General features: G+C 62.3%; 51 protein-coding genes and 1 pseudogene (1 of these 52 cut by a window edge). 27 read left to right on the top strand and 25 right to left on the bottom strand.

The window, feature by feature from the left end; translation table 11 throughout:
* The 10 genes from icmH to AC3RCP_RS00215 all read left to right on the top strand — a co-directional run.
* On the top strand, nt 1-718 hold the 3' portion of the coding sequence (gene icmH, locus AC3RCP_RS00260; RefSeq protein ID WP_007930266.1) for a type IVB secretion system protein IcmH/DotU. It extends 152 nt beyond the left edge of the window; only the last 718 of its 870 coding nucleotides appear in the window; its start codon lies beyond the left edge, outside the window; it ends in the stop codon at nt 716-718.
* 14 nt (nt 719-732) lie between these two features.
* The gene (gene tssM / locus AC3RCP_RS00255) at nt 733-4,260 is read left to right on the top strand and encodes a type VI secretion system membrane subunit TssM (RefSeq protein ID WP_492570562.1); all 3,528 of its coding nucleotides are present in this window, start codon (nt 733-735) and stop codon (nt 4,258-4,260) included.
* The gene (locus tag AC3RCP_RS00250) at nt 4,260-4,988 is read left to right on the top strand and encodes a PP2C family protein-serine/threonine phosphatase (RefSeq protein ID WP_007930264.1); all 729 of its coding nucleotides are present in this window, start codon (nt 4,260-4,262) and stop codon (nt 4,986-4,988) included. Before tssM ends, AC3RCP_RS00250 begins: the two co-directional genes overlap by 1 nt.
* Nucleotides 4,985-6,049, top strand: a complete 1,065-nt coding sequence (locus tag AC3RCP_RS00245; RefSeq protein WP_492570563.1) for a serine/threonine-protein kinase — start codon at nt 4,985-4,987, stop codon at nt 6,047-6,049. Before AC3RCP_RS00250 ends, AC3RCP_RS00245 begins: the two co-directional genes overlap by 4 nt.
* A gap of 21 nt (nt 6,050-6,070) precedes the next feature.
* Complete coding sequence (locus AC3RCP_RS00240) at nt 6,071-8,431, top strand: type VI secretion system Vgr family protein (protein WP_492570564.1); 2,361 nt, start codon at nt 6,071-6,073, stop codon at nt 8,429-8,431.
* A 12-nt stretch (nt 8,432-8,443) separates the two neighbouring features.
* Entirely contained in the window at nt 8,444-10,630 is a 2,187-nt protein-coding gene (locus tag AC3RCP_RS00235; RefSeq protein ID WP_492570565.1) for a phospholipase D-like domain-containing protein, read from the top strand.
* A gap of 43 nt (nt 10,631-10,673) precedes the next feature.
* The gene (locus AC3RCP_RS00230; protein WP_492570566.1) at nt 10,674-11,483 is read left to right on the top strand and encodes a tetratricopeptide repeat protein; all 810 of its coding nucleotides are present in this window, start codon (nt 10,674-10,676) and stop codon (nt 11,481-11,483) included.
* Nucleotides 11,470-12,336, top strand: a complete 867-nt coding sequence (locus tag AC3RCP_RS00225) for a tetratricopeptide repeat protein (protein ID WP_492570686.1) — start codon at nt 11,470-11,472, stop codon at nt 12,334-12,336. Before AC3RCP_RS00230 ends, AC3RCP_RS00225 begins: the two co-directional genes overlap by 14 nt.
* 103 nt (nt 12,337-12,439) lie before the next feature.
* Nucleotides 12,440-12,649, top strand: coding sequence for a hypothetical protein (locus AC3RCP_RS00220; protein ID WP_492570567.1), 210 nt, complete (start codon nt 12,440-12,442; stop codon nt 12,647-12,649).
* 200 nt (nt 12,650-12,849) lie between these two features.
* Nucleotides 12,850-13,233: a hypothetical protein gene (locus tag AC3RCP_RS00215; RefSeq protein ID WP_025807007.1), complete on the top strand. Its 384-nt coding sequence runs from the start codon at nt 12,850-12,852 to the stop codon at nt 13,231-13,233.
* Nucleotides 13,234-13,309: 76 nt separating this feature from the next.
* Here the strand turns inward: AC3RCP_RS00215 and AC3RCP_RS00210 are convergent, their stop codons facing one another.
* From AC3RCP_RS00210 to exbB, 6 genes are all read right to left on the bottom strand, one after another.
* On the bottom strand, nt 13,310-14,710 hold the full coding sequence (locus AC3RCP_RS00210) for an aminoacyl-tRNA deacylase and HDOD domain-containing protein (RefSeq protein ID WP_492570568.1): 1,401 nt from the start codon (nt 14,708-14,710) through the stop codon (nt 13,310-13,312).
* A gap of 78 nt (nt 14,711-14,788) precedes the next feature.
* A complete protein-coding gene (gene recG, locus AC3RCP_RS00205; RefSeq protein WP_492570569.1) occupies nt 14,789-16,864 on the bottom strand; it encodes an ATP-dependent DNA helicase RecG in 2,076 nt (691 codons plus the stop codon).
* A gap of 9 nt (nt 16,865-16,873) precedes the next feature.
* Nucleotides 16,874-17,794 carry a hydrogen peroxide-inducible genes activator gene (locus AC3RCP_RS00200; protein ID WP_009046190.1) on the bottom strand — a complete coding sequence of 307 codons (921 nt, stop codon included), beginning with the start codon at nt 17,792-17,794 and terminating at the stop codon, nt 16,874-16,876.
* Nucleotides 17,795-17,963: 169 nt separating this feature from the next.
* Nucleotides 17,964-18,710, bottom strand: a complete 747-nt coding sequence (locus AC3RCP_RS00195; RefSeq protein WP_492570570.1) for an energy transducer TonB family protein — start codon at nt 18,708-18,710, stop codon at nt 17,964-17,966.
* Nucleotides 18,707-19,135, bottom strand: coding sequence for a TonB system transport protein ExbD (exbD, locus tag AC3RCP_RS00190; RefSeq protein WP_007921142.1), 429 nt, complete (start codon nt 19,133-19,135; stop codon nt 18,707-18,709). The genes AC3RCP_RS00195 and exbD overlap by 4 nt, the downstream gene beginning before the upstream one ends.
* A 6-nt stretch (nt 19,136-19,141) precedes the next feature.
* Entirely contained in the window at nt 19,142-20,128 is a 987-nt protein-coding gene (gene exbB, locus AC3RCP_RS00185) for a tonB-system energizer ExbB (protein WP_492570571.1), read from the bottom strand.
* Between the two features lie 187 nt (nt 20,129-20,315).
* Between exbB and AC3RCP_RS00180 the strand changes: the two genes are divergently transcribed.
* Nucleotides 20,316-21,188: an SDR family oxidoreductase gene (locus AC3RCP_RS00180; RefSeq protein ID WP_492570572.1), complete on the top strand. Its 873-nt coding sequence runs from the start codon at nt 20,316-20,318 to the stop codon at nt 21,186-21,188.
* 34 nt (nt 21,189-21,222) lie between these two features.
* On the opposite strand, the gene AC3RCP_RS00175 is transcribed toward AC3RCP_RS00180, so the two are convergent.
* The 6 genes from AC3RCP_RS00175 to AC3RCP_RS00150 form a co-directional block, all read right to left on the bottom strand.
* Entirely contained in the window at nt 21,223-21,963 is a 741-nt protein-coding gene (locus AC3RCP_RS00175; RefSeq protein WP_007921135.1) for a putative periplasmic lipoprotein, read from the bottom strand.
* A gap of 55 nt (nt 21,964-22,018) precedes the next feature.
* Nucleotides 22,019-22,399, bottom strand: coding sequence for a RidA family protein (locus AC3RCP_RS00170; protein WP_007921133.1), 381 nt, complete (start codon nt 22,397-22,399; stop codon nt 22,019-22,021).
* Nucleotides 22,400-22,435: 36 nt separating this feature from the next.
* Entirely contained in the window at nt 22,436-24,541 is a 2,106-nt protein-coding gene (gene spoT, locus AC3RCP_RS00165; RefSeq protein WP_007921131.1) for a bifunctional GTP diphosphokinase/guanosine-3',5'-bis pyrophosphate 3'-pyrophosphohydrolase, read from the bottom strand.
* 57 nt (nt 24,542-24,598) lie between these two features.
* Nucleotides 24,599-24,862, bottom strand: coding sequence for a DNA-directed RNA polymerase subunit omega (gene rpoZ, locus AC3RCP_RS00160; RefSeq protein ID WP_007921129.1), 264 nt, complete (start codon nt 24,860-24,862; stop codon nt 24,599-24,601).
* A gap of 167 nt (nt 24,863-25,029) precedes the next feature.
* On the bottom strand, nt 25,030-25,650 hold the full coding sequence (gmk, locus tag AC3RCP_RS00155) for a guanylate kinase (protein ID WP_007921126.1): 621 nt from the start codon (nt 25,648-25,650) through the stop codon (nt 25,030-25,032).
* A gap of 12 nt (nt 25,651-25,662) precedes the next feature.
* Entirely contained in the window at nt 25,663-26,526 is an 864-nt protein-coding gene (locus tag AC3RCP_RS00150) for a YicC/YloC family endoribonuclease (RefSeq protein ID WP_492570573.1), read from the bottom strand.
* A 270-nt stretch (nt 26,527-26,796) separates the two neighbouring features.
* Here AC3RCP_RS00150 and rph point away from each other — a divergent pair, with 270 nt between their 5' ends.
* Nucleotides 26,797-27,519: a ribonuclease PH gene (gene rph / locus AC3RCP_RS00145; RefSeq protein ID WP_101336272.1), complete on the top strand. Its 723-nt coding sequence runs from the start codon at nt 26,797-26,799 to the stop codon at nt 27,517-27,519.
* 31 nt (nt 27,520-27,550) lie between these two features.
* Nucleotides 27,551-27,919: a DUF4870 domain-containing protein gene (locus AC3RCP_RS00140; RefSeq protein WP_007921123.1), complete on the top strand. Its 369-nt coding sequence runs from the start codon at nt 27,551-27,553 to the stop codon at nt 27,917-27,919.
* A gap of 61 nt (nt 27,920-27,980) precedes the next feature.
* Here the strand turns inward: AC3RCP_RS00140 and crc are convergent, their stop codons facing one another.
* Nucleotides 27,981-28,760, bottom strand: a complete 780-nt coding sequence (gene crc, locus AC3RCP_RS00135) for a catabolite repression control protein Crc (RefSeq protein WP_003176915.1) — start codon at nt 28,758-28,760, stop codon at nt 27,981-27,983.
* A gap of 81 nt (nt 28,761-28,841) precedes the next feature.
* On the opposite strand from crc, the gene pyrE reads away from it, so the two are divergent.
* Nucleotides 28,842-29,486 carry an orotate phosphoribosyltransferase gene (gene pyrE / locus AC3RCP_RS00130; protein WP_007921122.1) on the top strand — a complete coding sequence of 215 codons (645 nt, stop codon included), beginning with the start codon at nt 28,842-28,844 and terminating at the stop codon, nt 29,484-29,486.
* Nucleotides 29,487-29,624: 138 nt separating this feature from the next.
* Here pyrE and argB read toward each other — a convergent pair whose 3' ends face one another.
* The 4 genes and pseudogenes from argB to coaBC all read right to left on the bottom strand — a co-directional run bounded on the left by argB (nt 29,625) and on the right by coaBC (nt 33,894).
* Nucleotides 29,625-30,530 (bottom strand): acetylglutamate kinase, encoded by a 906-nt coding sequence (argB, locus tag AC3RCP_RS00125; protein WP_007921120.1) that lies wholly within the window; start codon nt 30,528-30,530, stop codon nt 29,625-29,627.
* Nucleotides 30,531-30,569: 39 nt separating this feature from the next.
* Nucleotides 30,570-31,973 (bottom strand): annotated as a pseudogene (locus tag AC3RCP_RS00120) (phosphomannomutase/phosphoglucomutase); the annotation flags it as partial.
* 251 nt (nt 31,974-32,224) lie between these two features.
* Nucleotides 32,225-32,680, bottom strand: coding sequence for a dUTP diphosphatase (gene dut / locus AC3RCP_RS00115; RefSeq protein WP_009046184.1), 456 nt, complete (start codon nt 32,678-32,680; stop codon nt 32,225-32,227).
* Between the two features lie 5 nt (nt 32,681-32,685).
* On the bottom strand, nt 32,686-33,894 hold the full coding sequence (coaBC, locus tag AC3RCP_RS00110; protein ID WP_007921117.1) for a bifunctional phosphopantothenoylcysteine decarboxylase/phosphopantothenate--cysteine ligase CoaBC: 1,209 nt from the start codon (nt 33,892-33,894) through the stop codon (nt 32,686-32,688).
* Nucleotides 33,895-34,025: 131 nt separating this feature from the next.
* Between coaBC and radC the strand changes: the two genes are divergently transcribed.
* Nucleotides 34,026-34,700, top strand: coding sequence for a RadC family protein (gene radC, locus AC3RCP_RS00105; RefSeq protein WP_007921116.1), 675 nt, complete (start codon nt 34,026-34,028; stop codon nt 34,698-34,700).
* 8 nt (nt 34,701-34,708) lie between these two features.
* On the opposite strand, the gene AC3RCP_RS00100 is transcribed toward radC, so the two are convergent.
* On the bottom strand, nt 34,709-36,298 hold the full coding sequence (locus AC3RCP_RS00100; protein ID WP_492570574.1) for an ABC transporter substrate-binding protein: 1,590 nt from the start codon (nt 36,296-36,298) through the stop codon (nt 34,709-34,711).
* 546 nt (nt 36,299-36,844) lie between these two features.
* Here AC3RCP_RS00100 and rpmB point away from each other — a divergent pair.
* Nucleotides 36,845-37,078 carry a 50S ribosomal protein L28 gene (gene rpmB / locus AC3RCP_RS00095; RefSeq protein ID WP_007921114.1) on the top strand — a complete coding sequence of 78 codons (234 nt, stop codon included), beginning with the start codon at nt 36,845-36,847 and terminating at the stop codon, nt 37,076-37,078.
* An 11-nt stretch (nt 37,079-37,089) separates the two neighbouring features.
* Complete coding sequence (rpmG, locus tag AC3RCP_RS00090; protein WP_003177274.1) at nt 37,090-37,245, top strand: 50S ribosomal protein L33; 156 nt, start codon at nt 37,090-37,092, stop codon at nt 37,243-37,245.
* A gap of 58 nt (nt 37,246-37,303) precedes the next feature.
* Here rpmG and AC3RCP_RS00085 read toward each other — a convergent pair whose 3' ends face one another.
* Entirely contained in the window at nt 37,304-37,666 is a 363-nt protein-coding gene (locus AC3RCP_RS00085) for a cupin domain-containing protein (protein WP_007921102.1), read from the bottom strand.
* Nucleotides 37,667-37,901: 235 nt separating this feature from the next.
* Between AC3RCP_RS00085 and AC3RCP_RS00080 the strand changes: the two genes are divergently transcribed.
* Nucleotides 37,902-39,395: an aldehyde dehydrogenase gene (locus AC3RCP_RS00080; RefSeq protein WP_457241726.1), complete on the top strand. Its 1,494-nt coding sequence runs from the start codon at nt 37,902-37,904 to the stop codon at nt 39,393-39,395.
* A 142-nt stretch (nt 39,396-39,537) separates the two neighbouring features.
* Nucleotides 39,538-40,686 carry an MFS transporter gene (locus AC3RCP_RS00075; protein ID WP_492570575.1) on the top strand — a complete coding sequence of 383 codons (1,149 nt, stop codon included), beginning with the start codon at nt 39,538-39,540 and terminating at the stop codon, nt 40,684-40,686.
* A gap of 91 nt (nt 40,687-40,777) precedes the next feature.
* On the opposite strand, the gene AC3RCP_RS00070 is transcribed toward AC3RCP_RS00075, so the two are convergent.
* The gene (locus tag AC3RCP_RS00070) at nt 40,778-42,316 is read right to left on the bottom strand and encodes a phospholipase D family protein (RefSeq protein WP_492570687.1); all 1,539 of its coding nucleotides are present in this window, start codon (nt 42,314-42,316) and stop codon (nt 40,778-40,780) included.
* 90 nt (nt 42,317-42,406) lie between these two features.
* Nucleotides 42,407-43,837, bottom strand: coding sequence for an aminotransferase-like domain-containing protein (locus AC3RCP_RS00065; RefSeq protein WP_007921095.1), 1,431 nt, complete (start codon nt 43,835-43,837; stop codon nt 42,407-42,409).
* A 180-nt stretch (nt 43,838-44,017) separates the two neighbouring features.
* Between AC3RCP_RS00065 and AC3RCP_RS00060 the strand changes: the two genes are divergently transcribed.
* A complete protein-coding gene (locus AC3RCP_RS00060; RefSeq protein ID WP_007921094.1) occupies nt 44,018-44,263 on the top strand; it encodes a DUF1127 domain-containing protein in 246 nt (81 codons plus the stop codon).
* A 126-nt stretch (nt 44,264-44,389) separates the two neighbouring features.
* Here AC3RCP_RS00060 and AC3RCP_RS00055 read toward each other — a convergent pair whose 3' ends face one another.
* Nucleotides 44,390-45,703, bottom strand: a complete 1,314-nt coding sequence (locus AC3RCP_RS00055) for an NAD(P)/FAD-dependent oxidoreductase (protein ID WP_492570576.1) — start codon at nt 45,701-45,703, stop codon at nt 44,390-44,392.
* Nucleotides 45,704-45,851: 148 nt separating this feature from the next.
* On the opposite strand from AC3RCP_RS00055, the gene AC3RCP_RS00050 reads away from it, so the two are divergent.
* Nucleotides 45,852-46,205: a YkgJ family cysteine cluster protein gene (locus AC3RCP_RS00050; RefSeq protein ID WP_007932445.1), complete on the top strand. Its 354-nt coding sequence runs from the start codon at nt 45,852-45,854 to the stop codon at nt 46,203-46,205.
* A 124-nt stretch (nt 46,206-46,329) separates the two neighbouring features.
* Here AC3RCP_RS00050 and AC3RCP_RS00045 read toward each other — a convergent pair whose 3' ends face one another.
* The gene (locus AC3RCP_RS00045; RefSeq protein ID WP_007932443.1) at nt 46,330-46,818 is read right to left on the bottom strand and encodes an Lrp/AsnC ligand binding domain-containing protein; all 489 of its coding nucleotides are present in this window, start codon (nt 46,816-46,818) and stop codon (nt 46,330-46,332) included.
* 156 nt (nt 46,819-46,974) lie between these two features.
* Between AC3RCP_RS00045 and dadA the strand changes: the two genes are divergently transcribed.
* The 6 genes from dadA (at nt 46,975) to AC3RCP_RS00015 (ending at nt 53,109) form a co-directional block, all read left to right on the top strand.
* Nucleotides 46,975-48,276 (top strand): D-amino acid dehydrogenase, encoded by a 1,302-nt coding sequence (gene dadA / locus AC3RCP_RS00040; protein ID WP_053263273.1) that lies wholly within the window; start codon nt 46,975-46,977, stop codon nt 48,274-48,276.
* Entirely contained in the window at nt 48,248-48,601 is a 354-nt protein-coding gene (locus AC3RCP_RS00035; RefSeq protein WP_009046176.1) for a RidA family protein, read from the top strand. The genes dadA and AC3RCP_RS00035 overlap by 29 nt, the downstream gene beginning before the upstream one ends.
* A 95-nt stretch (nt 48,602-48,696) precedes the next feature.
* Nucleotides 48,697-49,773 carry an alanine racemase gene (gene alr, locus AC3RCP_RS00030; protein WP_492570577.1) on the top strand — a complete coding sequence of 359 codons (1,077 nt, stop codon included), beginning with the start codon at nt 48,697-48,699 and terminating at the stop codon, nt 49,771-49,773.
* Nucleotides 49,774-49,901: 128 nt separating this feature from the next.
* Nucleotides 49,902-50,450, top strand: coding sequence for a cupin domain-containing protein (locus tag AC3RCP_RS00025; RefSeq protein ID WP_007932420.1), 549 nt, complete (start codon nt 49,902-49,904; stop codon nt 50,448-50,450).
* Nucleotides 50,451-50,633: 183 nt separating this feature from the next.
* Complete coding sequence (locus AC3RCP_RS00020) at nt 50,634-51,047, top strand: c-type cytochrome (protein ID WP_009046174.1); 414 nt, start codon at nt 50,634-50,636, stop codon at nt 51,045-51,047.
* A 136-nt stretch (nt 51,048-51,183) separates the two neighbouring features.
* Nucleotides 51,184-53,109 (top strand): acetyl-CoA hydrolase/transferase C-terminal domain-containing protein, encoded by a 1,926-nt coding sequence (locus tag AC3RCP_RS00015; RefSeq protein ID WP_492570578.1) that lies wholly within the window; start codon nt 51,184-51,186, stop codon nt 53,107-53,109.
* Between the two features lie 112 nt (nt 53,110-53,221).
* Here AC3RCP_RS00015 and AC3RCP_RS00010 read toward each other — a convergent pair whose 3' ends face one another.
* Both AC3RCP_RS00010 and rep read right to left on the bottom strand, forming a co-directional pair.
* Nucleotides 53,222-53,791, bottom strand: a complete 570-nt coding sequence (locus AC3RCP_RS00010; RefSeq protein WP_007932417.1) for a xanthine phosphoribosyltransferase — start codon at nt 53,789-53,791, stop codon at nt 53,222-53,224.
* A gap of 87 nt (nt 53,792-53,878) precedes the next feature.
* The gene (gene rep / locus AC3RCP_RS00005; RefSeq protein WP_007932416.1) at nt 53,879-55,888 is read right to left on the bottom strand and encodes a DNA helicase Rep; all 2,010 of its coding nucleotides are present in this window, start codon (nt 55,886-55,888) and stop codon (nt 53,879-53,881) included.

Here is a 55,888-nt window from a genome sequence, read left to right as displayed (position 1 = left end):
CCCGGCCGAGGCCTTCAACATCAGCCTGAACGCGCTGGTGGCGGCGGCCTCGGACCTGTTGTCGGAAGTGGTGCGCCTCAAGCACAGCGACACCCGCGAAGACCTGTACGCGCTCAACGAGCGCCTGACCTCGGCCCTGAAGCTGTTCGAGGTGCGCGCCCTGCACAACGGCGCCGAAAGCAGCCAGGTCATGGCCGCCCGCTACGTACTGTGCACCGTGGTCGACGAGGCGGTGGTCACCACCCCGTGGGGCAATGAAAGCGAGTGGTCGCAGATGAGCCTGCTCAGCAGCTTCCACAACGAGACCTTCGGTGGCGAGAAGTTCTTCCAGCTGCTGGACCGGCTGTCGAAGAACCCGGTCAAGCACCTGCCGATGCTGGAGCTGATGTACCTGTGCCTGTCGCTGGGCTTCGAGGGCAAGTACCGGGTCATGGCCCGCGGCATGCTCGAACTCGAAGGCATTCGCGATGCGCTGTACCGGCAGATCCGCCAGCTGCGTGGCGACGTGCCGCGCGAGCTGTCGCCACACTGGGAAGGCTTGCACGACAAGCGCCGCAGCCTGGTGCGCATCGTGCCGTGGTGGATGGTCGCGCTGTTCACGGTGGTCTGCCTGGTGGTGATGTATTCGGGGTTCGCCTGGGTTCTGGGCGAGCAGCGCGAGACCGTTCTGCAACCTTATCAGCAGCTTGACCCGGCCGTGGTCCAGCCCCAGCCGTAATACAGGGACGTGTGATGAAAAACTTCTTCAAGAAAGTCGGCGCCTTCCTGCGCAAGACGTGGGTCTGGACGCTGTTGCTGGTGCTGTTCGTGGCACTGCTGGTGTGGTTCGTCGGGCCGCTGCTGGCGGTCAACGACTACAAGTTCTGGGAAAGCGCGACCTCGCGCCTGCTGACCATCAGCGTGCTGTTCCTGATCTGGGGCCTGACCATGGTCTTCGTCAGCTGGCGCGCCGGGGTCCGCAAGAAAGAAATGGAAGACAGCGAAGACGGCCAGGAACGCCTGCGCCGCGAAGAGCTGATCGACGAGGAACAGAAAGAGCTGCGCAGCCGCTTCAAGGAAGCCATGCGCACCCTCAAGACCTCCAGCCTGTACCGCGGGCGCAGCGAGCGCTGGCGCAACGACCTGCCCTGGTACCTGCTGATCGGTCCGCAGAGCAGCGGCAAGACCAGCCTGCTGGACTTCTCGGGCCTTGAGTTCCCGATCAACAAGATCGACCGCAAGCTGACCCGCGACACCGTCGGCACCCGGCATTGCGACTGGTACTTCGCCGACCACGGCGTGCTGATCGACACCGCCGGCCGCTACCTGACCCAGCCCGACGCGGAAGTCGACGCCAGCGCCTGGAGCACCTTGCTCAACCTGCTGCGCAAGCGCCGTCGCGGGCGTCCGCTCAATGGCGTGCTGGTGACCATTCCGGTGGAGCTGCTGCTGAGTGGCAACGAGCAGGATCTCGAGACCCTGGCGCGCCAGGTCCGCGCGCGCCTGCAGGACGTGCATCAGAAACTGCATGTCGATGTGCCGGTGTACCTGGTGCTGAGCAAGGCCGACCAGTTGCTGGGCTTCGACGAGTTCTTCGACCAGCTGAGCCGCGAGGAAAGCGACCAGGTGCTCGGCACCAGCTTCCGCAAGGAACAGAACGGCACCGACGTCGCCGTGCTGCGCCAGGAGTTCGAAGAGCTGCTGCGGCGCCTGAACAGCCAGGTGATCATGCGCATGCACCAGGAGCGCGACACCCAGCGCCGTGGCCGCATCCTCGACTTCCCGCACCAGTTGGGCCAGATCGGCGAGCGCCTGTGCCTGTTCGTCGACATGGCGTTCACCGGCAACCGCTACCAGCGGGCCAGCCAGCTGCGCGGTTTCTACCTGACCAGCGCGCCGCACCTGACCGAAAAGCTCGACCCCGACACCGCCAGCATCGGCGCCAGCCTGGGCATGGCGGCCGGCGTGCTGCCGACCCTGCGCAGCGGCCGTTCGCGCTTCATTCACCACCTGCTGAGCCGGGTGATTTTCCCCGAGGCCGACCTGGCTGGCCTGGACAAGCGCGAGCGTAATCGCATCCATTGGGGCCAGCGTGCGCTGTACGTTGGCGCGCTGGTGGCCCTGGCCTTGTTCGGCCTGCTCTGGGCCGGCGGTTTCTCCGCCAACTACGAGCGCCTGGAAAACCTGCGCTCCCTGGCGCAGAACTGGAACCAGCAGCGCACCGCGCTGACCGCCCGCGACGACGCGATGGCGGCGCTCAAGACCCTGGACACCAGCTTCGAAGCCACCAAGGTGTTCCCGGCCAAGGGCGACGTCTCGCTGCACGAGCGGGTCGGCCTGTACCAGGGCGAGGAAAGCAACCCGGTGGTGCTCAGCGCCTACGAGCGTGAGCTGCAAGCGCAGCTGTTGCCACGGGTGGCGCAGATGCTCGAAGGGCAGATCCGCAGCAACATGCGCGACCGCGACCGCCTGCTCAACAGCCTGCGGGCGTACCTGATGCTGAACATGCAGGATCGCCGCGATCCGTCCTGGCTCAAGGATTGGGTGGCGACTGACTGGTCGACGCGCTACGCCGGCAACACCGCGGTGCAGAACGGCCTGGGCGCGCACTTCGAACGCCTGCTCAAGCTGCCGTTCAGCTACCCGCTCAACGACACGCTGGTGGCCCAGGCGCGCCAGGTGCTGCGCAGCGAGTCGCTGGCCAACGTGGTCTATCGCGTGCTGCGCGAACAGGCGCGGAGCCTGCCGGAGTACCGCCTGAGCCAGCACCTGGGGCCGCAGGGCAGCCTGTTTGTCGGCACCGACTACGCGATCCCGGGCTTCTACACCCAGCAGGGTTACCAGCAGTATTTCTCGGTCCAGGGCACGGCGCTGGTCACCGATATCCTGCGTGACAACTGGGTGCTGGGCGAAGGCAGCGGCATCAGCGGCATGGACCTGCGCCGCCTGATGGTGGAGCTGGAGCAGCTGTACTTCCGCGACTACGCCAACTTCTGGAGCGAAGCAGTGGGCCAGGTCGGCCTGCAGCCGTTCAACGATGCCGGCGAAGGCGCCGATCAGGTCGCTGGCCTGACCTCGGCCAACTCGCCGGTGCTGCAACTGTTGGTGGAAGTGCGTGAGAACACCCGCTTCCAGGCCATCGCCGAAAGCGCCGAAGACGTGACCGCCGCGGCGGATAAAGCCGCCGAGAAGGGCGGGGCGCTGGGCAAGGTCGCGGCGGCTGCCGCGGGCAAGGCCCAGGAAGCTTTGGCCAAGAACCTGCCGGACACCGCGAAGAAGTCGCTGCAACGTCGCTTCGAACCGCTGCACCGCCTGCTGGATGACAACAACGGCCCGGCGGCGGACCTGACGCCAGCGCTGCAAGCGTTGAACGACCTGCAACTGCAACTGGCCGGCCTGGCCCGTGCCAGCGCGCCCGAGCAGGCGGCGTTCGAAATGGCCAAGACCCGCATGAGCGGCCAGCGCGATGCCCTGAGCAACCTGCGCAACGCCTCGGTGCGCCTGCCGCGTCCGGTGAGCGTGTGGTTCAACGTGCTGGCGGAAGACACCTGGCGCCTGGTGCTCAACGACTCCTACCAGTACCTCAACCAGCGCTATCAGAGCGAGCTGTACAGCTTCTACGGCAAGGCCATCAGCAAGCGTTATCCGTTCAGCGCCCACAGCACCAGCGATGTCGCCATCAGCGACTTCCGCGAGTTCTTCAAGGCCCAGGGCATCGCCGATCGCTTCTTCGAAAACTACATGCGGCCTTTCGTCAGCGGCGATCCGGGCAACTACCGCCTGCGCAGCATCGACGGCCACAGCCTGCCGATGTCCAAGGTCTACCTCGACCAGATGGCCGCCGCCCAGGTGATCCGCCAGAGCTTCTTCTCGGAGAACCCGGCGGAGCCGCAGGTGCAGTTCAAGCTGGAGCCCTACACCCTGGACCCGGCGGTGAGCCGTTCCGAGTTCCGCTTCGGCGACAAGACCATGGAATACCGCCATGGCCCGATCGTGCCGGTGTCCTTCAAGTGGCCGACCGATGCCGAAGACGGTCGCACCAGCCTGGTGCTGGACAAGATGGCCGGGCGCCCGGTGGGTATCGAAAAGAACACCGGCCCCTGGTCGCTGTTCCGTCTGTTCGACCTGATGCAGACCGAGTACCTGACCGGCCGTGACGTGCTGGTGCTCAAGGCCGACCTGGGCGGCCTGCGCGCCAACTACCTGCTGATGAGCCAGCGCACGCCGAACCCGTTCGACATGGGCGTGCTGCGTACCTTCCGCATGCCGGTGCAGCTCTGATGCTGGTTGCCAGTACCTGGCGCAGCGCTGCGCGTACCGACCCGGGCAAGGTTCGGGCGCGCAACGAAGATGCCTTCCTCGACTGTCCGGAGCAGGGGCTCTGGGTGGTCGCGGACGGCATGGGCGGGCATCAGGGTGGCGACATCGCCAGCCAGTTGATCGTCGCCAGCCTGGCCGAGTTGCCGGCGCAAGACAGCTTCGACGAGCGGCTCAAGGGCCTGCGCCAGTGCCTGCACTGGCTCAACCGGCGCCTGGGCCAGGAGTTGACCGTCACCGCCGAGCGCCACGACAGCATCATGGGCAGCACCGTGGTCGCGCTGTTGCTGGAAGGTGACCGCGCGGCGTGCATCTGGGCCGGCGACAGCCGCTGTTACCTGTGGCGCGGGCAGCGTCTGTACCAGCTGTCCAAGGACCATTCGCTGCAGCAGCAACTGATCGACGAGCAGCAGATGAGCGTCGAGCAGGCGCGGGCCCATCCGGCGGCCAATGCCCTGACCCGGGCGGTGGGCGCCAGCGAGCAGCTGACCCTGGATGTGCTGGAGCTGCAGGTCTACCCCGGCGATGCCTTCCTGCTGTGCAGCGACGGCCTGTACCAGGGCCTGACCAGCGACGCGCTGGGCAATGCCTTGAGCCTGGCTTCGCCGCAAGTGGCGCTGGAGCGTCTGTTCGACGGCGCCCTGCGTGGTTCGGCGCGGGACAACCTGACAGCCGTGGTGATCCGCCAATGAGTGATCTCAAATCCGGTCTGGATAACATCCTGATGAGCGAGGAAGAGGCCAGCAACCTGACCTATTTCGCCTTCGCCAAGGCTAATGAGGCGCCGCGTCCCGTGGCGCCCAAGGCCAAGGGCAAAGGCCGCAACCGCTCCAGGAACCGCCCCCGTTCCAAGGCCCAGGCCGTGGTGCCGGTGGGCGGGTTGCCGGACGTATTGGCCGGACGTTACCGCCTCGAGCGCCTGCTCGGGGCCGGTGGCATGGGCGCGGTCTACCGCGCGCGGGATCTGCTGCATGAGCAGTTCGGCGATCCCGACCCTTACATAGCGCTCAAAGTCATGAGCGAAGAATTTTCCGAGACGCCGGATGCCAGCGCCTTGCTCTACAGCGAGTTCGCCCTGACCCGACGCCTGCGCCACCCGAACGTCGTGCGCCTGCACAGCTTCGAGGTGGACACCCAGTGCCAGCGCGCCTTCATCACCATGGAGCTGATGCGCGGCCTGACCCTGGACAAACTGCTCTGCGAGCGGCCGTTGGGGCTGCCGTGGAAAGAGCTGCGCGATGTGGTGCGGCCACTGCTCGATGCCCTGGCGTACAGCCACGCTCGCGGTGTGCTGCACGGCGACCTGAAGCCGAGCAACGTGATGCTCTGCGAAGACGGCGTGCGGCTGTTCGACTTCGGCCTGAGCCAGGCCGAGGAGGGCATCCTTCCCGGCCTGCCGCAACTGAGCCGCAGCCGCTTCAACGCCTGGACGCCCGGCTATGCCGCCCCCGAATTGCTGGAGGGCGGGGCCTTGTCGGCCAGCGCCGATCTGTACGCGGTGGCCTGTGTGATCTATGAGCTGGCCTGCGGCAAGCACCCGTATCGCCGGTTGCCGTCGACCCAGGCCCGCGACGAACGCCTGGACCGCTCGCTGCAGGCGCCCAGGCATCTACCCAGACACTGTTGGCCAGCCCTGCGCGCGGCGCTGGCCCTCGACGCGGCGGAGCGCACCATTTCCGCCCAAGCATTGCGCGACGCCATGCGCGCGGATTCGTCCTGGCTGCAACGCTGGTTCCATCGGCGTAACGGATGACCATCGAACAGGGAGCAAGCTATGTTCAATCCTTCCAATGAAACCCACTTCAGCCTGACAGTCGACGACTTCCAGGGTGACTTGCAGGTGCTGTCTTTCGAGGGGATCGAAGGCATCAGCCAGCCGTTCCGTTTCGATCTGGAGCTGGTCAGCGAGAACCCCGACTTGGACCTGGAAACCCTGCTGCACAAGCAGGCGTTCCTGGCCTTCGATCCCCAGGGTTCGGGCATCCACGGCCAGATCTACCGTGTGGCTCAGGGTGATGCCGGCAAGCGCCTGACCCGCTACCAGGTGTCGCTGGTGCCGCAGCTGGCCTACCTCGAGCACCGCACCAATCAGCGCATCTATCAGCAGCTGTCGGCACCGAAGATCATCGCCCTGATCCTCGAAGAGCACGGCATCCAGGGCAACGCCTACCGGTTCCAGCTCGGTACGCCGTGCCCGGAGCGCGACTACTGCGTGCAGTACGACGAGACCGACCTGCACTTCATCCAGCGCCTGTGCGAAGAGGAAGGCCTGCATTACCACTTCCAGCACAGCCCGCAGGGCCACCTGCTGGTGTTCGGCGACGACCAGACCGTGTTCCCCAAGCTCGGCCAGCCCACCGCCTATATCCAGGGCAGTGGCATGGTCGCCGACGAGCCGGTGATCAAGGGTTTCAACCTGCGCCTGGAAACCCGCACCCGCCGTACTACTCGACGCGATTACGACTTCGAGAAGCCGCGCCTGCAACTGGAAGCGGCCTATAAACCCGAGACCGACAGTGAAGAACCGGACCTGGAAGACTACGACTACCCGGGCCGTTTCACCGACCGCGCGCGTGGCAAGTTCCTCAGCCAGCGCGCCCTCGAACGCCACCGTGCCGACTACCAGCAGGCCGAAGGCTGGGGCGACCAGACGCGACTGGTCAGCGGCCACTTCCTGGAACTGTCCGAGCACCCGCGCAGCGAGTGGAACGACCTGTGGCTGCTGACCCATATCGTTCATGAAGGCAAGCAGCCGCAGGTGCTGGAAGAGTCGGTGACCAGCGACACCACCGACAACAAGGACGACTTCCACCAAGGCTACCGCAACCGCTTCCTCGCCACGCCGTGGCAGGTGTTCTACCGTCCGGCCCTGAACCACCCGAAACCGCGGGTGCTGGGCAGTCAGACCGCGGTGGTCACCGGGCCCAAGGGCGAAGAAATCCACTGCGACCAGTACGGCCGGGTCAAGGTGCAATTCCATTGGGACCGCGAGGGCAAGGCCGACGACAAGACCAGCTGCTGGCTGCGCGTGTCCTCCAGCTGGGCCGGCGACCGCTACGGCGCCCTCGTTATTCCGCGGATCGGCATGGAAGTGCTGGTGACCTTCCTCGAAGGCGACCCCGACCAGCCGCTGATCACCGGCTGCCTGTACCACAAGGAACACCCGGTGCCCTACAAGTTGCCGGCGAACAAGACCCGCACCGTGTTCAAGTCCATGAGCTCACCGGGCGGCGCCGGCTACAACGAACTGCGCATCGAAGACAAAAAAGGCGCCGAACAGATCTTCATCCACGCCCAGCGCGACTGGGATGAAAACATCGAGCACGACCAGAAAATCCGCATCGGCCATGAACGCCACGACACGGTGGAAAAGAACACCTACACCGAACTCAAGGCCGAAGAGCACCGGATCACCCACGCCGACCGCAAGACCGAAACCAAGGTGGATGACCACCTGACCGTGGGCGAAAACCAGCACATCAAACTCGGCACCGCGCAACTGACCAAAGCCGGCCAGGAAATCCACCTCAAGGCCGGCGCCAAGATGGTGATCGAAGCCGGCAGTGAACTGACGATCAAGGCCGGGGGGAGCTTTATCAAGCTCGATGCCGGCGGCGTCACGGTGGTGGGGGCGGTGGTGAAGATCAATGCGGGGGGAGCTCCGGGGAGTGGGGCGGGGATTGGGATCAAGATACCGGGTCTGCCAGGGGCGGCCGATGCGGACAAGGCTGGCAGCCTGATGGAGGAAGCATTGGCCAACCCGGCGAAAGAAACCGTGCCGGGTCAGCTGTGCATTCGTATTTCCCCGTTGCCCAACATGCCGGGGTATCCGGATGAGCCCTATCAGCTCTACGCCGATGGCGCACTTATCGACAAAGGCTTCAGCGACGAGAAGGGCAATGTGCTTTTCCAGCATATTCCCGGTACCCGCAACTATTCGGTGGAAACGGTGAACGGACACCGTTTCAACCTGGACATGAGCGAAACCTCGACCGAACAGACGCGCCAACGCAGTGAGCGCCTGGGGCGTGAGGGATATCGCGACTTCCCGGGTGCGGCTGCCTCTCTGGAGGCGTTGAGCAGCAGTGAGGCGTTCCGCCAATTGTGGGCGGATCAAAGCGAGCAGGAAGAGTAAAGGAAGCACTCCATGACATACCTCGATCAGAAACTGTCGATCTCGCTTGAAGAAAGCGCCGCAACCCTGACTTCGGATTGGTTCGCCCACAAGAACAATCCGCTAAGCCCGCCACGTCCGGCAGGCAACGTGGTGACGCCGCTGGTGTGTGGCGAGGAAGCCTTCAAGAAGGTCTATGAATGCATCCAGGCAGCTACGAAAAGCATTGACCTTATCAGTTGGGGCTTCGACCCGGGATTGCGTCTCGACCGGGCCTCGACCGACAGCCCCAGTCTGGGAAAACTGCTCAGGCAGAAGGCCGAAAGTGGTGTCGAGGTACGGGTACTGATCTGGAACAACCGGCTGGCCCAGCTCGGTGAAAACTCGGTGATCGGCGAGGGCTGGAGCGGCGCCGGCGGAACATCGATGGGTTCCGGAATGACCGCGGGCAAGCCGGCTGACACCAGCGCCCTGGGTGAAAAACGGAAAAAGCTCCTGGAAAAACAGCAGCAGGAGCAGGCACGCCTGGAAAAACTTCCGGCAAACGACGAGGCCGGCCGACGAGCCACGCGCGACCGTCTGATCGACATCCAGCAAAGCCTGGATGCCCTGGACAGCGGCTACACCAAGGGCCGTGATTCGGGAGGGACGGTTCAAGCCCCGAACGAACAGGTCGAGACCCGAGATTGGTATCGCTGGGTACACAGCCGCGAAGCCCGCAATATCGAGTTTCGTACGCGGGACTTCAAACTCGTAGGAGAGTTGACCTACGACGATCAAAATGGCCTGCGCATGCATTGGGGACGTCTTGCCATCCTGTGGCGACTGCTCAAGGACGAGTCTCACGATGTGCCCTTCATGCAGATGCTGGCCCTGAGCCTATTTCCCAGCCATCACCAGAAAACCCTGGTGGTCGACTACATGGACCCGCAAAAAGCGAAAGGTCTTGTGATGGGCCACAATCTGCAGCGCAACTACTGGGACACCACCGCCCACGCCTACGACGATGCAGCCGGCAAGCGCGATCTGGGCTTCGGCCCCTGGCAGGACCTTTCCCTATTTGTACGCGGTCCGGTGCTGTTCGATCTCAATCACAATTTCTGCAATGCCTGGGACAAGAGCAGCAGTTGGATACGCCGTGTCTTCAAGGGGACCCTGAATCACGAGCGGTCGTCGGTCAAACCACTGAGCCTGATCCTCGATGGTGGAGAGCCCGCGCAGATTTGCCGGACTCAACCGGAAGAAGGCCCGGAAAAAACCATTCTCGAGGTATATGAAAAGGCCCTGGGCAATGTGCATCAGTACGCCTATATCGAGAACCAATACTTCCGCTACAAACCGCTGGCCGAACGCCTGAAGAAAGTTGCCGCCGACTACGTCGCTGCCGGCAAACAACAGGACTTGCACCTGTTCGTGGTCACCAACAACCCGGAGAGCGGGCATTTCTCCAGTTCCACCTACGAGATGCTCGACACCCTTGGCCAGGGCGAACTGATGCCCCTGGCCCACCGCGACCTGCTCTACGATCAACGCCAGCTTGCCTATCGCCAGCGCGAACTGAAGGCCCGCGACGAATCGCCGGCACGCGATCAGGAGCTGGCCAAGGTACAGACGCAAATGCATGAGCAGGGTATCGATCCGAGTCGCGCCGATGAACTCCTGGCCATGGACCCCAACAAACACTACAACCAGGCCGCGGCTCGCGAACTGGAGCCGGAGATGCTGCCGCCCAAGGGGTTGAAAATCATTGTCGCGACTCTGGTCAGTTGCAAGGACGGCGGCGAAACCGCTACTGCCAAGACGCGCGAGCAGCGCCAGACCGAACGCGATATCACCGAACATCTCGGCCCGGAACAAGGAATGGCGCAGTACAAGTCCATCTATGTACACAGCAAGCTGCTGCTGGTGGACGACCTCTTCTTCACCCTGGGTTCCGCCAACATCAACGAACGCAGCCTGAACTCCGACTCCGAACTGAATATCGCAATGCCAAGCCCGCAAACCACCCGGACCTGGCGGGAGCGGTTGTGGGGGATGCATTCGGGGAAAACAGTTAAAAGCAATAAGCCTACCTTGAGTGAGAATGTTGCAGATGATTATGAAATATGGGATCGAGTAATAACGGACAATTGGGAGAAACAGAAGAAAAAACTTCCGTTGGTTGGAACAATAGTTCGATTCTGGGATGTGGTGACACCTTATGCAAAAGCTGTTGATTAATACAATATTCGCCATATTTTTTTGTTTGACTGGAGTAGAGGCCATGGCTGACGAATTTAAGTGTGTCCATGAAACAGATGTTGCACCCCCTTTAGATAAACAGGCAGATCAATTTTTTGAACAGGCTCGTACTATTAGCAAAGAACGGCTGCCGGACTGGGCGAAGGTTGCTGATTTGTATCAAAAGGCTGTAGAAAAAAACCACTGGAAAGCCATGCATAATTTGGCGGAATTATATTTGCGTGGAGATGGTGTGCCGAAAAATACAAATAAAGCTATCGATCTTTATATGCGAATGGTCGAGCTTGAGGTTCCGTTGGGCTATTACGATATGAGTGTGATGGTACAACGAGGCGTAGGAGTTGTTCAGTCCGATAAGAGTGCAATGCAGTATTTAATTAAGGCCGCAAATTTAGGTAATCCTCAGGCTTTAACCCATATTGGGTACATATATATATATGAAAAAAATAATGATCAGTTGGGGTTGAAGCTTCTTAAATGTGCTGATAGGCAACATTATGCAGATGCTAGCTATAAAATTGCATCTTATAACAGTAATGTTGATAAGAACTATCCAGTTGCAATGTATTATTATCAGCGGGCTACTGCGTTGGGCATGCGGAAGGCAGCATTGGTCATTGAAAGCACTTTTTCGGATGGCGACTTTGGTTATAAAAAAGATGCAAAAATAGCACTTGCGTACAGTAATATTTCCAGTCAGCTGTACAAAAAGCCCGACCTTCGCTTTCCTGATTTAGCCAAAGAACATCCACTTCCACCCCACCCTATTCAGGGCTATCACGCCGACAAAGACATTAATTGGAAACCTACCGGACGTGATGATGACTATTAAAGCACTGCTGGCTGTTGTGCTATTGGGCAGCAGTGGTTTTTCCATGGCATATGATTTCAAGTGCGTTCATGAAAAAGACACTGCTCCGCCCTTGGACCAGCAAGCAGATCAATGGTTTAAACAAGCTCGGGTGCTTAGTAAAGAACGTCCGGCCGACTGGAGCAAAGTGGTCAGCCTGTATCAGCAGGCTGTAGAAAAGAACCATTGGAAAGCGATGCACAATCTTGCAGAGCTGTATTTGCGTGGTGACGGGGTAAACAAAGACACCAACAAGGCCATCGACCTATATATGCAGATGGTTAAACTGGAAGTGCCGCTGGGATACTACGATATGAGTATGATGGCGCAGCGGGGTATAGGCGTAGTTCAATCCGACAAAGATGCCATGATGTTCCTGCTTAGGTCAGGAGATCTAGGTAGCCCTCTTGCTCAGACCAAGCTAGGAAATATATATATATATGAGATAAAGAAAACCAAGCCTGGAGTAGATTATTTGCGCTGTGCCGCTCACCAAGATGATGCAAAAGCAAACTACGAACTAGCCGCCTATTACAAAATAGTAGACAAGAACTTTCCTGTCGCCATGCACTACTACCAGCGATCGGCAGCCCTTGGCGATATCAAAGGAGCATTGTTTTTCGAGAACACTTTCACAAAAGGTGATCTTGGCTACCCTAAAAACATGAAGATCGCAGCTGACTATAGCCATATATATGATCAGCTTTCTGAAAGTCCAGAACTCCGCTTTCCAAAAATAGCTAAAGACTACCCGCTTCCACCCCACCCTATTCAGGGCTATCACGCCGACAAAGACATCAACTGGAAGCCGACCGGACGTGATGACGACTATTAAGAGAAAGCCAATAGCGAGAAACATCCCGAAAAAATAGCTTCAACGAGCCTATGCGAAGTATCAACGCGCGACTTATGGGCCATCCCGATGAAGGAGCCGCACAATGCATAAGATATTCACGGTACTGGCGATCTTGCTGCTAGCGATCTCGATACTCAGCGCGTTACTTGGGTTGGCTAGCATTGCTGGCGGGGCAAGCGGCAGTGGGAGGATCTCCGACTCCGTTGACGTTGCGTTCCTGATTGCCAAAGTGCTGCTCGCCTTGAGCCTGTTGTCTGGAGTGCTGGCTATTGTCTGGCCGAGGAGTGGATGAGGATCAGGTCTCAGGATTCACAGGGCTATAAGCGGACCGCTTCTCGCCCGATTTGTAAGGTTGCTGGTAAATGAGTGTGACTTGGTAGTCATAATCCACAATAACGCACTCATCTTCCCTTAACGTTGCATAACGGTGGCGTTCCCCTCCGAAGCCGCTACACTGCGCCAGCCGTTCATTTTTCCTTTGGGGCTTTGCGCATGAAATTTCGTTTTCTTCTGTGGATGCTGGGGCTGTTGATGGGCAAGGCCAGTCGGACCAATCCGGCGTTCCAGCAGCAGTTGGGTGACAAGGAACTGGTGTTCCAGCTGCAGACGCTGGATGGCAAGGTGGCGCGGCATTTTCGGGTGAAGGATCAGCGGATTACCAGTAAGTCGGGTGTGTATCCCGAGCCGGCGTTCGCCATTGCCTTTAAAGACGCGGCTTATGGTTTTGCCACGATGCAGGCGAAGAACAAGCAACTGGCCTTTATGACCGGGATTCAGGACAAGTCGATCCAGATCAAGGGCAACCCGGCGCTGGTGATCTGGTTCCAGGGGCTGACCAAGTACCTGAAGCCGAAGAAGGCCAAGCCGAAGGCTTGAGGGCGGGCTGTATACCAGCCGGAAGATGATCGCGGGCAAGCCTCGCTCCTACGGGAGCGGGGCTTTTTTCTGGGGGTCAGTGCTGGCTGAACTGCGAGGCCAGTTCGCGCAGCAGCACTTCGGCTTCGAGGACTTTGCTGACCACGTCTTCGGCTTTGTCGCGGGACAGGCCGAGGCGTTCGAGCAGGGCGTCAGGGATGTCTTCGACAGGGCCGGAGCCGATGCCGCGGCTGCGCAGCAGGCGCACGGCCAGGCACACCAGGTTCGGGTATTCGGCGTAGGCGCCGTCGTAGCTCGGGTCGTGCTGGAAGCGCAGGGCGGTGGACAACTCGTCCGGCATGTCCCAGTAGCGCATCAGCCAGGCGCCGATCTGTTCGCGGCTGATGCCCAGCAGGTGCTGTTCGACGTAGCTGTGGCACAGGTGCGGGTTGACCTCCAGGTGGCGGCAGATCAGCGAGAAGTGCGGCGGGAAGACGTGGGCCAGCAGCAGGTAGCCGAAGTTGTGCAGCAGGCCGGCGAGGTAGGTCAGGCCGGCTTCCGGGCGCTGGGCGCGCGGCATGGCGCGAGTCAGGCCTTCGATGACGGCGGCGGTGTAGATTGATTGTTGCCAGTACGGCGTGCTGTGTTGCGGGTGGTCCTTGGGCAGGCTCAGGGTCTTGCCCAGGGCCAGGCCCAGCGCCAGGTTGATCACCAGGTCGAAGCCCAGCACGCGGACGATGGCGTCTTCCACCGAGCGGATCTTGCCCGGCGAGGCGTAGTAGGGCGAAGCCGCCCAGCTGACGACTTGCGCGGCCAGGGCCGGGTCGGTTTCCACCACGCCGGTGATGTCGTCGATGGTGGCGTTGGGGTCGACCCGCAGCTTGATGATCTTCTGCGCGGTTTCGGCCAGCGGCGGAATTTCGATGGTCGCTTCCAGTCGTTGCTGGATGCGCCGGGCGGTGAAGGCCTGCATCGCCTGGGTGATTTCCTCGCGGTCGTCGTCCGGGCGGTCGAGGTTCGGGCGGATGCTGCTCAGGGCCTCGCCGAAATTGCCGGCGCTGGCCTTGCTCAGCATGCCCTTGAAGGCGTCGCTGGTGATTTCCAGCAGCAGGCCCGGCTCGCCGGAGTTGATCAGCAGGGCCGGCTCGCGCAGCAGGCTTTCTTCATACAGGCAGGGCGAGCTGGTGAGCGCCGGCAGGCCGGGCAGCAGGCTCAGGTTGTGTTTGCCGAGCATGCGCTCCAGGCGTTCGGTGGAGACGGCAGTCAGGCGGCGGCCGGTCAGTTCGGCGAGGCGGTTGAGGTCCAGCAACTGGCTCTGTGGGAACAGCACCATCAGCGCGCCGACGGCGTCGTCCAGCAGGACGGCTTGTACCTTGCGCGCGGCCGGCAGGCCAGGATGGTCGAGGACTTCCGTGAAGCCGATGTCCAGCTTGCCGAGCAGCAGCCGGATTACAGACGGAGCGTGCGGGGCTGCGGTGGCGAGGGCAACTTCTGTCATGGTCTGTATCCGTTTTCAAACAATTTCAGGAGTATAACCAGCTTGATCGGGGCATTCGCCCCTTAACTGAGACGCTGCTCACACTTGGCCGTATTGCTGCCCGTGGCGCAGCCAGCGCTCCAGCAGCGGGCTGACGTGGTGCGGCCAGCGCTCGAGCAAGGCCTGGGCGGCATCGCGCACGGCCGGCAGCAGGTCGGCATCGCGCATCAGGTCGGCGACCTTGAATTGCAGCAGGCCGGTCTGGCGGGTGCCGAGCATCTCGCCGGGGCCGCGCAGTTCCAGGTCCTTTTCGGCGATGACAAAACCGTCGTTGGTTTCGCGCATGATGCCCAGGCGCTGGCGGCCGATCTGCGACAAGGGAGGATGGTAGAGCATGACGCAATGGCTGGCGGCGCTGCCGCGACCAACGCGACCACGCAACTGGTGCAGTTGGGCCAGGCCCAGGCGCTCGGGGTTCTCGATGATCATCAGGCTGGCGTTGGGCACATCGACGCCGACTTCGATCACGGTGGTGGCCACCAGCAGCTGCAATTCACCGGCTTTGAACCGGCCCATGACCTCGGCCTTTTCCGTCGGCTTCATGCGCCCGTGGATCAGGCCGACCCGCAGTTCGCCCAGGGCGCTGCTCAGGTCTTCGTAAGTGGTTTGCGCGGCCTGGCAGGTCAGCTCTTCGGATTCCTCGATCAGCGTGCACACCCAATAGGCCTGGCGCCCTTCGGCGCAGGCGGCGCGCACCCGCTCGATGACTTCGACCCGCCGCGAGTCGGTGACCAGCACGGTGTTTACCGGCGTACGGCCAGGGGGCAGCTCGTCGAGGATCGAGGTGTCCAGGTCGGCGTAGGCACTCATCGCCAGGGTCCGTGGGATCGGCGTGGCGGTCATGATCAGTTGGTGCGGGCACAAGCGTCCGCCCACGCCTTTCTGGCGCAGGGCCAGGCGCTGCTGCACGCCGAAGCGGTGTTGTTCGTCGATGATCACCAGCGCCAGGTTCTTGAACTGCACTTCGTCCTGGAACAGCGCGTGGGTGCCGACCACCATCGGTGCCCCGGCGGCGATCTGTTCCAGGGCCGCTGTGCGGTTCTTGCCCTTGAGCTTGCCGGCCAGCCAGGCGACTTCCAGCCCCAGCGGTTCGAGCCAGCGCTTGAAGGTGATGAAGTGCTGCTCGGCGAGGATCTCGGTCGGTGCCATCAGCGCCACCTGATAGCCAGCCTCCAGCGCCTGCAGGGCGGCGAGGGCGGCGACCACGGTCTTGCCGGCCCCCACGTCGCCTTGGATCAGCCGCAGCATCGGCTCGGGCTGGCTGAGGTCATAGGCGATCTCGTTGCCGACCCGTTGCTGCGCGCCGGTGGGTGGAAAGCCGAGGTTCTTCAGGTACAGCGCCGGCAGTCGGGTGGCCTTGGGCAGCGCCGGGGCGAGTTGCGAGCGCAGGCTTTCGCGCAGGCGCTGCTGGGACAGCTGATGGGTCAGCAGTTCTTCGAACGCCAGGCGATGCTGGGCCCAATGGTGACCCAGGGCCAGTTCGTCGACATCGGCATCGGCCGGCGGGTGGTGCAGGTAACGAATCGCATCGTCCAGCGGCGCCAGCTGGTAATCCCGCGCCAGCTCTTGCGGCAGCCAGTCCGGCAGGCTGCGCGGGCCGAGCAGGGCCAGGCTCTGCTGGCACAGCATGCGCAGGCGCTGCTGGGTCAGGCCTTCGGTGAGCGGGTAGATGGGGGTCAGGGTCTGGTCCACGGGCGGCGGTTCATCGCCACCGATGGCACGGTATTCCGGGTGGTAGATTTCCAGCCCCGAGGCGCCGGGACGGGCTTCGCCATAACAGCGCACGCGGGTGCCGCGCTTGAGGCCTTCCTTCTGCGCGTTGCTGAAATGGTAGAAGCGCAGGCTGAGCCCGCCGGTGCCGTCCTGCAGGCGCACCAGCAGGCTGCGGCGCTTGCCCATTACCACGTCGGCGCCGCTGACGGTGCCTTCGATCACCGCGTCCTGCCCGGGACGCAGCGCGCCGATCGGCACCACGCGGGTGCGGTCCTGATAACGCAGGGGCAGGTGGAACAGCACGTCCTGCAGGTTCTCCAGGCCGACCTTGGCCAGCTTCTCGGCCATGGCTTCGCCGACGCCCTTGAGTGCCGTGACCGGCACGTTCGACAGCTCAGTCATCGCGACGGCTTAGCTCGCGGCAGGCGGCTTGGCCACCGAGCACAGGCGGATCGAGTCGGCGAGGATCTCGATGGCTTTCGGCCGCGGGAAGCTGGCGCGCCAGGCGATCGCCACGGTGCGGAACGGCACGGGCGCGGTCAGCGGCCGCACTTCGATCACGCCCGGAGCGTAGTGATGGCTGTCCACCGCCGAGAGCGGCAGGATCGAGACGCCAAGGCCGGAAGCGACCATATGACGGATGGTTTCCAGGGAGCTGGATTCCACCGTGGTGTGCTTGGCGCCGTCGTTGCCCTTGGTCAGGGTCGGGCAGGCTTCCAGGACCTGGTCGCGGAAGCAGTGGCCTTCGCCCAGCAGCAACAGGCTCTTGTCGTTGAGCAGGTTGGCGTCGATGCTTTCTTTCTGGGTCCAGGGGTGGGTACTTGGCATCAGCACGTAGAAGGGTTCGTCGTACAGCGGCAGGGTCAGCACGTCGGCTTCGTTGAACGGCAGGGCGATGATGATCGCGTCCAGTTCGCCGTTGCGCAGCTTGTCGCGCAGCACGTGGGTGAAGTTCTCTTCGATGTACAACGGCATCTGCGGGGCGACCCGGTGCAGTTGCGGGATCAGGTGCGGGAACAGGTACGGGCCGACGGTGTAGATCGCGCCGACCTTCAGCGGGGCGGTCAGCTGGTTCTTGCCGGCCTGGGCCAGTTCGCGAATGCCCTGGGCCTGTTCGAGGACCTTTTGCGCCTGGGCGACAATGCCTTCGCCGACCGGCGTCAGACGTACCGCACTCTTGCTGCGCTCGAAAATCAGCACACCGAGTTCGTCTTCAAGCTTCTTCACGCCCACCGACAGGGTCGGCTGGCTGACATGGCAACGCTCGGCCGCGTGGCCGAAGTGCTGCTCTTGGGCGAGGGTAACGATGTAGCGTAATTCAGTAAGAGTCATAGCGGACGTCCATGAGGTTGCGGGCCAAGCATACCGGCTGCAATCGATAGACGCACGTTATCAGACTCAATGCTCGCTGTGACACCGGGCAATGCATGCCGGTCATGCCTGGAAAAGCAAAAAGGCACCTTTGGGTGCCTTTTTGCTGGGGATTGCCTGGGCGTCATGCTCAGCGGCGACGTTTCTCCAGAGAGTAAACGAAGGGCGCGACGATCTCGATCGAGCCGTTGTTGAGCATGTCCGCCGGCGGCTTGGGCAGCGGCTGGGCGCGGCGGATCATTTCCAGGGTGGCCCGGTCCAGATCGGCGTTGCCCGAGCGTCCTACCAGTTCATAGGACAGCACGTTGCCTTGCGCGTCGACCACGAAGCGCAGCCGGTTCAGGCCTTCCTTGCCGCGCGCCTGGGCACCCGGCGGGTACTTCTTGTACTTGGCCAGGTGCGCCAGCAGCGTGCCTTGCCAGCTTTCCTTGGCGGCGATCTGGGCCGGCGACGGGCCCGGAGCAGGTGCCGAGGACGGTGCCGCGGTGGGCGTCGGTGGAGCGTCGCTAGGCTTCTCTTCGCTCGGCTTTTCCTTCGGCGGTTCCGGCTTTTTCTCCACCGGCTTGGGCGGTTGCGGCTTGGGCTTGGGTTTGACCGGCTTGGGCACGGAAATCGTCGGTTTCGGCGCTTCCGCGAGTTTGGGCAGCGGCAGCTCTTCGACCGGAGCCGGCGGCTGCGGTGGCGTCACGACCTTGGGCGGCGCGGGAGGAGGCGGTGCCGGAAGCGGCGCCAGCTCGACCATCATCGCCTGCGGTGGCAGCTCGACCGGCATGGGGGAGCTCCAGTTGAGCGCGAGCAGGATCGCGACCGAATGGACCCCCAGGACGATGGCCAGGCTACCACTGTAACGCGTCAGTTTTTGGCGCGTCGTGATCATTTCTTGGTAGCCGTCTCAAGTCCGACCAGGCCGACCTTCAGGTATCCGGCGGCCCGCAGGGCATCCATCACGCTCATCAGGTCGCCGTAATCCACGCCTTTGTCGGCCTGGAAGAAGATCGTCGTGTCTTTCTTGCCCTGGGTCTTGGCGTCGAGGGTGGCGCCGAGGGCTTCGGCCTTCACTTCGTCGTCGCCGAGGTACAGGCGTTGGTCGGCCTTGACGCTGAGAAACACCGGTTTCTCGGGGCGTGGTGCCGGTTTGGCCGTCGAGGCCGGGAGATCGACCTTGATGTCCACGGTCGCCAGCGGCGCGGCGACCATGAAGATGATCAGCAGCACCAGCATCACGTCGATGAACGGCGTGACGTTGATTTCGTGGTTTTCGGCGAGATCGTCTTCTGCGCCTTCTTTCAAATGCAGGCCCATGGCGGATTACCCTACTTTGGCCACATGAGGTTGCGCGGAGCGCTCGGCGGTCGGCAGGTGATCGAGATCACGGCTGACCAGCAGCAGGACTTCCGCGGAAGCGTCGGAAACCTGGGCCTTGTAGCCGGCGATGGAGCGGGCGAAGACGTTGTAGATGACCACCGCCGGAATGGCCGCGACCAGACCCAGGGCGGTTGCCAGCAGGGCTTCGGCGATGCCGGGGGCGACGACGGCGAGGTTGGTGGTCTGGGTTTTGGCGATGCCGATGAAGCTGTTCATGATGCCCCACACGGTACCGAACAGGCCGACGAAGGGCGCGGTGGAACCGATGGTGGCGAGCACGCCGGTGCCGCTGCTCATGTTGCGGCCGCAGGCGGCTACCAGGCGCTCGAGGCGGAAGCTGACGCGTTCCTTGATGCCTTCTTTCTCGCGGCTGTTGGCCGACAGGCGCATTTCTTCCAGCGCGTCGTGGACCAGCAGGTTGGCCAGGGTGCCTTCTTTGGCGGCGGTGACGCTGGCTTCCTTGAGGGTGGTGGCCTTTTTCAGGTTGAGGATTTCACCGCGCAGACGACGCTTGGCGCCCATCAGCTCGAAGCCTTTGGCGATCCAGATGGTCCAGGTGATGATCGAGGCGATGGCCAGGCCGATCATCACGAGCTTCACGATGATGTCGGCGTTCTGGTACATGCCCCAGGGAGACAGGTCGTGGGCCATGCCCAGGGAGTTGTCCGCTTCGAGGACTTCAGGTGCATCAACGGCTGTTTCGCCTTCGGCAGGTGCCGGCGCTGCGGCGACCGGAGTGGCTACCGGCGCCGTGGCTTCGGCCGGCGCGTGGGCTGCCGCAGGTGTCGCGGTGCCTGCCGGGGCCTGCTCATCGGCGAAGGCCGCGGTCGGTGCCAGCAGCAGGCTGAACAGCAACGCTGCGGCCGCGCTCATGGCGCGCAGCGGGCTTGGGCGTTGGGTTGGCGAAGCGGAGAATTGATTGCGTGTCATGCTGGCCGGACCTGAGAGGGAAAAGGGTAAGTGTCCTTCTAGGCCTCGCAGGGCCGAGAACAAATGGGTCGTCATTATTGCAACTAATTCTTGTTAACAGAAGTAATAGAGTATCTTTTTTTCTTTGATTGCTAGCCGCTCGTCCATTGCCGACGCTAGTCTGTGCCTTTCTGATAGGAGTTTTCTGATGTCCGCCCCTTCTGTTCTGATCGCTGGCTGCGGTGATGTCGGCAGCCGTCTGGCGAAGCAACTGCTGGCTGAAAACTGGCAGGTCTACGGCCTGCGGCGCACGGTTTCGCAATTGCCGGAAGGGGTGATCGGCGTGGCGGGCGATCTTTTCAGTGAGCAGTGTCCGCCAGCCTGGCCCACCACACCGCTGGATTACCTGGTGTACAGCGCGGCCGCCACCGAGCATGACGAGGCGGGCTATCGTGCGGCCTATGTCGAGGGGCTGACCCATGTCCTGGGCTGGCTCAAGCAGAACGGGCAGTCGCCGAAACGCTTGCTGTTCGTTTCCAGCAGCAGCGTATACGGGCAGAAAAATGGCGAGTGGATCGACGAGACCTCGCCGGCCCAGGCCGACGGCTATTCCGGGCGGCTGATGCTCGAGGCCGAGCAAGTGGCCTTGCAGAGTGGCATTCCAGCCAGCCTGGTGCGGTTGACCGGGATTTACGGCCCGGGGCGGGAATGGCTGTTGAATCAGGTGCGTCAGGGTTATCGCGTCGCCATCGATCCACCGCTGTATGGCAACCGCATTCATGCCGACGATGCCGCGGGGTTGCTGGCCTTCCTGTTGCAGGCCGATCGGCGCGGCGTGGTGCTTGAGGATTGCTATATCGGGGTCGACGATGCACCGGTGCCTTTGGCCGAGGTGGTGGGCTGGCTGCGGGAGTACCTGGGCGTGACCGAGTGGGCGGACAGCTCGAGCGTGCGGCGTTCCGGCAGCAAGCGCTGCAGCAATGCCCGCGCCAGGGCCCTGGGCTGGGCGCCGCGTTATCCGAGTTTTCGCGAGGGGTATGCGCAGATTATCGAGGGCAGGGCTGAGCCGCATCATGAATAAAGAAAAAGGAGCCTTTCGGCTCCTTTTTGCTGGATCACTGTTTTTCCAGTAGCCACTGGCGCGTACCCGGGGTGAGGGAAGGTACCTCGTTCGCCTGGGAGGCGTTGATGGGCTGGAAGATCTCCAGTTGCTTGCCGTTGCGCGCAAAGATCCACGGGTTGCCCTGGCCGTTGAGCTGCAGCCACAGGTTGTCGTAGCCGCCGCTCATCGAGGCGCAGTCGCCGGCGAGGCACAGTGCGTAGCGATCGGCGCCCGGCAGGCCCATGACCTGGCCGTTGGACTGGAACAGCACGGTGCCGCCTTCGCCCGGGCCGTTGACGATTTTCCATTCGCCGCCCAGGTAAGCCGAGTACAGGGCGCGCTCGAAGTTGGCGCCCAGTGGCGCGCCTTCCGGGGCCGGGTCCTTGGGACGATCGAAGACCTGCTCCGGCTCGTTGTCGTTGGCTTCTTGCAGCAGCTGTTTGCCGTCGCGTTTCAATTCGCTGGCGGAGCTGCCGTAGAAATCGATTTTCCAGGCGCCGGACTCTTCAGCCAGCACCTTGCCTTCGACGTTTTCGAAGCCATTGGTGTAGCGCGCCTGGCTGGCCTTGGTGTTGACGTCCCATTCCAGGTTCGGGCCGTAGCCTTGCAGGGCTTCGCGCAGCGGTCCGCCTTTGGCGGCGGCGTCGATGGCGACCTGGTTGATCCAGGTACCACTGATGTCACGGTCGGCGGGATCGCTGGCGCAGCCACCGAGGAACAGGGCGCACAACGAGAGGGCTAGCGCTTTGCGCATGAGAAAATCCTTTCAGAACGGAGACGGCACGGCCTGGGTAGCCGCGCCGGACGTGTTACTCGATGACCAGGATGGCATCCATTTCAACCTGCGCGCCTTTTGGCAGGGCGGCAACGCCGATGGCGGCACGGGCAGGGTAAGGCTGCTGGAAGTACTTGCCCATGATCTCGTTGACCTTGGCGAAGTGGCTCAGGTCGGTGAGGAAGATGTTCAGTTTGACGATGTCCTTGAACGAACCACCGGCGGCCTCGGCCACGGACTTGAGGTTCTCGAATACCTGGACGGTCTGGGCTTCGAAGCCTTCCACCAGTTCCATGGTCTTTGGATCGAGCGGGATCTGGCCGGACATGTAGACGGTGTTGCCTGCCTTGATCGCCTGGGAATAGGTGCCGATCGCGGCGGGTGCCTTGTCGCTGGTGATAACGGTCTTGGTCATGAATGACTCCTTGTAATGGGCGGGCTATATAGCGAGCTATGCACGCATGCGAGTGATGCGAATGACGCCGGTCAGGGCGCGCAGTTTCTTGATCACGCGGGCCAGGTGTACGCGGTCGTGCACGCTGACCACCAGTTGGACCACGCTGATGCGACCATCCCGTTCGTCCATGCTGATTTTCTCGATATTGCCGTCGGCCGCGTTGACGCTGCTGGCCAGCAGGGCGATCAGGCCGCGCTGGTGCTCCAGCTCGACGCGCAGCTCGACGTTGAATTCGCCGGTGACATCCTTGGCCCACGAAAGCTGGATGCATTTTTCCGGGTTGTGGCGGATTTCGCTGATGTTGCGACAGTTGTCCAGGTGCACCACCATCCCTTTGCCCGCGGACAGGTGGCCGACAATAGGGTCGCCCGGGATCGGCGTGCAGCACTTGGCGTAGCTCAGGACCAGGCCTTCGGTGCCGCGAATGGCCAGCGGACCTTCCGGGCTTGGCAGCTGTTCGCCTTCGCCGAGCAGGCGGCGGGCGACCACATAAGCCATGCGATTGCCCAGGCCGATGTCTTCCAGCAGGTCTTCGATCAACTCCAGGCGGTACTCGGTGAGCATCGCTTGCACGCGTTCGGCGGGGATCTTTTCCAGGGCGCTGTCAAAACCGTTGAGCACCTTGTTCAGCAGGCGTTCGCCCAGGCTGATGGACTCGGAGCGGCGTTGCAGTTTCAGTGCGTGGCGGATGTGGGTACGAGCCTTGCCGGTGACCACGAAGTTGAGCCAGGCCGGGTTGGGGCGTGCGCCCGGGGCGCTGACGATTTCCACGGTGGAGCCGCTTTGCAGCGGTTCGGACAGCGGCGCGAGGCGGCGATTGATTCGGCAGGCGATGCAGCTGTTGCCGACGTCGGTATGTACCGCATAGGCGAAGTCCACCGCCGTGGAGCCTTTGGGCAGCTCCATGATCCGGCCTTTCGGCGTGAACACGTAGACCTCGTCCGGGAACAGGTCGATCTTCACGCTTTCGATGAATTCCAGGGAGTTGCCGGCGCGTTGCTGCATCTCCAGCACGCCCTTGACCCACTGCCGAGCCCGGGCATGAGTGCCCTTTGGCTGCTCGTCGCCGCTGGATTTGTACAGCCAGTGGGCGGCGATGCCGTTGTTGGCCATCTCTTCCATTTCGCGGGTGCGGATCTGGATCTCGATCGGCACGCCGTGCATGCCGAACAGCGTGGTATGCAGCGACTGGTAGCCGTTGGCCTTGGGGATCGCGATGTAATCCTTGAAGCGACCCGGCAGCGGCTTGTACAGGTTGTGTACGGCGCCGAGCACGCGGTAGCAGGTGTCGACCTTGTCGACGATGATCCGGAACGCGTAGACGTCCATGATCTCGTTGAAGGCCCGGCGTTTGCCGCGCATCTTTTTATAGATGCCATACAAGTGCTTCTGGCGGCCGCTGACCTCGCCCTGGATACCGTCGATGGCCAGGCAGTGGCTCAGGGATTCTTCGATCTTGTTGACGATTTCCTTGCGGTTGCCCCGGGCGCGCTTGACCGCCTGGTAGATCCGCGCGGAACGCATCGGATGCATGGCCTTGAAACCGAGGTCTTCGAATTCGATGCGGATGCTGTGCATGCCCAGGCGGTTGGCGATGGGTGCATAGATCTCCAGGGTTTCCTTGGCGATCCGCCGGCGTTTTTCGCCGGACAGCACTTCCAGGGTGCGCATGTTGTGCAGGCGGTCGGCCAGCTTGACCAGGATCACGCGAATGTCACGCGCCATGGCCATGGCCATCTTCTGGAAGTTTTCCGCTTGGGCTTCGGCCTTGGTCTCGAAATTCATCTGGGTCAGTTTGCTGACCCCGTCGACCAGTTCGGCCACGGTTTCACCGAACTGCGCTTGCAGCGCTTCTTTGGCGATACCGGTGTCTTCGATCACGTCATGCAGCATGGCCGCCATCAGGCTCTGATGGTCCATATGCATGTCGGCGAGAATGTTTGCGACCGCTAACGGGTGCGTGACGTACGCCTCGCCGCTGCGACGGCGCTGACCGTCATGGGCTTGTTCGGCGTAGAAGTACGCTCGGCGGACCAGATTGACCTGGTCCGTGCCGAGATAGGTCGATAAGCGATCGGCGAGGGCGTCTATGCTCGGCATGATGACTCCTGCCGTAAGCTGTGATCCCGCGCCGTGCTACGTCGACCAGGCATAGGCTTAGACGGCCTCGTTGGACTCGTCCTCGAATGCAGCAAAAAGCGGTTCATCTTCAACGATTTCGGCTTCGGCGATAGCTGCGTAGTCGATCAGGCCTTCAGCGATTTCGCGCAGGGCGACGACGGTAGGCTTGTCGTTTTCCCATGCTACTTTCGGCTCTTTGCCGCCGGTTGCCAGTTGACGGGCACGCTTGGTAGAGAGCATGACCAGCTCAAAGCGGTTATCCACGTGTTCTAGACAGTCTTCAACGGTTACGCGGGCCATGGTCTTCCTCGTAGCAAATGCAATATGCGCGCTGCCCGGATGGGCGAGCGGACTCAACAGTTTAAAAAATCACCAGCGATTAGGGAAGCGCTGATTTTTTAACCAAGCTTTCCGACCCGCTACAAGTGCCAATGTAAAGCCCTTGCAGCGGGTTTGGGAAGTGCTATTCAGCCCAGCAATTCGGCGAGCAATTTGCCGAAACGCTGTTGCTGGCGCTTCTGATGCAGCTGGTTGGTGCGGAAAATCGCCTTCAGATCGTCCAGCGCATGGGCGAAATCGTCGTTGATGATCAGGTAGTCGTAGTCGACGTAGTGGCTCATCTCGCTGACCGCTTCGCGCATCCGGCCTTCGATGATCTCGTCGCTGTCCTGGCCGCGGTTGGTCAGGCGCTGGCGCAAGGCCTGCTGGGACGGCGGCAGGATGAAGATCGAACGAGCCTGGGGCATCAACTTGCGCACCTGCTCGGCGCCTTGCCAGTCGATTTCCAGGATCAGGTCGTGACCTTCGTCCAGGGTCTGCTGCAAGTGGCTTTGGGAGGTGCCATAGAGATTGCCGAAGACTTCGGCGCGCTCGAGGAAGTCGCCGTGCTCGCCCATCTTCACGAACGCTTCGCGCGAGACGAAGTGGTAGTTCACGCCGTCCACTTCGCCCGGGCGCATGGCGCGGGTGGTGTGGGACACGGAAACGCGGATCGACGGATCGGCGTCGATCAGGGCCTTGACCAGGCTGGTCTTGCCCGCGCCCGAAGGGGCGGAAATGATGTAGAGGGTGCCGGTGCTGTGGTTCATGTCGGGGTAGCCTTACTCAATATTCTGTACTTGTTCGCGCATCTGCTCGATCAACACCTTGAGGTTGACCGCAGCCTGGGTGCTGCGCGGGTCGAAGGCCTTGGAGCCCAGTGTGTTGGCTTCGCGGTTGAGTTCCTGCATCAGGAAGTCCAGGCGCCGGCCGGCGGCGCCGCCGGAGTTGAGCACGCGGCGCACTTCGATGATGTGGGTGCTCAGGCGGTCCAGTTCTTCGGCGACGTCGCTCTTCTGGGCGAGCAGCACCATTTCCTGTTCCAGGCGTGTTGGGTCCAGCTCGGCCTGCATGTCGGCGAAGCGGTCGAGAACCTTCTGGCGCTGGGTGGCGAGCATCTGCGGGACCAGTTCGCGCAGGGTCACGACGTCTTCCTCGATGGAGGTCAGGCGTTCGTTGATCAGGCGGGCCAGCTCCGCGCCTTCGCGCTCGCGGCCGCTCTTCAACTCTTTCAGCCCCTGGTTGAACAGGCTCAGGGCTTCGTTGTTCAGCGCCTGCGGGTCGCTGGCATCGGCCACCAGGACGCCGGGCCAGGCCAGCACTTCCAGTGGGTTCAGCGCCGCTGGCTGCTTGATCAGGCTGGCAACGGACTCGGCTGCCGCCACCAGTTGCGCGGCGCGCTCCCGGTCGACCTGCAATGGTTTGCCGGTGGTTTCTTCGGTGAAGCGCAAGGTGCATTCGAGCTTGCCGCGCGACAGTCCCTGGCGCAGCGCCTCACGGACCGCGCCTTCCAGGTCGCGAAAGGATTCCGGCAAGCGCAGGTGCGGTTCCAGGTAACGGCTGTTGACCGAGCGCAGTTCCCAGCTCAGGGTGCCCTGAGTGCCGGCCCGTTCTACCCGGGCGAAGGCGGTCATGCTGTGCACCATGGAGGTACCTCCGATACAGGTCCGCCGCCAACCGCGGAGGGTTGCACGGGCCCGATATGAATGAATTGAAGCCGACAGGCTGCGAAGGCGCAGGATTGTAGCGCAGTGCGGTGGATGCTCCCAAACTGCGGGTGTGACAAAGCGCTGCGGGGCGACCGGAGGGCCGTTCCAGAGGCGTCGCCGACGGGCCGGGGTTTTTAGAACTGCCCAGGCAGGGCCGCGGGCTCTATAATGATCGGCAGTTTTCCGTCCCCGTACAGGTATTTCCCTATGAAACGTCCAAGTGGTCGCGCTGCCGATCAGCTCCGCTCGATCCGCATCACCCGCAACTACACCAAACACGCCGAGGGATCTGTACTGGTCGAGTTCGGTGATACCAAAGTGATCTGCACGGTCAGCGTCGAGAACGGCGTGCCCCGCTTCCTCAAGGGCCAGGGCCAGGGTTGGTTGACCGCCGAATACGGCATGCTGCCGCGCGCCACCGGCGAGCGTAACCAGCGTGAAGCCAGTCGCGGCAAGCAAGGCGGCCGCACCCTGGAGATCCAGCGTCTGATCGGCCGTTCCCTGCGCGCTGCGCTGGACATGAGCAAGCTGGGCGACGTCACCCTGTATGTCGACTGCGATGTGATCCAGGCCGATGGCGGTACCCGTACCGCGTCGATCACCGGTGCCATGGTGGCCCTGGTGGATGCGCTGAAAGTGATCAAGAAGCGGGGCGGCCTGAAGGGCGGCGACCCGATCAAGCAAATGATCGCAGCGGTGTCCGTGGGCATGTACCAGGGCGAGCCGGTGCTGGATCTGGATTATCTGGAAGACTCGGCGGCCGAGACTGACCTCAACGTGGTCATGACCAGTACTGGCGGTTTCATCGAAGTCCAGGGCACTGCCGAAGGCGCGCCGTTCCAGCCGGAAGAACTGAACGCCATGCTGGCGCTGGCCAAGAAAGGCATGAGCGAGATCTTTGAATTGCAACAGGCAGCCCTGGCTGACTGATTGCCCGGTAGCTTTCAGCAAGGAGAGCCGCATGAACGACGACCAGCTTCCGCAACCTGTCCCGAGCCATGAGGTGCGTCAGTGGGCGATGTTCTGTCACCTGTCGGCGTTGCTGGGCATCTGGATTCCGTTCGGCACCCTGATCGGTCCGTTAGTACTCTGGCAGATGAAGCGCGAGACCGATCCGTTCATCGATGCCCAGGGCAAGGAAGCGCTGAACTTTCAGATCACCGTGGCCCTGGCCTCGCTGGTCTGCTTCCTGCTGATGGTGGTGCTGGTGGGTTTCCTGCTTTTCGGTCTGCTGGCGATCGGCGCCCTGGTGCTGACCATCATCGCCGGGGTCAAGGCCAATGAAGGGGTGGCGTACCGTTACCCGTTCACCTGGCGATTGATCAAATAGGCCGAGCGCCCACAAAAAAGCCGACACTGATGTCGGCTTTTTTGTGGCTGCGAAAAGGCGCTTAGATGGTCAGCGTCCAGTCGTAGTCCACGATCAGCGGCGCGTGCTGCGAGAAGCGCGGCTGGCGTGGCAGGCGTGCACTGCGCACGAAGCGACGCAGGCCTGGGGTCAGCAGCTGATAGTCGAAGCGCCAGCCCAGGTTGAGCATCTCGGCCTGTTCGTTGTCCGGCCACCAGCTGTATTGATCGCCTTCGCGGCTGACTTCGCGCAGGGCGTCGACATAACCCATGTTGCCGACAATCTCGTCCATCCAGGCACGCTCAGGCGCCAGGAAACCCGGAGATTGTTGGCTGTCACGCCAGTTCTTGATATCCAGCTTCTGTTGCGCCACGTACAGCGAGCCACAATAAATGTACTCGCGACGTTTGCGCCGCTGTTTATCCAGGTAGCGGGCGAAGTCGTCCATAAGCTTGAACTTCTGGTTCAAGTCTTCATCGCCGTTCTGCCCGGAAGGAAGCAGCAAGGTCGCGATGCTGACCTTGTCGAAATCGGCTTGCAGGTAGCGCCCGTAGCGGTCGGCCGTCTCGAAGCCGAGACCGCTGATGACAGCCTTCGGTTGCAACCGCGAATACAAAGCCACACCGCCTTGGGCGGGAACTTCGGCATCGCAGGCATAAAGGAAGTAGCCATCCAGTTGGAAGGCTGGATCGTCCAGTTCAAAGGCGGAGGCGCGGGTGTCCTGCAGGCAGATGACGTCGGCATTCTGTGCTTGCAGCCAACTGAGCAAACCTCGCTCCACTGCAGCCTGAATACCATTGACGTTCACACTGATGATCCGCATAAATGGCCCCAAAAATCACGTGCGTGTATGATACCCGAGGTCTACCTAATTAGCTAAATCCGTGGTATTTGGGGCTTTTTCATGCAGGCGTATCAGCGCGATTTCATTCGTTTTGCCATCGATCGCGGGGTTTTGCGCTTCGGTGAGTTCACCCTGAAGTCCGGGCGTACCAGTCCTTACTTCTTCAATGCCGGCCTGTTCAACAGCGGCTCGGCCCTGGCGCAGCTGGGGCGTTTTTATGCCGCGGCGATCGTCGACAGCGGCATTTCTTTCGATGTGCTTTTCGGTCCTGCGTACAAAGGCATTCCTTTGGCGGCGGCGACGGCCGTGGCCCTGGCCGAGCATCATCAGCGCGATCTGCCATGGTGTTTCAACCGCAAGGAAGCCAAGGCTCACGGCGAAGGCGGCAGCCTGGTCGGCGCGCCATTGACTGGCGACGTGCTGATCATCGACGACGTGATCACCGCGGGCACCGCGATCCGCGAAGTGATGCAGATCATCGAATCCCAGGAGGGCGCCAAGGCCGCGGGTGTGCTGATCGCCCTGAACCGCCAGGAGCGTGGCAATGGTGAGCTGTCGGCGATCCAGGAAGTCGAGCGCGACTTCGGCATTCCGGTGGTGAGCATCGTTTCCCTGACCCAGGTCCTGCAGTTCCTGGCGGACGATCCGGCGCTCAAGCAGCATCTGCCGGCGGTGGAAGCCTACCGCGCGCAATTCGGCGTCTGAGTATTGTAGGAGCGAGGCTTGCCCGCGATAGCGGTCTGACCTGATACACCGCTATCGCGGGCAAGCTCCGCTCCTACGGAAGGCGCAATAAAAAGCCCCCGCCTGGCTTGCCAGACGGGGGCTTTTTATTTGCAGCGCTTAAGGACGCTTGCGATTGCTGATCAGGGTACCGACACCGGTATCGGTGAAGATCTCCAGCAGAATCGCATTGGGTACCCGACCGTCGATGATCAGCGAGCTGCCCACGCCTCCCTGTACCGCTTCCAGCGCGCAGCGAATCTTCGGCAGCATGCCGCCGTAGATGGTGCCGTCTTCGATCAGGGCATCGACCTGTTGGGTGGTCAGGCCGGTCAGCACCTTGCCCGACTTGTCCATCAGGCCGGCGATGTTGGTCAGCAGCATCAGCTTCTCGGCTTTCAGCGCCTCGGCCACCTTGCCGGCCACCAGGTCGGCGTTGATGTTGTACGACTCGCCGTTGGCGCCGACACCGATCGGCGCGATCACCGGGATGAAATCACCTTTGACCAGCAGGTTCAGTAGGTCGGTGTTGATGCCGACCACTTCGCCTACGTGGCCGATGTCGATGATTTCCGGGGTGGTCATTTCCGGCGTCTTGCGGGTGACGGTGAGCTTCTTCGCGCGAATCAGCTCCGCGTCCTTGCCGGTCAGGCCGATGGCGCTGCCGCCATGGCGGTTGATCAGGTTGACGATGTCCTTGTTCACCTGGCCGCCGAGGACCATCTCCACCACGTCCATGGTCGCCGCGTCGGTGACGCGCATGCCATCGATGAAGTGGCTTTCGATGGACAGGCGCTTGAGCAGGTCACCGATTTGCGGGCCGCCGCCATGCACGACCACCGGGTTGATCCCGACAGCCTTCATCAGCACGATGTCGCGGGCGAAGCCGGTCTTCAGCTCCTCGCTTTCCATCGCGTTGCCGCCGTATTTGATCACCAGGGTCTTGCCGACATAGCGGCGAATATAAGGCAGCGCTTCGGACAGGACCTTGGCGGTATTGGCGGCGGCATCGCGTTCGAGGGTCATTCAGGGCTCCGGCACTTCAATAAAGGCGCTTGAAGAAAATCAAAACGGTAGTTGGAGGTCAGGTGCAACACGTTTCAGCTGGGTGTGGAACACATCCTTGATGCGCTGCAGTTCGGCTTCGTCATCGGCTTCGAAGCGCAGTACCAACACCGGCGTGGTGTTGGAGGCGCGAACCAGGCCCCAGCCTTTGGGGTAGTCGACTCGTACGCCGTCGATGGTGGTCAGGTCGGCGCCTTCGCCCCATTGCGCGTCGTGCAGCGCATCAATGATGCTGAATTTGCTCTCTTCGGTCACATGGATATTGATTTCCGGCGTAGAAATATCGTTCGGGAAGGTGGCGAACAGCTCTTCCGCGTTGGATTTTTCCTTGCTGAGGATCTCCAGTAGCCGCGCGGCGCTGTAGATACCGTCGTCGAAACCGAACCAGCGTTCCTTGAAGAACACATGCCCGCTCATTTCACCGGCCAGCAACGCACCGGTCTGCTTCATTTTCTTTTTGATCAGCGAGTGACCGGTCTTCCACATGAGTGGGCGACCGCCGTATTCCTTGATCAGCGGGATCAGGCGGCGGGTGCATTTGACGTCGAAGATGATCTCCGCGCCCGGGTTGCGCGCTACGACATCTTTGGCGAACAGCATCAACAGGCGATCGGGGAAGACGATGCTGCCGGTGTTGGTCACGACGCCAACGCGGTCGCCGTCACCGTCGAAGGCCAGGCCGATATCGGCGTTGGTCTCGGCGACCTTGGCGATCAGGTCTTCCAGGTTCTCGGGCTTGCCCGGGTCCGGGTGGTGGTTGGGGAAGTTGCCGTCCACTTCGCAGAACAGCGGGATGACTTCGCAATTCAGCGCTTCGATCAACTGAGGCGCGATGACGCCGGCCGCGCCGTTGCCGCAATCGACCACCACTTTCAGGCGACGGGCGAGTTTGACGTCGGCAGTGATTTCCTTGCCGTAGCGATCGAGGATGTCGACCTTGGTGATGCTGCCCTGGCCGCTGCTCAGGTTGTTGGTCTTGAGGCGATCGTGCAGGGCCTGGATCTGTTCGTTGGCCAGGGTGTCGCCGGCAATGACGATCTTGAAGCCGTTGTAGTTCGACGGGTTGTGGCTACCGGTCAGCATCACCCCGGATTTGCCAGCCAGCACATTGGCCGCGTAATACAGCGCCGGTGTCGGTACCAGGCCGACATCGCTGACGTGGCAACCACTGTCGTGCAGGCCCTGGATCAGTTGCGCCACCAGCTCGGGGCCGGACAGGCGACCGTCACGGCCTACGCAAACATTGGGTTCGCCCTGGGCCAGGCTCTCGGAGCCAATGGCGCGACCGATCCAGTAGGCGGTTTCAGCGTTCAGGGTTTCCGGAACGGTTCCGCGAATGTCGTAAGCGCGAAAGATGCTTTCAGGGAACTTGGGTACGACTTGGGCTGCATTGCTCATCACTGGGGGTGCTCCGTCTAAAAGGGGGCAGGACAGGCCGGAATACTGACCGGAAGGCTCAAACTGAAGGGTATGACGGCGTTTTTGCCCTTGGGTTCATGGTGCAAAAATGCCATCTGATGAGCGTCAGCTCTTTTTCGATCACCTTGTGCCGTGATTCCGGGTGGTCAAGTCCGCGAATAAACTTGCTGAGTGTTCGTGCTGAAACGCAGCCTACCAATCTTAGGCGAGCCGCTGGCGCGGCCCGGATTTTTTGTTCAATGGCTGCCGGAGTGACCGAAACCGCCCGCGCCGCGCTGGCTTTCGTCGAAGGCTTCGACCACTTCGAAGTGCGCCTGGACCACGGGTACCAGAACCAACTGGGCAATGCGTTCGCCCACCGCGATGTTGAAGGCGGTCTGGCCACGGTTCCAGCAGGAGACCATGAGTTCGCCCTGGTAATCGGAGTCGATCAGGCCGACCAGGTTGCCCAGGACGATGCCGTGCTTGTGACCCAGGCCGGAGCGCGGCAGGATCAGCGCGGCGAGGCCTGGGTCGCCGATGTAGACGGACAGGCCGGTAGGAATCAGCAGGGTCTGGCCCGGTTCCAGGAGGGTGTCCTGCTTGAGCATGGCCCGCAGGTCGAGGCCGGCGGAGCCTGGCGTGGCGTACTGCGGCAGGGGGAATTCGTTGCCGATGCGTGGGTCGAGGATCTTGGCTTGTAAAGCGTGCATGCGAGTTAAACCTGGTTCAGCCGTTCGGCGATGAAAGAGATCAGTTGGCGGGCAATCTTGCCCTTGCTGGTCTGGGCGAAGAGAGTTGCGTGCAACTCCCGGTCAATCACGCTGCAGGCGTTTTCCTCGCTGTTGAAGCCAATGCTCGGGTTGGCCACGTCGTTGGCGACGATCAGGTCGAGGTTCTTGTCTTTGAGTTTGCGTGCAGCGTAGTCGAGCAAGTGTTCGGTTTCAGCGGCGAAGCCGACGCTGAACGGACGGTCGGGGCGGGTGGCGATGGTGGCCAGGATGTCCGGGTTGCGCACCATCTGCAGCAGCAGGCCGTCGCCGTTCGTAGGGTCTTTCTTCAATTTCTGTGGGGCGACGACTTCCGGGCGGTAGTCCGCGACCGCCGCCGAGGCGATGAACAGGTCGCATGGGATGGCGGCCTCGCAGGCGGCGAGCATGTCGCGGGCACTGACCACGTCGATCCGGGTCACGCGATCCGGGGTCGGCAGGTGCACGGGACCGGTGATCAGGGTGACCCGGGCACCGGCTTCGACCGCGGCTTCGGCCAGGGCAAAGCCCATTTTTCCGGAGCTGTGGTTGGTGATGTAGCGCACCGGGTCAATGTTTTCCTGGGTCGGGCCGGCGGTAATCAGCACGTGTTTGCCGGTCAGCGCCAGATGCTGGAAGCAGTCGGCGGCGCACAGCGCCAGATCGTTGGCCTCGAGCATGCGGCCCAGGCCGACGTCGCCACAGGCCTGGCTGCCGGAAGCCGGGCCGAAGACCTTCAGGCCACGGCTTTGCAGCAGTTGGGTGTTGGCCTGGGTGGCAGGGTCGCGCCACATGGCCTGGTTCATGGCCGGGGCGATGGCGACGGTGGCGTCGGTGGCCAGGACCAGGGTGGTCAGCAGGTCGTCGGCGATGCCTTGGGCCAGGCGGGCGATCAGGTCGGCGGTGGCCGGGGCGATCAGCACCAGGTCGGCCCATTTGGCCAGTTCGATATGGCCCATGGCGGCTTCGGCCGCGGGGTCGAGCAGGTCCAGGTGGACCGGGTGCCCGGACAGGGCCTGCATGGTCAGCGGGGTGATGAATTCACTGCCGCCACGGGTCATGACCACACGTACTTCCGCGCCGTGGTCGAGGAGTCGGCGAACCAGCTCGGCGCTCTTATAGGCAGCGATGCCGCCGCCGACGCCGAGAACGATGCGTTTCCGATACAGCCGCTGCATAGGCCTGCCTTTCAGTTCAATGATTGCTGCGTGTAACACCCCCTCCCCAGGGGAAATTCCACGCAAAAAGATGGGCTAAGATAGCACAGCGACCGCTATGGAACAGCGGCGCCCACACACATGGAGGTGCTATGAGCATTCGCGACTGGCCTGCGGCGGAGCGCCCGCGGGAGAAGCTTCTCGAGCAGGGCGCGCTGGCCCTTTCCGACGCCGAATTGCTGGCGATTTTCCTGCGCACCGGGGTCGCCGGAAAAAGCGCGGTCGACCTGGCGCGACACCTGTTGCATCAGTTCGGCAGCCTGCGTGGCCTGCTCGAGGCGGACCAATTGACCTTCAGTCGGCAGCTTGGCCTGGGCCCGGCCAAGTTCGCGCAATTGCAGGCGGTGCTGGAAATGGCGCGCCGGCATCTGGCGGAAAAACTCAGTCGCAATTCGGTGCTGGAAAGCCCGGTGGCGGTCCGCGACTACCTCAAGGCGATGTTGCGCCATGAACCGCATGAGGTCTTCGGTTGCCTGTTTCTCGACTCCAAGCACCGGGTGCTGGCGTTCGAGGCGTTGTTCCAGGGCTCCATCAACACCACCAGCGTCTATCCGCGGCAAGTGGTCAAGCGTGCCCTGGCGCACAACGCGGCCGCGCTGATCCTGTGTCACAACCATCCTTCGGGCGTTTCCGAGCCGAGCCAGGCGGATCGGGTGCTGACCCGCAGGCTCACGGAGGCGCTGGACCTGGTGGATGTGCGCGTACTCGACCATTTCATCGTCGGCGAGGGCGAGCCGCTGTCGATGGCCGAGTACGGCTGGATGTAGCTCGCGGCTCAGGGCTTGATGCTGACCTTCGAGTAGTCCTGGCGACCGAACGGGCTGACCTGATACCCATGGACATCCTTGCGCGTCAGGGCGAAGGCGGTCGGGTGGGCAAGCGGTAGCCACAGGGCCTGCTGCTGGATCTGGGTTTGCGCCTGCTGGTAAAGCTTGCTGCGCACGCCCTGCTCGGTGGTGGTCTTGCCGGCGGTGATCAGCTTGTCCAGGCCGGGGTCGCAGTAGCGGGCGAAGTTGGTCCCGGACTTCACCGCCGCGCAGGTGAACTGCGGGGTGAGGAAGTTATCCGGATCGCCGTTGTCGCCGGCCCAGCCCATGAACAGCAGGTCGTGCTCGCCGGCCTTGGCCCGACGGATCAGTTCGCCCCATTCGATCACGCGGATCTCCGCCTGGATCCCGACTTGTGCCAAGTCTGCTTGCAGCTGTTGCGCGCCCAGGCTCGGGTTGGGGTTCAACAAACTACCGGAAGGGCGGGTCCAGATCGTGGTCTGGAAGCCGTCTTTCAGGCCGGCCTTGGCCAGCAATTGGCGGGCCTTCGCCGGATCATGGGCGTAACCCGGCAGCTCCTTGGCGTAGCTCCAGGTGTTGGGCGGGAAGGGGCCGTTGGCGGGTTCGGCGGTATTTTCGAAGACCGCTTTCAGGTAGTTGGCCTTGTCGAAGGCGAGGTTGATGGCCTGGCGTACTTCAGGTTTGTCCAGCGGTGGGTGCTGGCTGTTGATGGCGACGAACGCGGTCATGAAGGCCGCGGTTTTCTCGACCTTGAGCGCAGGCTCCTCAAGCGCGGCGGTCACGTCCAGCGGCTTGGGCGACAGGGCGATCTGGCATTCGTTGCGGCGCAGCTTCTGCAGGCGCACGTTGGCGTCCGGGGTGATGGCGAAGATCAGCGAATCCACCGCCGGCTTGCCGGCAAAATAGTCGGGGTTGGCCTTGTAGCGGATCGATGCGTCCTTCTGGAAGCGGCCGAACACGAAGGGGCCGGTGCCGATCGGCTGGCTGTTGAGCTTGTCCTGGGTGCCGGCTTTGAGCAACTGGTCGGCGTATTCGGCGGAGTAGATCGACGCAAACCCCATGCTCAGGGTGGCGAGGAAGGTCGAATCGGCGTGGTCGAGGGTGAAGCGCAGGGTCAGCGGATCCAGGGCGTCGATCTTCTTGATCAGCGCCGGCAGCTGCAGCGACTGGGCATGGGGATAGCCGCTCTGCGCCACTTTATGCCAGGGGTTGGCCGGGTCGAGCATGCGGTCGAAGCTGAACTTCACGTCTTCGGCGGTCAGCTCGCGGCTCGGATTGAAATACGCGGTGCGATGAAACTTCACTTTCGGGTGCAGCTTGAACACATAGGTCAGGCCGTCGGCCGAGACTTCCCAGCTGTCGGCCAGGCTCGGTACCACCTTGCCGCTGCTGGCGTCGAACTCCACCAGGCGATTCATCAGCACGTCGGCCGAGGCGTTGGTGGTGGTCAGCGAGTTGTACTGCACTACGTCGAAACCTTCCGGGCTGGCCTCGGTGCACACGCTTAATGCGGCGGCGTGGGCCAGCGGGCTCAGAAGAAGAGGGGCGAACAGGAGCGGGAGGGCAGCGAGGCGCATGTTTGGCTTCCTTTGCAGATCGAAGGCCCATCTGCGAGTGCAGTCTGGAAAAAGGCTTACCCTAGTGGCCCCGTTGAAAAATGACTATCCCCTTTTTTCGCTCGTGGGCCGGATACGTTGGCATTTATTGCAGCGTCGAGCCTGTTGGCGGCCGGCAGTCATGGCCACATTAGGCATAAATTGACAGAGGTTTTTTCCATATATTGACGTGGAAGGAGCGGTGCGGTGGCTGTGCATGGTGATTCTGCCGCTTGTTTCACCCACGCAGAATTTATTCTGCGACGAGCGGTCAGCCATGGCGCCAGCCTTTGGTGCAGGCATCCGGAGCAAGAAAACAGGGACTTTTCGAAATCCAAAGCACACCGGCTGTTGTTGCTACGGGGTCTTTCTGGTATAAAGCAGCGCTCTTTTCTAGGGGCCCGGTTCCTTCGCTTGTAGGTGTAGCCGGTAAGACCCTAAAGAAACGCGGCGCCTGGCGCCAAATGACTGAGAGATTAAGCGGCCAACCCATGCCGGGTTGGGCATGTGGTTTTAGAGGGCTGAGGCATGTCGAGAGTCTGTCAAGTTACCGGTAAGGGTCCGGTGACTGGGAATAACATTTCCCACGCAAACAACAAAACCCGTCGTCGTTTCCTGCCGAACCTGCAGCATCACCGCTTCTGGGTTGAGTCCGAGAAACGTTTTGTGCGTCTGCGCGTATCTGCCAAAGGCATGCGTATCATCGACAAGCGTGGCATTGATGTCGTGCTGGCCGAACTTCGTCGCGATGGCAAGGTTTAAGGGAGCTAATCATGCGTGAATTGATTCGTTTGATTTCGAGCGCCGGTACTGGTCACTTCTACACTACCGACAAGAACAAGCGCACTACTCCGGACAAAATCGAGATCAAGAAATATGATCCGGTTGTTCGTAAGCACGTGATCTACAAGGAAGGCAAAATCAAGTAATTGATTTTTCTTCTGACAAAAAAACCCGCCTTCAAGCGGGTTTTTTTGTGCCTGCGATTCAGGCTTTCGGTTCGAAGATCACATAGATCTTGCGGCACGGTTCCAGCACCTCCCAGGTGCCGCGAAAGCCTGCGGGAATGACGAAGCGATCGCCGGCGCGCAAGGTCTTGGCATTGCCTTCGCCGTCACGCAGGACCGAAACCCCCTGCACGATCTCGCAGTACTCGTGCTCGGTGTAGTTCACCGTCCACTGGCCGATCGCGCCTTCCCACACCCCGGCGTTCATCTGGCCGCACGGACTGTTGTAGTGGTTGAAGACGGTTTGCTCAGGGTCGCCCTTGAGGACTTTTTCCTGGGCGGGGCGATACCGCTCGGCCGCAGTGTTGGCCTGATTGAAGTCGACGATGTCCTGGATGCTCATGCTGGTATTCCCCCCTGATTGCGCTGCGAATGGCTGGAAAGCCCAAAGTCTATGTTTATTAAAATGAACATAGCAATGGCGTTTTCCTGGCCGCTGTCAAATATATTGAAACTTCGGGTGCCGCTGGTTTAGGGTGGCGAATGCCATGGGCCGAAGCAGGCTGGCCGGGCAGAATTCCTGAAGGTGCCGGCATCGATCGCGTGGCGCCTGTATCCAACAAGAGGAGGACACTCGCATGACCACCCTGACTCGAGCCGATTGGGAGCAACGCGCCCGCGAGCTGAAAATCGAAGGCCGCGCCTACATCAATGGCGAATACACCGCCGCCGTTTCCAACGAAACCTTCGAATGCATCAGCCCGGTCGATGGCCGTCTGCTGGCCAGTATTGCCAGCTGTGACGCCGCCGACGCACAACGTGCCGTGGAAAACGCCCGCGCCACTTTCAATTCCGGTGTCTGGTCGCGCCTGGCGCCGGCCAAGCGCAAGGCCACCATGATTCGTTTTGCCGGCCTGCTGAAGAAGCATGCCGAAGAACTGGCCCTGCTCGAAACCCTGGACATGGGCAAGCCGATCAGCGACTCGCTGAGTATCGACGTTCCCGGCGCGGCGCAAGCGCTGAGCTGGAGCGGCGAAGCCATCGACAAGATCTACGACGAAGTCGCCGCCACGCCCCACGACCAACTGGGCCTGGTGACTCGCGAGCCGGTGGGCGTGGTCGGCGCCATCGTGCCGTGGAACTTTCCGTTGATGATGGCCTGCTGGAAGCTCGGGCCGGCGCTGTCCACCGGTAACTCGGTGATCCTCAAGCCGTCGGAAAAATCGCCGCTGACCGCTATCCGCATCGCCGCGCTGGCTGTCGAGGCCGGGATCCCGGCGGGCGTGCTCAACGTGCTGCCAGGTTATGGCCACACCGTGGGTAAGGCCCTGGCCCTGCACATGGATGTCGATACCCTGGTGTTCACCGGTTCGACCAAGATCGCCAAGCAACTGATGGTCTACTCCGGCGAGTCGAACATGAAGCGTGTCTGGCTGGAGGCGGGCGGCAAGAGCCCGAACATCGTGTTCGCCGATGCCCCGGACCTGCAGGCAGCGGCCGAATCCGCGGCCAGCGCGATAGCCTTCAACCAGGGCGAAGTCTGCACCGCCGGTTCGCGTCTGCTGGTGGAGCGTTCGATCAAGGATAAATTCCTGCCGCTGGTGATCGAGGCCCTCAAGGCCTGGAAACCGGGCAACCCGCTGGACCCGGCCACCAACGTCGGCGCGCTGGTGGATACCCAGCAGATGAACACCGTGCTGTCGTACATCGAGTCCGGTCATGCCGACGGCGCCAAGCTGGTGGTGGGCGGCAAGCGCACCCTGCAGGAAACCGGCGGGACCTACGTTGAGCCGACCATCTTCGACGGTGTCAGCAACGCAATGAAGATCGCCCAGGAAGAGATCTTCGGCCCGGTGCTCTCGGTCATCGCCTTCGACACCGTGGAAGAAGCCATCCAGATTGCCAACGACACGCCTTATGGCCTGGCCGCGGCGGTATGGACGGCCAATATCTCCAAGGCTCACCTGACCGCCAAGGCTCTGCGGGCCGGCAGTGTCTGGGTCAACCAGTATGACGGCGGCGACATGACCGCGCCCTTCGGCGGCTTCAAGCAGTCGGGCAACGGTCGTGACAAGTCGTTGCACGCGTTCGACAAGTACACCGAACTGAAGGCGACCTGGATCAAGCTGTAATTCAAGGGGCGCGGATATCGGGCGTCTGAACAGACGCCACCCCGCGCACCGTTACCCGATCCATATCGCAGCCGGACTTTCCGCAGGGGAGGTCCGGCTGCGTTGTCTCTGTATTAAAAAAACCATCCACAGGAGCGTGGAAATGCGCTGGGCAACTTATTTCGCCGTTTTGGCGGCTGTCCTGAGTGTGGGGCTGGCCTTGGGCGTGAGCATGCCGCTGGTGTCGTTCCGCCTGGAGAGCTGGGGATATGGGCCCTTTGCAATCGGCGTGATGGCCTCGATGCCGGCGATTGGCGTCTTGCTCGGGGCGAAGGTGTCCAGCCGCCTGGCGGCACGCTTCGGCACGGCGGGGCTGATGCGCCTGTGCCTGTGGGGCGGGGCGATCTCCATTGGCCTGCTGGCGCTGTTGCCGAGTTATCCCTTATGGCTGGTGCTGCGGCTGATGATCGGCGTGGTGCTGACCATCGTCTTCATCCTCGGCGAAAGCTGGATCAACCAGTTGGTGGTGGAGCAGTGGCGCGGTCGCCTGGTGGCGCTGTATGGCAGTAGCTATGCCTTGAGCCAATTGGCTGGCCCGCTGCTGCTGGGCGCCTTGGGCACCGAGCATGACTACGGTTTCTGGGTGGGCGTTGTGCTGCTGGTGGTGTCGCCTCTGTTGCTGATGGGCCGCAGCGGCGCGCCGAGCAGCGAGTCTTGCAGCGTGACCTTCGGTGATCTGTGGCGCTTCTGTCGTGGCCTGCCGGCCATTGGCTGGGCGGTGGCGCTGTTCGCCGCGTTCGAGGCGATGATCCTGACCCTGTTGCCGGTCTATTGCCTGCGCCAGGGGTTTACCGAGGACATTGCCCTGGCGATGGTCAGCACCGTTGTGGTGGGCGATGCCTTGTTGCAACTGCCCATCGGCGCCCTGGCCGATCGCGTATCGCGGCGCGCCTTGTTCGCCGGCTGCGCGGTAATCCTGCTGCTGTCGAGCCTGACCATTCCGTTGCTGCTCGACACCCTGCTGATCTGGCCGCTGTGGGTGCTGTTCGGCGCCAGCGCCGGTGGCCTGTTCACCTTGTCGCTGATCCTGATCGGCGAGCGCTACCGCGACGATGCGCTGGTGCGTGCCAATGCCCACGTCGCCCAGCTGTGGGGCATTGGCTGCCTGATCGGGCCGCTGGTGGCGGGGGCGGGCAGCCAGTGGGTCAGCGGGCATGCCTTGCTGTTGCTGATGGCGGCCGGGGCCCTGGGGCTGATTGTGCTGTTGTTGCGCGAAGGCGCGTTTGGCGCGGCCCAGCCACAAACCCTGTAGGAGCGAGGCTTGCCCGCGATAAGGGGCTGACAGTCAACAGCCTGGCTGAGTGTGATTCCGCCATTGCGAGCCAGCTTGTTCCTACAGGCGCTCAGAGCATCCGTTCGAGGCCGATGGTATTGCTCATCCAGGCATTGAAGCGCCGCCACCAGCTGCCAGGCTCGCGGGTCAGGGTGTGCAGTTGCTGGTTGTCTTCGGTGACCCAGACCAGCTTGCCGTCCTGCAGCTTCGCCTCGTAGCTCAGGGCCGGCGCCATGCCTTGCAGCGCCAGGCCGCGAACGCGTTCGGCCAGCTCGGGGCTGTCCACCAGCACCCCGACTTCGGTGTTCCACAGCACCGAGCGCGGGTCGAAATTGAAGGAGCCGATAAAGGATTTCTGGCGGTCGAAAATCATCGCCTTGCTGTGCAGGCTGGAGTCCGAGCCAGGATACGACGCGCTATGGAACAGATGAGGACCGCTGCCGCCGCCGTTACCGGGTTGGCGTCGCAGTTCATAGAGTTTCACGCCGTGTTGCAGCAGCGCCTTGCGATACGGCGCGTAGCCGCCGTGGACCGCCGGCACGTCGGTGGCTTCCAGGGAGTTGGTCAGCAGGCTCACCGCAACCCCGGCGTCGGCACGTCCGGTGAGGTAGACCAGGCCTGGCTGGCCGGGGACGAAATAGGCCGAAACCATCATCAACTCTTTACTGACGCTCTGTAGCTCCGGCGCCAGCTGGGTGGTCAACAGCAGGTGCGGGTCGGGCTCGCCGTTGGACAGGACCTTGCTGGGGGCATCCCACAGCGCCTGGTTCCAGGCCCAGATCAGCTCTTTGCGCCAGACGTCCATGCGTGGCTGGGTCCGATAGGCCTTGAGTTCCTGGAACAGGGCATGGTCCTGCTGCTGGGCGTCGTCCAGCGATTGCTGCAGGCGCAGCCGGGTGTTGGCCAGCTCCCTGGCCGATGGCAGGCGCGACATAAACTCGCCGATGGGTTTGCTCAGGGCGCTGTTCCAGTACTGGTCGAAGCTGTTCCCGAGCTGTTCGGCCACCGGGCCGAAACCGAGGATGTCGATGTCGGTGAAGTTCAGGTTGGGTTCGGCGTCGAAGTACTCGTCCCCCAGGTTGCGCCCGCCAACGATGGCCGCGCTGTTGTCCGCCAGCCACAGTTTGTTGTGCATGCGTCGATGTTGCAGCGACAGGTTGAACAGACGACCCATGGTACGGGTCACGCCAGTGCTGCGCCCCAGGTGCAGGGGGTTGAACAGGCGGATCTGTATCCGCGGATGGGCGGCGAGGGTGGCCATGATCTGGTCCAGGCCGTCGCTGGTGGTGTCGTCCAGCAGAATGCGGATGCGCACGCCGCGGTCGGCGGCCTTGAGCAGTTCGTCCACCAGCATCCGGGTGCTGATGCCGTCATGGACGATGTAGTACTGCAGGTCGAGGCTGCTTTGGGCGTTGCGGATCAGCTCGGCGCGGGCCATGAAGGCTTCGCTGCTGTCGGACAGCAGGCGAAAGCCCGAGCGTCCCTGATAGGGGGCGGCCTGGGCCTGGATCGAGCGACCGAAGGCCGAGTCGGCGGCCGGCAGTGCCTGGCTGGGCTCGTGAGGCACATCGAGGCTGACGCAGCCGCTCAGGCACAGCGCGATCAGCATAAGGAAGGCCAGGGCCTGTCTGGATCTCAAGTCAGCTCATCTCGAATCGCTGCGATGGTCTAGCTGTGACGCCGGTTTCACAGGAAAAGGTCAGTCCGTTGCGCAATCTTCAGCCAGCAGCTTGATGGCGGCTGCGCCGACTTTGCGCACGGCTTCCTCGATCTGTGCCGTTGGCTTGGCAGCGTAGTTCATCCGCAGGCAGTTGCGGTACTTGCCCGAGGCCGAAAAGATGCTGCCCACGGCAATCTGCACGCCCTGGCCGAGCAGCGCGCGGTTCAGGCGCAGGGTATCGAAACCTTCCGGCAGTTCGACCCACAGCATGAACCCGCCTTGCGGCCGGCTGGCGCGGGTACCCGTGGGGAAATAGCGGCTGACCCAGTCGATCATCAGGTCGCGATTGCGCTGGTACTGGGTGCGCATGCGCCGCAGGTGCGGCTCGAAATTGCCGCTCTTGAGGAACTCGGCGATGGCGATCTGCGGCTGCGGCGCGGTGGAGCCGGTGCTGATGTATTTCATGTGCAGCACTCGTTCCAGATAGCGCCCGGGGGCGACCCAGCCGATGCGCAGGCCCGGCGCCAGGGTCTTGGAGAAGGAGCTGCACAGCAGCACCCGGCCATCGTCGTCGAACGACTTGATGGTCCGCGGGCGCGGGTAGGTGTAGGACAGCTCGCCATACACATCGTCTTCGATGATCGCCACATCGAAGCGCTGGGCCAGGGTCAGCAGGGCCCGCTTGCGCGACTCCGGCATGATATAGCCCAGCGGGTTGTTGCAGTTGGGGGTCAACTGTATGGCCTTGATCGGCCATTGCTCCAGGGCCAGTTCCAGGGCGTCGAGGCTGATGCCGGTGAGTGGGTCGGTGGGGATTTCCAGGGCCTTCATGCCCAGGCCCTTGAGGGTCTGCATGGCGCCGTGGAAGCTCGGCGAGTCGACGGCGACGATATCCCCGGGCTCGCAGGTGGCACGGATGCTGGTGGACAAGGCTTCATGGCAGCCGGTGGTGATCACCAGGTCGTTGGCGCCGAGCTGGCAGCCGGAATCGAGCATCAGCCGCGCCAGCTGTTCACGCAGTTCGTGCACGCCGTAGATGGTGTCGTAATACAGACCGGGCATGTCCTGGCGCCGGCTGATGCGGGCGAGCCCGCGCAGCAGGGGCTTGAGGGTCGGGCTGGTGACGTCGGGCATGCCGCGGCCCAGCTGGACGATGTCCTTGCGCGGCACGCTGCGGATCAGTTCCAGCACCTGGTCCCACTGCGAAATCTCCACCGGCCGCTGCGCCGGGCGACCCACTGCGGGCAGTGCCGGCAGCTCGCGGCTGACCGGCACGAAGTAGCCGGACTTGGGCTTGGGCGTCGCCAGGCCGCTGTCTTCCAGCACCCGATAAGCCTGCTGCACGGTACTCAGGCTGACCCCGTGTTCGACACTCAAGGCCCGTACCGAGGGCAGTCGGTCGCCGGGGCGATAGAAGCCTTGTTCGATACGTGTGCCCAGCAGTTCGGCGAGATTGACATACAGGGTCATGGCGCAGCCTCGGGGTGATTGAATCGGGTAACCAGTACAGATGGCGCAAAATTACAGGATTCAGCCCGGATAGGGGAAATTCTGTATGGAGATAATAGCGGTACTTTGAATCTGTAATGGTTTTTGGCTCCCGCGCATGATGTCTGCTCATAGCGACCCAAGTAAACAGGAGCAGCAAAAATGAACGGCTTGAGCGATGTGCGTCTGTCGTTACACAGTCAGGAACTGGCGGCTGGGCAGGAGCGGGCAGCAGGGGCGACGTCCGTCCACAATGCGCCGTCCGGCCTCGGTCTCTGGGGCCTGTACTGGCATCGACTGCGTACACGCAAGGCACTGCTTGAGCTGACCACCGAACAGTTGCGCGATATCGGCCTGAGTCGCGAACAGGCGCGGCAGGAAGGGCTCAAGCCGTTCTGGCGGCTTTGAAAGCCCTCGCGATCGGTAGCCGCTGGCGCAGCCTGCGATCGGTTGCGCAGCGACCGCAAAAGGCCGCATCCGATTTCCCCGGATGCGGCCTTTTTCATACCTGTCGTGTGGCGGCTATAGATGCCTTCAGACCAGTTCTTTCAACCGATGCCAGAGCATCCCCAGCGCCAGCAGCGGCGAACGCAGGTGCTTGCCGCCCGGGAAGGTGATGTGCGGGACCTGGGCGAACAGATCGAAACCACCGCCCTGCTGGCCGCTGATGGCTTCGGCCAGCAACTTACCGGCCAGGTGCGTGGCATTCACGCCGTGGCCCGAGTAGGCCTGAGCGTAATACACATTGGGCTGGTCTTTTAGGCGGCCGATCTGCGGCAGGCGGTTGGCGCCGATGCCGATCATGCCGCCCCATTGATAGTCGATCTTCACCGCTGCCAGTTGCGGAAACACCTGCAGCATCTTCGGCCGCATATAAGCGGCAATGTCCCGCGGGTCGCGGCCGGAATAGTGGCAGGCGCCGCCGAACAGCAAGCGCCGGTCGGCCGAAAGGCGGTAATAGTCCAGGGCCACCCGCTGGTCGCAGACCGCCATGTTCTGCGGCAACAGGGCGTGGGCCAGCTCTTCGCTCAAGGGTTCGGTGGCGATGATGTAACTGCCGGCGGGCAGCACCTTGCCACCCAGTTGCGGGTTGAGATCGTTGAGGTAGGCGTTGCAGCCCAGCACCAGGGTGTTGGCGCGCACCGAGCCCTGGGCGGTATGGATCTTGACCTGCGGCCCGTAATCGATGCGGGTCACGGCCGAGTGTTCGAACAGGCGCACGCCCAGTTGCTGCGCGACCGCGGCTTCGCCCAGGGCCAGGTTCAGCGGGTGCAGGTGCCCCGAGCCCATGTCGATCAGGCCGCCGACGTAACGGTCGGAACCCACCACGCTGTGCATCTCGTTGGCTTGCAGCAGGCGGGTTGCATGGCGATAGCCCAGGTCGCGCAACTCCTGGGCATCTTCGGCGAAACCTTCGAGGTCGCGCGGTTTGTTGGCCAGGTCGCAATAACCCCAGGTCAGGTCGCAAGGGATCTGGAAGCGTTCGATACGCTGGCGGACGATTTCCACTGCTTCCAGGCCCATCAGTTTCATCTGGCGTACGCCGTCTTCGCCGATTATTGAGGCGAACTGCTCGAGGCCGTGACCCACTCCGCGAATCAGTTGCCCACCGTTGCGCCCGCTGGCGCCCCAGCCGATCTTGCGCGCTTCCAGCAGAATGACGCTGAGCCCGCGCTCGGCCAGCTCGATCGCGGTGTTGAGCCCGGAGAAGCCGCCGCCGACCACGCATACGTCCGCCTGATGCTCGCCGGCCAGCGCCGGATAATCGGGCTGGGGCAGGCTGCTGGCGGCGTAGTAGGAGGCGGGGTGCGAATGGCCTGGCCCCGACGGCTGAACACGGGTGTTCATGTGGATCATCCTGATTCGTGTGTTTGGAAAATTTGACGGAGCATAAGCCGGACCTTTCCGGCGCGGCAACATTGGTCGGCCAGTGCTGTCTGCCACAAGGCTTTTAGGGCAAAATCGCGGCCTCTCCAGACTCCCGGTAAACGCTTCGATGAGCTGCAACAGCCAGAAAATCCGCACGCTCCGACAGCAGATCCCCTCGTTCGAGTGCGTGCCCGGCTGTCACGACTGCTGTGGTCCGGTCACCACTTCGACCGAAGAGATGTCGCGCCTGCCGCGCAAGACCCGGGCCGAGCAGGACGCGGCGATGGAAGAGCTGAACTGTGTGCACCTGGGGCCCAATGGCTGCACGGTGTATGACGAGCGGCCGCTGATCTGTCGCCTGTTCGGCACCACGCCGAGCCTGCCATGCCCCAATGGCCGGCGCCCGGTGGAGCTGATCCACCCGCGGGTGGAGAAGCAGATCCATGAATACATGGCGAGCACCCGGCAGGTGCTGGTCTGATCCAGAGCCATCGCGGGCAAGCCTCGCTCCTACAGATTGCACCGGTCCCGTAGGAGCGGCCGGTCGACGCTCGATTGCCCGCGATAGCGATTACCCTGACAACACTGGTCCCGGCTCGTTGCAATCAATCCGGAATCGGCAGGCTCAGGCTCTCTTTCACCTCTTCCATCACGATATAGCTCTTGGATTCGCGCACGTGGGGCAGCTTGAGCAGGATGTCGCCCAGCAGTTTGCGGTACGAGGCCATTTCGGAAATCCGCGCCTTCACCAGGTAGTCGAAGTCCCCCGACACCAGATGGCATTCCAGTACATGCGGCAGTTTCAGCACGGCGCGGCGGAACTCCTCGAAGGTGTCGCCGGACTTGTAGTCCAGGCTGATTTCGACGAACACCAGCAGGCTACCCTTGAGGTGCTGCGGGTTGAGCCGGGCGTTGTAGCCCATGATGATGCCTTCGCGCTCCAGGCGGCGGACCCGCTCGGTGCACGGCGTGGTCGACAGCCCGACCTTTTCCCCCAGCTCGGTAAAGGAGATGCGCCCATCGGCCTGCAGGATGCGCAGGATATTGCGATCGATCTTGTCTAGCTCGCGCTTCGTCTGGTGGTTGGTACGCATAGGGGATGCGCCTCCGTGAAAAGGGTTTTTGCCGAGAATTCTCGCCAAATATAGGCGTTTATATAGTGAAAAGCACTGGCCGTTGCTTTTTATACTGCGCGCATCTTCGCTCTGAATAACAAACGTCAGCGGTTATCCGCGATGAGGGATATAAAAATGCGCGTTCTGGTCTTGGGTAGCGGCGTGATCGGTACCACCAGTGCCTACTATCTGGCCCGTGCCGGTTTCGAAGTGACCGTCGTCGACCGTCAGCCGGCCGTCGCGATGGAAACCAGCTTCGCCAACGCCGGCCAGGTTTCGCCGGGTTACGCCTCGCCCTGGGCCGCGCCGGGCGTGCCGCTCAAGGCCATCAAGTGGCTGCTGCAGCGCCACGCGCCGCTGGCGATCAAGGCCACCGCCGACATCGATCAATACCTGTGGATGGCGCAGATGCTGCGCAACTGCACCGCTGCCCGCTATGCGGTGAACAAGGAGCGCATGGTCCGCCTGTCCGAGTACAGCCGCGACTGCCTCGACGAACTGCGCGCGGAAACCGGCATTGCCTATGAAGGCCGCAGCCTGGGGACAACCCAGCTGTTCCGCACCCAGGCGCAACTGGATGGCGCGGCCAAGGATATCGCCGTGCTCAAGGAATCCGGCGTGCCTTTCGAGCTGCTGGACCGTGAAGGCATCGCCCGCGTCGAGCCGGCCCTGGCCAGCGTGACCGACATCCTGGCCGGCGCCCTGCGCCTGCCGAACGACCAGACTGGCGACTGCCAGATGTTCACCACGCGCCTGGCGCAAATGTGCACCAAGCTGGGTGTGGAGTTCCGCTTCGACCAGGACATCCAGCGCCTGGATTTCGCTGGCGACCGCATCAACGGCGTCTGGATTGACGGCAAGCTGGAAACCGCCGACCGCTACGTGCTGGCCCTCGGCAGCTACTCGCCGCAACTGCTCAAGCCGCTGGGCATCAAGGCCCCGGTGTATCCGCTCAAGGGGTACTCGCTGACCGTGCCGATCACCAACCCGGCGATGGCCCCGACTTCGACCATCCTCGACGAAACCTACAAGGTGGCGATCACCCGTTTCGACAACCGTATTCGTGTTGGCGGCATGGCTGAAATCGCCGGTTTTGACCTCTCGCTGAACCCGCGTCGGCGCGAAACGCTGGAGATGATCGTCAACGATCTTTATCCTCAGGGCGGTGATCTGTCCCAGGCCAGTTTCTGGACCGGCCTGCGTCCCACCACCCCGGACGGCACGCCGATCGTTGGCGCCACGCCCATGCGCAACCTGTTCTTGAACACCGGTCATGGCACGCTTGGCTGGACCATGGCCTGTGGTTCCGGTCGTCTGCTGGCCGATCTGATGGCGAAGAAAAAGCCGCAGATCAGCGCCGAAGGTCTCGATATTTCTCGTTACGGTAATCCTCAGGAGCCTGCAAAACATGTCAATCCAGCGCCAGCTCACCAATGAGCGCATGAGCCAGATCGTCGTCCACAGCGGTACCGTGTATCTGGCCGGGCAAGTCGGCGACGACCTGAACGCGGGGATTGAGCAGCAGACCCGTGAAACCCTCGCCAACATCGAGCGTTTGCTGGACCTGGCCGGCACCGACAAGTCGCGCCTGCTGTCGGTGACCATCTACCTGAAGGACATCGATGCGCACTTCGCCGGGATGAACAGCGTATGGGACCAGTGGCTGCCGAAAGGCGTCGCCCCGGCCCGCGCAACCGTCGAAGCCAAGCTCTGCGAACCGGAAATCCTGGTCGAGTTGTCCGTCGTGGCCGCTCTGCCTTAAGCAAGATCCCTCTCCCGGTGCTGTTAATGGATGGCTCACGCCATCCGCCAGCGCCGGTTTTTTCTTCCCACATGACCGCCTAGAAGTCTGCCGCCATGCGTCCTGCCCGTGCCCTGATCGATCTTCACGCCCTGCGTCACAACTACCAACTGGCCCGCGAAGCCTCGCCGGGCGCCCGTGCGCTCGCGGTGATCAAGGCCGATGCCTATGGCCATGGCGCGGTGCGCTGTGCCCAGGCGCTGGAAGCCGAGGCCGACGGCTTTGCCGTGGCCTGTATCGAAGAAGCCTTGGAGCTGCGGGCGGCGGGGATTCGCGCGCCGATATTGCTGCTTGAAGGTTTTTTCGAGGCCGATGAGCTGGACCTGATCGTCGAACATGATTTCTGGTGCGTGGTGCATTCGCTGTGGCAGCTGGAGGCCATCGAGCAGGCCACCGTCGCCAAGCCGCTGACGGTATGGCTCAAGCTGGATTCGGGCATGCACCGCGTCGGCCTGCATCCCAAGGATTACCAGTCGGCCTATCAGCGGCTGCTGGCCAGCGGCAAGGTGGCGAAGATCGTATTGATGAGCCACTTCGCCCGCGCCGACGAGCTCAGTTGCAGCAGCAGCGACGAGCAGGTCGCGGTGTTCGAGGCGGCGCGCCAGGGCTTGTCCGCCGAGATCAGCCTGCGCAACTCGCCAGCCGTGCTCGGCTGGCCGCACATTCCCAGCGACTGGGTGCGCCCCGGCATCATGCTGTATGGCTCGACCCCGTTCGAAGAACCGCATCCACTGGCCGCGCGCCTGCAACCGGTGATGACCCTGGAGTCGAAGGTGATCTGCGTGCGCGAACTGCCGGCCGGCGAACCGGTGGGGTACGGCGCCAAATTCGTCACACCACGGCCGATGCGGATCGGTGTGGTGGCCATGGGGTATGCCGATGGTTATCCGCGGCATGCGCCGACCGGTGCGCCGGTGCTGGTGGCGGGGCAGCGTACCCAGCTGCTCGGCCGGGTTTCCATGGACATGCTGTGCATCGACCTGACCGAGGTGCCAGAGGCCGGGCTGGGTTCTACCGTCGAGTTGTGGGGCAAGAACATCCTCGCCAGCGAGCTGGCGGCCGCCGCCGATACCATTCCTTACCAGCTGTTCTGCAACCTGCGCCGGGTGCCACGCGTCTATTCCGAGGGCTGAGCGGCACAGTGCATTGCCGAAAGTCGCCTTGCTCCCTGGGATTGGGGCCCAAGTGTTGTAAATACTGAACGCTATCGCCATGATAACGCTCAACTACAACAACGCCTGATCCCTAGGAGGCTGCCGCATTGGACGTCGGTGAACGACTGCAATCCATCCGTAAACTCAAAGGCCTTTCCCAGCGTGAACTCGCCAAGCGCGCGGGCGTCACCAACAGCACCATTTCGATGATCGAGAAGAACAGCGTCAGCCCCTCGATCAGTTCGCTGAGAAAGGTTCTTGGCGGCATTCCCATGTCGATGGTCGAGTTTTTCTCGGAAGAAATCCTCCAGGAAAAACCCACCCAGATCGTCTACAAAGCCAACGAGTTGATCGATATTTCCGATGGCGCGGTGACCATGAAGCTGGTGGGCCGGGCGCATCCGAGCCGGGCGATCGCTTTTCTCAACGAGATCTATCCGCCGGGCGCCGATACCGGTGAAGAGATGCTCACCCATGAAGGCGAAGAAACCGGGATTCTCGTGGAAGGACGCCTGGAGCTGGTGGTGGGTCTTGAGACATTCGTGCTCGAAGCCGGTGACAGCTACTATTTCGAAAGCACCAAGCCGCACCGTTTCCGTAATCCTTTCGATGCACCCGCGCGACTAATCAGCGCAGCCACGCCCGCGAACTTCTAATAGAAGAGGCGTCCTGCAAGGATTGCAGCGGTGCCCGAAGCAGCATTTCGCCTCTCTCTAATCCCCCTTTGAATCTAGGGTTGTTTCGGAGTGGCGGGCTAACCGCTATACTTGCGCCCGCCCGCGAAACCGTGGCCGTGGGCGTGACTAGCCACCATTGAGGGTGTACGCGTGAACCTAATTATGAAAATGCTGGCTGCACCAGCAACCGTATTGGCCCTCTGGGCTGTCAGCGCTCAAGCTGCGACCAACGACGACATTGCCAAGCGCCTCGAGCCGGTTGGCCAGGTCTGCGTCCAGGGTCAGGAATGCAAGGGTATGGAAGTCGCTGTTGCCGCCGGTGGCGGTGGTGCGAAGACTCCAGACGAAGTGATTGCCAAGCATTGCAATGCTTGCCACGGCTCCGGCCTGTTGGGCGCGCCGAAAATCGGCGACGCCGCTGCCTGGAAAGAGCGCGCGGATCACCAGGGTGGCCTCGACGGCATCCTGGCCAAGGCCATTACCGGTATCAACGCGATGCCGCCTAAAGGCACCTGCGCCGACTGCTCCGATGAAGAGCTCAAAGGCGCCATCCAGAAGATGTCCGGTTTGAAATAAGCACGGATCTTGCGCAAAAAAAGCCGCTCACGAGCGGCTTTTTTCATGCCTGCGATTCGGCCGCTACTGTTCATTGCAGCAAAGACCCGGCAAGCTCGGTCCAACCTCAAATTCATGGAAGGTTCTGGAGGATCGGATGGTGCAGTCATGTTCTATCGAGCGGGCGGTCGATGAGGTCCTGGCACGCTTGCCGGCGCATATTCACCTGGGCATGCCTCTGGGGCTGGGCAAACCCAACCGCTTCGCCAATGCCCTGTATCGTCGCATCGCGCAACTGCCCGAGCGCCAACTGACCATTTACACCGCCCTGAGCCTGGGCCGCCCGCCGCTGGGCGATGGCCTGCAACGGCGCTTCCTCGAGCCTTTCATCGAGCAGGTCTTCGGCGACTACCCCGAGCTGGACTTCCTCGCCGACCTGCACCGCAACCAGGTGCCGGCCAATATCCATATCGAACAGTTCTTCATGCAGCCCGGCAGCCTGCTCAACAGCCCGGCGGCGCAGCAGGATTATGTCTGCAGCAACTACAGCCACGCCGCGCGCGACATCAATGCCGCCGGCCTGAACCTGATCGCGCAACTGGTGGCCCGGGACCCGCAACAGGCCGACCGCCTGAGCCTGAGTTGCAACCCGGACATCACCCTCGACCTGTTGCCGATGATCGCCGAGCGGCGTGCCGCCGGCGAAACCATCCTGCTGCTGGGCCAGGTGCATCGCGACCTGCCTTATATGCCGGGCGACGCCGAAATCGACGCCACCACCTTCGACCTGTTGATCGACGAAGAGGAGGGCAGCACGCTGTTTTCCACGCCGAACATGCCGGTGGGGTTCCAGGATCACTTTATCGGCCTGCACGCCAGCACCCTGGTGCGCGACGGCGGCACCCTGCAGATCGGCATCGGCTCCATGGGCGATGCATTGACGGCGGCGTTGCTGGCACGCCAGGCGGACAACGACGGTTATCGGGCGCTGCTGGCGGACCTGGAGATCCAGGGCTGGAAGCCGTTGATCGAGCGCGAAGGCGGGGTGGAGCCTTTCGCCAAGGGCCTGTATGGCTGCAGCGAGATGTTCGTCAACGGCCTGCTGGCCCTGGCCGATGCCGGCATCGTACGGCGCAAGGTCTACCCTTCGGTGGCCCTGCAGCAACAGGCCAACGCCGGGACCCTGGATGAAAACCAGGCGCTGGGCGGGGTATCGGTGCATGGCGGCTTTTTCCTCGGGCCGCGCAGCTTCTACCAGCGCCTCAGGGGTCTGCCCAAGAGCAAGCTCGGCGAGTTCAACATGACCGCCATCAGCTACATCAACGAGCTGTACGGCCACGAAGAACTCAAGCGCCTGCAGCGCCTGGACGCGCGCTTTATCAACAGCTCGATCATGGTCACCCTGCTGGGCGCCGGGGTGGCGGATCAGCTGGAAGACGGCCGGGTGCTCAGTGGCGTCGGCGGACAATACAACTTTGTCGCCCAGGGCCATGCGCTGCGAGGCGCGCGCTCGATCCTGATCCTGCGCAGCTGGCGCGAATCCGCGGGCCTGGTCAGCTCCAACATCGTCTGGGAATACGGCCACTGCACCATCCCGCGGCACCTGCGGGACATTGTGGTCACCGAGTACGGTATCGCCGATCTGCGCGGCAAGACCGATGCGAAGGTCATCGAAGCGCTGCTCAATATCAGCGACTCGCGTTTTCAGCCGGGCCTGATCGAACAGGCGCAGAAGGCCGGCAAGCTGCCCAGGGATTTCCGCCTCGATCCGCGTTTTACCGACAACCAGCCACAACGCCTGCTGGCGATCCAGGCGCGGCACCGGCACCTGTTCCCGGAATATCCGTTGGGCAGCGACTTCAGCGCAGAGGAGCGGGATTTGCTGCGGGCGCTGAACTGGCTGAAGAGCAAGTTCAAGCTCAGCGAGATTCTCGAATTGGGCAAGGCGGCGCTGGATGCCCCACCGCCCGAGGCGTTTCCGGCGCATCTGCAGCGGATGCAGCTGGTGAAGCCCGATGGTTGGCGCGAGGAGATCTATCAGCGTTTGCTGCTGGCGGCGCTGCGGGAGACGGCGCAGGCATGAGGTAGACGCCTGGCGGCGTCATCGCGGGCAATCGAGCGTCGACCGGCTGCTCCTACAGAAGCGGGTGGTCTCTGTAGGAGCAAGGCTTGCCCGCGATCAAGGGCGAAGCCTCTTAGATAAAGGTCACCACGCCATCGGCCAGGGACTTGACCCGGGCCAGGGATTCCACGCGATAGCCTTGCGCGTCCAGTTCGGCGCGGCCGCCCTGGAACGACTTCTCGATCACGATGCCCAGGCCGGCCACGGTGGCGCCCGCCTGCTTGATGATCGAGATCAGCGCCTGGGACGCCTTACCGTTGGCCAGGAAGTCATCGATGATCAGCACGCGGTCGCTGCTGGTCAGGTGGCGAGGGGAGATCGCCACGGTGCTTTCGGTCTGCTTGGTGAACGAGTACACGGTCGCCGACAGCAGGTTCTCGGTCAGGGTCAGGGACTGGTGCTTGCGCGCGAAGATCACCGGTACGCCCAGGTTCAGGCCGGTCATGATCGCCGGCGCGATGCCCGAGGCTTCGATGGTGACGATCTTGGTGATGCCCGAGTCCTTGAACAGCGTAGCGAATTCGTCGCCGATCAGCTTCATCAAGGCCGGATCGATCTGGTGGTTCAGAAAGGCGTCGACTTTCAGGACCTGGTCGGAAAGCACGATGCCTTCTTCGCGGATTTTCTTGTGCAGTGCTTCCATGAAGCTTTCCTCTGTTGACGCCTTGTGCGCCTGAGCTCTGATAAAAGGTGTTCGGTTAAAAATGCTGCGGTTAAAAAATGGCCAATTCTAGCGCTTTAACATCGCCCGTATATCCGCCAGTGCGTTGTTGCCGCGCACGGCTTTGACTTCGGTCGGGGTGTCGTCGTTGCCTTCCCACGCCAGGTCGTCCGGCGGCAGTTCGTCGAGGAAGCGGCTGGGCGCGCAGTCGATGACTTCACCGTACTGCTTGCGCTTGGCGGCGAAGGTGAAGGCCAGGGTCTGGCGCGCGCGGGTGATGCCCACGTAGGCCAGGCGGCGTTCTTCCTCGATGGTGTCGGCTTCGATACTGGAACGGTGGGGGAGGATTTCCTCCTCCATGCCCATGATGAACACATAGGGGAATTCCAGGCCCTTGGAGGCATGCAGGGTCATCATCTGCACGCCTTCGGCGCCGTCTTCCTCTTCCTGCTGACGCTCCAGCATGTCGCGCAACACCAGTTTGCCGATGGCGTCTTCGACGGTCATTTCGCCGTCTTCGTCTTTTTCCAGGGTGTTCTTCAGCGCTTCGATCAGAAACCACACGTTACCCATGCGGTAGTCGGCGGCCTTGTCGCTGGAGCTGTTGGTGCGCAGCCAGTTCTCGTAGTCGATGTCCATGACCATGCTGCGCAGGGCGGAAATCGGGTCTTCGCCGGCGCACTGCTCGCGCACCTTGTCCATGAAGCGCTTGAAGCGCGCCAGGCGGTCGGTGAAGCGGCTGTCCAGGTGCTCGCCCAGGCCGATTTCGTCGGTGGCGGCGTACATCGAGATCTTGCGTTCGGTGGCGTAGTTGCCGAGTTTTTCCAGGGTGGTGGAGCCGATTTCCCGGCGCGGCACGTTGATCACCCGCAGGAAGGCGTTGTCGTCGTCCGGGTTCACGATCAGGCGGAAGTAGGCCATCAGGTCCTTCACTTCCTGGCGCCCGAAGAAGCTGTTGCCGCCCGACAGGCGATAGGGAATCTGGTGATGCTGCAGCTTCAGCTCGATCAGCTTGGCCTGGTAGTTGCCGCGATAGAGGATCGCGAAATCGCTGTAGGGCCGGTCGGTGCGCAAGTGCAGGCTGAGGATTTCCATCGCCACCCGCTCGGCCTCGGCGTCCTCGTTGCGGCAGCGGATCACGCGGATCTCGTCGCCATGGCCCATCTCGCTCCACAGCTGTTTCTCGAACTCGTGGGGGTTGTTGGAGATCAGCACGTTGGCGCAGCGCAGGATGCGGCTGGTGGAGCGGTAGTTCTGCTCGAGCATCACCACCTTCAAGGATGGGTAGTCTTCCTTGAGCAGCATCAGGTTTTCCGGGCGGGCGCCGCGCCAGGCGTAGATCGACTGGTCGTCGTCGCCCACTACGGTGAACTGGTTGCGCTTGCCGATGAGCATTTTCACCAGCAGGTACTGGCTGGCGTTGGTGTCCTGGTATTCGTCCACCAGCAGGTAGCGCACTTTGTTCTGCCACTTCTCCAGGATGTCGGCGTGTTCCTCGAACAGCTTCACCGGCAGCAGGATCAGGTCGTCGAAGTCCACCGCGTTGAACGCCTTGAGCGTGCGCTGGTAGTGGGTGTAGACGATGGCCGCGGTCTGCTCCTTGGGGTTGCGCGCGTTTTCCAGGGCCTGGGCCGGCAGGATCAGGTCGTTCTTCCAGGCACCGATCATGTTCTTGATCTCGTCGACGCCGTCGTCGCCCGAGTATTCCTTTTGCATGATGTCGGTCATCAGGGCCTTGACGTCGGTCTCGTCGAAGATCGAGAAGCCCGGCTTGTAGCCCAGCCGCACATGCTCCTTGCGGATGATGTTCAGCCCCAGGTTGTGGAAGGTCGACACGGTCAGGCCGCGGCCCTCGCCACTGCGCAGCAGGGTGCCGACCCGTTCCTTCATCTCCCGCGCGGCCTTGTTGGTGAAGGTCATGGCGACGATGTACTGCGCGCGAATGCCGCAGTTCTGGATCAGGTGGGCGATCTTGCGCGTGATTACACTGGTCTTGCCGGAGCCAGCACCGGCGAGCACCAAAAGAGGGCCGCCGACGTAGTTCACGGCTTCTTGCTGCCGGGGATTGAGTCGGGACAT

It is taken from the genome of Pseudomonas sp. GW822-FHT05A08 (assembly GCF_058800485.1).
Note: the sequence above shows the minus strand (reverse complement) of the source record. Positions and strands in the feature narration are given on the sequence as shown.

Excerpts from the sequence above, each read along its gene's own strand:
- AC3RCP_RS00175 (WP_007921135.1), bottom strand. The coding sequence starts at position 21,963 with ATGCGCAAAGCGCTAGCCCTCTCGTTGTGCGCCCTGTTCCTCGGTGGC.
- AC3RCP_RS00170 (WP_007921133.1), bottom strand. The coding sequence starts at position 22,399 with ATGACCAAGACCGTTATCACCAGCGACAAGGCACCCGCCGCGATCGGC.
- rpmG (WP_003177274.1), top strand. The coding sequence starts at position 37,090 with ATGCGTGAATTGATTCGTTTGATTTCGAGCGCCGGTACTGGTCACTTC.
- AC3RCP_RS00080 (WP_457241726.1), top strand. The coding sequence starts at position 37,902 with ATGACCACCCTGACTCGAGCCGATTGGGAGCAACGCGCCCGCGAGCTG.
- alr (WP_492570577.1), top strand. The coding sequence starts at position 48,697 with ATGCGTCCTGCCCGTGCCCTGATCGATCTTCACGCCCTGCGTCACAAC.
- AC3RCP_RS00195 (WP_492570570.1), bottom strand. The coding sequence starts at position 18,710 with ATGATCACGACGCGCCAAAAACTGACGCGTTACAGTGGTAGCCTGGCC.
- AC3RCP_RS00230 (WP_492570566.1), top strand. The coding sequence starts at position 10,674 with ATGGCTGACGAATTTAAGTGTGTCCATGAAACAGATGTTGCACCCCCT.
- pyrE (WP_007921122.1), top strand. The coding sequence starts at position 28,842 with ATGCAGGCGTATCAGCGCGATTTCATTCGTTTTGCCATCGATCGCGGG.
- AC3RCP_RS00140 (WP_007921123.1), top strand. The coding sequence starts at position 27,551 with ATGAACGACGACCAGCTTCCGCAACCTGTCCCGAGCCATGAGGTGCGT.
- AC3RCP_RS00020 (WP_009046174.1), top strand. The coding sequence starts at position 50,634 with ATGAAAATGCTGGCTGCACCAGCAACCGTATTGGCCCTCTGGGCTGTC.
- AC3RCP_RS00180 (WP_492570572.1), top strand. The coding sequence starts at position 20,316 with ATGTCCGCCCCTTCTGTTCTGATCGCTGGCTGCGGTGATGTCGGCAGC.
- AC3RCP_RS00200 (WP_009046190.1), bottom strand. The coding sequence starts at position 17,794 with ATGACTCTTACTGAATTACGCTACATCGTTACCCTCGCCCAAGAGCAG.
- rep (WP_007932416.1), bottom strand. The coding sequence starts at position 55,888 with ATGTCCCGACTCAATCCCCGGCAGCAAGAAGCCGTGAACTACGTCGGC.
- gmk (WP_007921126.1), bottom strand. The coding sequence starts at position 25,650 with ATGAACCACAGCACCGGCACCCTCTACATCATTTCCGCCCCTTCGGGC.
- AC3RCP_RS00045 (WP_007932443.1), bottom strand. The coding sequence starts at position 46,818 with ATGCGTACCAACCACCAGACGAAGCGCGAGCTAGACAAGATCGATCGC.
- AC3RCP_RS00075 (WP_492570575.1), top strand. The coding sequence starts at position 39,538 with ATGCGCTGGGCAACTTATTTCGCCGTTTTGGCGGCTGTCCTGAGTGTG.
- crc (WP_003176915.1), bottom strand. The coding sequence starts at position 28,760 with ATGCGGATCATCAGTGTGAACGTCAATGGTATTCAGGCTGCAGTGGAG.
- AC3RCP_RS00220 (WP_492570567.1), top strand. The coding sequence starts at position 12,440 with ATGCATAAGATATTCACGGTACTGGCGATCTTGCTGCTAGCGATCTCG.
- rpoZ (WP_007921129.1), bottom strand. The coding sequence starts at position 24,862 with ATGGCCCGCGTAACCGTTGAAGACTGTCTAGAACACGTGGATAACCGC.
- AC3RCP_RS00065 (WP_007921095.1), bottom strand. The coding sequence starts at position 43,837 with ATGACCCTGTATGTCAATCTCGCCGAACTGCTGGGCACACGTATCGAA.
- AC3RCP_RS00010 (WP_007932417.1), bottom strand. The coding sequence starts at position 53,791 with ATGGAAGCACTGCACAAGAAAATCCGCGAAGAAGGCATCGTGCTTTCC.
- AC3RCP_RS00015 (WP_492570578.1), top strand. The coding sequence starts at position 51,184 with ATGGTGCAGTCATGTTCTATCGAGCGGGCGGTCGATGAGGTCCTGGCA.
- AC3RCP_RS00245 (WP_492570563.1), top strand. The coding sequence starts at position 4,985 with ATGAGTGATCTCAAATCCGGTCTGGATAACATCCTGATGAGCGAGGAA.
- AC3RCP_RS00100 (WP_492570574.1), bottom strand. The coding sequence starts at position 36,298 with ATGCGCCTCGCTGCCCTCCCGCTCCTGTTCGCCCCTCTTCTTCTGAGC.
- AC3RCP_RS00060 (WP_007921094.1), top strand. The coding sequence starts at position 44,018 with ATGAACGGCTTGAGCGATGTGCGTCTGTCGTTACACAGTCAGGAACTG.
- AC3RCP_RS00070 (WP_492570687.1), bottom strand. The coding sequence starts at position 42,316 with ATGCTGATCGCGCTGTGCCTGAGCGGCTGCGTCAGCCTCGATGTGCCT.
- AC3RCP_RS00215 (WP_025807007.1), top strand. The coding sequence starts at position 12,850 with ATGAAATTTCGTTTTCTTCTGTGGATGCTGGGGCTGTTGATGGGCAAG.
- AC3RCP_RS00050 (WP_007932445.1), top strand. The coding sequence starts at position 45,852 with ATGAGCTGCAACAGCCAGAAAATCCGCACGCTCCGACAGCAGATCCCC.
- coaBC (WP_007921117.1), bottom strand. The coding sequence starts at position 33,894 with ATGCAGCGGCTGTATCGGAAACGCATCGTTCTCGGCGTCGGCGGCGGC.
- spoT (WP_007921131.1), bottom strand. The coding sequence starts at position 24,541 with ATGCCGAGCATAGACGCCCTCGCCGATCGCTTATCGACCTATCTCGGC.
- rph (WP_101336272.1), top strand. The coding sequence starts at position 26,797 with ATGAAACGTCCAAGTGGTCGCGCTGCCGATCAGCTCCGCTCGATCCGC.
- recG (WP_492570569.1), bottom strand. The coding sequence starts at position 16,864 with ATGACTGAGCTGTCGAACGTGCCGGTCACGGCACTCAAGGGCGTCGGC.
- rpmB (WP_007921114.1), top strand. The coding sequence starts at position 36,845 with ATGTCGAGAGTCTGTCAAGTTACCGGTAAGGGTCCGGTGACTGGGAAT.
- dut (WP_009046184.1), bottom strand. The coding sequence starts at position 32,680 with ATGCACGCTTTACAAGCCAAGATCCTCGACCCACGCATCGGCAACGAA.
- AC3RCP_RS00235 (WP_492570565.1), top strand. The coding sequence starts at position 8,444 with ATGACATACCTCGATCAGAAACTGTCGATCTCGCTTGAAGAAAGCGCC.
- AC3RCP_RS00210 (WP_492570568.1), bottom strand. The coding sequence starts at position 14,710 with ATGACAGAAGTTGCCCTCGCCACCGCAGCCCCGCACGCTCCGTCTGTA.
- exbB (WP_492570571.1), bottom strand. The coding sequence starts at position 20,128 with ATGACACGCAATCAATTCTCCGCTTCGCCAACCCAACGCCCAAGCCCG.
- AC3RCP_RS00035 (WP_009046176.1), top strand. The coding sequence starts at position 48,248 with ATGTCAATCCAGCGCCAGCTCACCAATGAGCGCATGAGCCAGATCGTC.
- AC3RCP_RS00225 (WP_492570686.1), top strand. The coding sequence starts at position 11,470 with ATGATGACTATTAAAGCACTGCTGGCTGTTGTGCTATTGGGCAGCAGT.
- AC3RCP_RS00240 (WP_492570564.1), top strand. The coding sequence starts at position 6,071 with ATGTTCAATCCTTCCAATGAAACCCACTTCAGCCTGACAGTCGACGAC.
- exbD (WP_007921142.1), bottom strand. The coding sequence starts at position 19,135 with ATGGGCCTGCATTTGAAAGAAGGCGCAGAAGACGATCTCGCCGAAAAC.
- AC3RCP_RS00150 (WP_492570573.1), bottom strand. The coding sequence starts at position 26,526 with ATGGTGCACAGCATGACCGCCTTCGCCCGGGTAGAACGGGCCGGCACT.
- argB (WP_007921120.1), bottom strand. The coding sequence starts at position 30,530 with ATGACCCTCGAACGCGATGCCGCCGCCAATACCGCCAAGGTCCTGTCC.
- AC3RCP_RS00085 (WP_007921102.1), bottom strand. The coding sequence starts at position 37,666 with ATGAGCATCCAGGACATCGTCGACTTCAATCAGGCCAACACTGCGGCC.
- AC3RCP_RS00055 (WP_492570576.1), bottom strand. The coding sequence starts at position 45,703 with ATGAACACCCGTGTTCAGCCGTCGGGGCCAGGCCATTCGCACCCCGCC.
- radC (WP_007921116.1), top strand. The coding sequence starts at position 34,026 with ATGAGCATTCGCGACTGGCCTGCGGCGGAGCGCCCGCGGGAGAAGCTT.
- dadA (WP_053263273.1), top strand. The coding sequence starts at position 46,975 with ATGCGCGTTCTGGTCTTGGGTAGCGGCGTGATCGGTACCACCAGTGCC.
- tssM (WP_492570562.1), top strand. The coding sequence starts at position 733 with ATGAAAAACTTCTTCAAGAAAGTCGGCGCCTTCCTGCGCAAGACGTGG.
- AC3RCP_RS00250 (WP_007930264.1), top strand. The coding sequence starts at position 4,260 with ATGCTGGTTGCCAGTACCTGGCGCAGCGCTGCGCGTACCGACCCGGGC.